We start from the raw sequence: 56,716 nt of genomic DNA, 5'->3' as shown, positions 1-56,716 counted from the left end.
CGGCCTTCGGTATCGTCTCGCATGATGTAACGATGGGTTCGTTCTCGCTGCACTTTCGCGGCGAGCGTCCGGTGCTGCCATCTGAAACGCGCCTGCTCGACACGCTCGGGAAACATCTGGGCACGGCTTTACAGAACCATCGCTTAGCCACCGCAGCACGTCAGCTTGCGGTTGCACAGGAACGTCATCTGGTTGCGCAGGGACTGCACGACAGCATCGCGCAGAGCCTGAATTTCCTGAAGCTGCAACTGCATTTACTCGATGACGCCGCCAGCCGCGACGACATGAACGAAGTGCGCGAAATCGCGCCGTTGTTACGCGGGGGTCTGGAGGAAAGCTATGAGGACGTGCGTGAACTGCTTGTCAATTTCCGCACGAAGTTCGCGAACGGCAATCTTCGCGATGCCGTGGACGAGACGGTGACGCGCTTCGAACGGCAAACCAACACACTGGTCACACTCGACTACGACGAAGCGGGCGGACTGCCCTTGCCGCCCGATCAGCAGCTACAGGTGCTGTTCATTCTTCAGGAGGCGTTGTCGAACGTTCGCAAACATGCAACGGCCACGCAGGTCCGTATTGCACTCAAGAACGCCCGCGATTTTGAACTGACCATACAAGACAACGGCGACGGTTATGATCCCGCCCATATCGCCAGCCGCGGCGAGGCGCACGTCGGTTTTCACATCATGCGTGAACGCGCAGCGCGGCTCGGTGCGCAATTGAGCTTGAGCAGCGAACCTGGCAAGGGCGCACGCGTCCACCTTCTGCTGCCCGTCAGCGAACGGCAGGCAGCATGACCATCCGCATTCTTTTAATCGATGACCACACGCTGTTTCGCTCCGGCGTGCGCGCGTTATTGCAGCGTCAGCCCGACTTCGAAGTAGTCGACGACGCCGCCGATGGTATCGAAGGGTTCAAGCGCGCAAAGCAGCATCGCCCGGACGTGGTCCTGCTCGACCTGAACATGCCGGGGCTATCGGGTATCGAAACGTTGCAGTTGCTGCAGCAGGATTTGCCGCACACCGCGGTCATCATGCTGACCGTATCGGAAGATGTGGATGAACTGACCCACGCGTTGCGTGAAGGTGCGTGCGGTTATCTGTTGAAAAACATGGAAGCCGACGCACTCGCTACCATGATCCGGCGCGCGGCCGAAGGTGAATCCGTAATTGCGGAGAGCATGACCCAACGGTTGATCGCGCAAATGAGAGCACCGGTGCGCGCGAGGGACGCTGCACCGCCGCGGTCACTCGAACCGTCGCCTGAATTAACGCCAAGGGAACGCGACATCGTGCGGATTCTTGCGCGCGGTGCGAGCAACAAGGACATCGCGCGTGAACTCGACCTGGCCGAGAGCACCGTGAAAATCCACGTACGCAATGTGCTGCGCAAGCTCAATCTGTCGAGCCGCGTGCAAATCGCGATCCATGCCCTCGCACGCGACCTGGCCGACTGATAACCGGCCAACTCCGACCAACTCCGACTAACGCGCACGCGTCCCGATCAGCTCGCGATACACGTCGACGTATCGCAACGCGGACGCTTCCCACCCAAAGTCCTGTTCCATCGCGCGGCGCACGACGGCTTTCCATTCAGGCCGCCGCTGCTTCAATGCAAACGCGCGCCGGATCGCGGCAACAATTGACGGCCGGTCGAATTTCTCGAACATGAAGCCGGTAGACAGCTCGTCGGCGAGATTCTCCAGCGATGCATCCACCACGGTATCGGCAAGACCGCCCACGCAGTGAACGAGCGGCAGTGAACCGTATGCCAGCGCGTACAACTGCGTCAGGCCGCACGGCTCGAAGCGTGACGGGACCATGACGATATCGCTGCCCGCGATAATCGAATGGGAGAGTGTTTCGTCGAATCCAAGCTCCACGGCCACCGCGTGCGGATGCGCCAGCGCGGCTTTCTTGAGGCCATTTTCAAGCGCCGGGTCCCCGGTACCCAGCACGACGAGCTGGCCGCCGCGCTGGAGGATATCCGGAATGGCCGAGAGCAGGAGATCGATCCCCTTCTGCTCGGTCAGCCGGCTCACCACGCCGAACAGCAACGCATCCGGCTCGCGCGCCAGACCGACACGCTCCTGCAATGCAGCCTTGCACTTCGCTTTGCCGGTGAACTTCGCGAGCGAGTATTGGGTGTTGATGGCGGTATCCGTCGCCGGATTCCACACCGTCTTGTCGACGCCGTTGAGGATGCCGCTGATATCGTGCGTGCGGGTGCGCAGCAAACCGTCGAGCCCGGCGCCCTGCGCATGGGTTTGAATCTCGCGCGCGTAGGTCGGGCTCACGGTCGTGATGCGGTCCGAGTAGAAGAGCCCGGCTTTGAGAAACGACAGATGACCGTAGAACTCGACGCCATCGACGGAGAAAAAATCCGCCGGCAGTTGCAGCACGTTGAATTCGGCCGCGGGAAACACGCCCTGATACGCAAGGTTATGGACCGTCATGACCGACGGCACGCGGGCCACGCCCGTCTCACGCTCGCGCGCCCTCAAATACGCCGGTGCGAGGCCCGCATGCCAGTCATGCGCGTGCAGGACGTCGGGTTTCCAGGCGGGATCGGCGCCGGTTGCAACCCGCGCCGCCGCCCAGCCGAGCAGCGCGAAACGCCGGTCGCTGTCGGCATATTGCGTGTGCGAGCTGTCCAGATACGGGTTGCCGGGCCGGTCGTAGAACGCATCCGCGCGCACCACGTAGACCACGATTCCATGCGGCTCGAGCAGACCGCGCTCGAGCCGCACGTGATCGATGCCAAACGCCCGGCCAAGGTCGGCCACCGGCTCGATCTGCGTCAGGCCCGCGACCACCGAAGGAAACGCCGGCAGGATCACGCGGGCATTCGTGCCCAGTTGCGTCTGGGCCGGCGGCAATGCGCCCACGACATCGGCGAGGCCGCCGGTTTTCAAAAGCGGATACATCTCCGCTGCAACATGCAGCACGCATACGGTCATCGGTTCCCCATTGGCTTGTTCCGGTCGCCCGAATTATGACTGCTTCGCTTGTCCGAGACGTGTCAATGCATCCTGCGTCACGAGCACCACGCCATTTTCAGTCCGGAAAAACCGCTCGGCATCGTAATCGGGATCTTCGCCTATGACCAGTCCTTCGGGCAGCGTGCAACCCCGATCGATCACGACGCGCTTCAGGCGGCAACTCGGTCCGACGGTCACCTGCGGCAACAGCACGGCTTCGTTGATGTGACAGAACGAATGCACCCTCACCGCCGATGAAAACACCGAGCGCGCGACTTGCGAACCCGATATCACGCAGCCGCCGCACACGAGCAGGTTGTTGATCGCGCCCTGCTGCCCGTGCAGGTCGCGCACGAACTTGCCCGGCGGCAACTGCTCCTGGTTGGTCCAGATGGGCCATTTCTTGTCATAGAGATCGAGCGCGGGAATGGTGGACGCCAGGTCCAGGTTCGCTGACCAGTACGCATCCACGGTGCCGACATCGCGCCAGTAAGGCGGAACGTTCGGATCGGTTTCGGAGGTCACGCACGACATGCTGAACGGGTGCGCGATCGCCATGCCGCTCGATACCACGCGCGGCAGGATGTCCTTGCCGAAATCGTGATCCGTGTCGGACGTCAGGATGTTCTCTTCAAGCAGCTTGTACAGGTACTTGGCGCTAAACACATAGATGCCCATGCTCGCGAGCGCGACGTCGGGCTTGCCCGGCATCGCCGGAGGATCCTCCGGCTTTTCCAGGAAATCCGTGACGCGACGCTGCGCGTCCACATGCATCACGCCGAACGCGGTTGCTTCCATGCGCGGCACTTCAATACAGCCGACCGTACAATCCGCGCCGCTCTCGACGTGGTCGAGAATCATGCGCGTGTAGTCCTGCTTGTAGATATGGTCGCCCGCCAGCACGATGATGTATTCGGGTCCGATCGAGCGGATGATGTCGAGATTCTGGAAGACCGCGTCGGCCGTCCCCCTGTACCAGCTTGAATCAACGCGCTGCTGCGCCGGCCAGATATCGATGAACTCGTTGAACTCGCCGCGCAGGAAACCCCAGCCGCGCTGCAGGTGACGCAAGAGCGAATGCGCCTTGTATTGCGTGACGACCGCGATGCGCCGGATGCCTGAATTCAGGCAATTCGACAGCGCGAAGTCCACGATCCGGTATTTGCCGCCAAAATGCACTGCTGGTTTGACGCGTTTATTCGTGAGCGGTCCGAGTCGAGTACCCCGGCCGCCCGCTAGGACGATAGCCAGCGTGTTCTTCTGCAGATCCGTACGATTTCCTGTCAGCGTCTCCATACCGACCTCCTGTTTTGCGGCCTGTCTCTGGCCTGTTTGTGGCTTGTTTCAGCTGTTTACCGGGGCTTGCTGGCGAATGGCTTGTTGGGTGGGGGTGCTTTCTCCAGAGGATTTAAACGGCGCTTAATCGAGCGGTTGGGATGATTTTGCTGCAAAGGTGAATAGTTCGCACCTGCTTTTCGGAAATTGACGCGGGAGTCCGGCAAAAATCGCTTGGTAATCCGATGGATTGGCTTGGGGCGCAGTGGCTCGGACTCGCGAACGGTGCACAAAATCCTTAGGATTTAGCAATCCTCATGCCAAGTGGATCCCGCTCTGGTTGGCTTTCTATGAGCAGGTTCTTCCGATATGGGCAAAAACCACGGCACAATGATGTCCGGCATGCCGAACATGCATGCGGTTTTCGTGCGCGGCCCTTGGGGCCGCTGCCCTGCACCTCGCTAAAAACCATCATGCAAAACGTCCTCAGTATCCAGTCGCACGTGGTCTTCGGCCACGCAGGCAACAGCGCGGCGGTATTCCCCATGCGCCGCATGGGCATCAACGTCTGGCCGCTCAATACGGTGCAGTTCTCGAATCACACGCAATACGGCCGCTGGACCGGCGGGGTTGTCGACGCTGACGAACTGACGCGCGTGATCGAGGGAATTGGTGCTATCGGCGTGTTGTCGCGCTGCAATGCGATCCTGTCAGGCTATCTCGGTTCACCCGAGCAAGGCGCCGCGGTCGTGGAAATTGTCAGGATGGTGAAAGCCGTCAACCCGAAGGCGCGCTATTTCTGCGACCCCGTCATGGGAACCACCACTGGCTGCATCGTCGAACCGGGCATCCAGGAATTTCTGGTCACCACCATGCCGGAAGTCAGCGACGCCATGACGCCGAATCACGTTGAATTGCAGAAGCTGACGGGACGCACCATCGAGACGGTGGACGAAGCGGTCGCCGCGTGCCGCGAGGTGATCGCCCGCGGTCCGAAAGTCGTGCTCGTCAAACACCTGATCGACAGGAACAGCCGCGCCGATACCTTCAACATGCTCGCCGTGACCGCGACCGAAGCGTGGTTCGCGCAACGGCCGCTCTACCCGTTCGCGCGGCAACCGGTAGGCGTGGGCGACCTGACCAGCGCTGTATTTCTCGCGCGCACGCTCCTGGGCGACTCGGTGCGTGACGCGCTGGAACACACGCTTGCCGCGGTGAACGCCGTGGTCAGGACCACGTTCCAGGCCGGGCGCTACGAGCTTGAGATCGTCGCGTCGCAGGACGAAATCGTCTATCCCACGGAACGGTTTCCGGCGCTTGGGGTGGACTCCGAGTAGGACTGCTTTCCCGGACTGCTGCCTCAGGCTGCTAACCCGTTCGCGAGCGGGACCGGCACTTGCTTGTCCCGTGACGTCTCCGGCCCAGGCCGGCCCTGCGCAGATAGATGCATCGCAAGCACGCGCCAGCCAGCGCACGTGGCGAGCTTCGCATCCCATCCGGGAACGTCATGAATCCAGTACTCGAAGGTCAGGTCGCACTCGTCACCGGCGGCAGCTCCGGCATAGGTTACGGTGTGGCGCAGGCGCTCGCCGATGCCGGCGCGAGCGTCGCGATCAATTACCACTCGCATGGCGAAGCCGCTGACGCGCTCGCGGCATCGATAGAAAAAGCGGGCGGCCAGGCCATCGCGGTCCAGGCCGACGTCTCGGACGAAACCGAAATCGACGCCATGTTCGACACGCTGATCAAGCGTTTCGGCACGGTGGATATCGTGGTCGCGAATTCCGGCTTGCAGAAGGACGCGAAGTTCGTCGACATGACGCTCGCCGACTGGAACGCCGTGATGAACGTGAACCTCACGGGCCAGTTCCTCACCGCGCAACGCGCCGTGCGGGAATTTCTCCGGCGCGGACCGCGCCCGGTATCGAAGGCGCTGGGCAAGATCATCTGCATGAGCTCGGTGCATGAAGTCATTCCGTGGGCCGGGCATGTGAACTACGCGTCGTCGAAGGGCGGCATCCAGATGATGATGAAATCGCTCGCGCAGGAAGTCGCGCCGCACAGGATCCGCGTGAATTCGATCGCGCCGGGCGCAATCCGCACGCCGATCAACAAGGCCGCGTGGGACAACCCCGAAGCGTTGAAGGCGCTGCTCGAACTCGTGCCCTACGGCCGGATTGGCGAGAGTGAGGATATCGGCCGGGCGGCGGTCTGGCTGGCTTCCGACGACAGCGACTATGTGGTTGGCACAACCTTGTTCGTGGACGGCGGCATGACCCTGTATCCGGGCTTTGCGGACAATGGCTAGCCCCGGGGAGACCGCCCCGGCATCGGGATCGATGCGCATGGGTTGATCGGCAACATGCGCACCACCGCGCTGGTGTCGACCGAGGGCGTGATCGACTTCATGTGTTTTCCGCGCATCGATTCACCGACCGTGTTCGGGTCGCTGTTGCACCCTGAACGCGGCGGTGCGTTCAGCATCACGCCGGCCTTCGAGGTCTCGCGCACGAAGCAGATGTACCTGCCGGAAACGAACGTGCTGCTGACGCGCTTCATGTCGGCGCAGGCCGTGTGCGAGGTCATCGACTTCATGCCGGTCGCCGATGCGGATGACGACGCACAGGCGACGTCCAATTGCGTGGTGCGGATAGTGCGGGCGATTTACGGCGATATGCAGGTGCGAATGCGCTGTGCGCCGCGTTTCGACTATGCCCGGGGTGGTCATGAAACCGCGCAGGTCGATAACAATACGCTGTGTTTCACGCCGGCCGGCGCTCCAGCAGAATCACTCACATTGGATGCTACCGTGCCGCTTTCGATCGATCATGACGACGCAGTCGCCAGCTTCGATCTCAAGCAGGACGAGACCGCCTGCTTCATCTTTGGCGCGCAATCCGAACCGATGCGCAAGTCGCGTCCTTGCAAGGAGGCGCTATCCGACACCATCGACTACTGGCGTGAATGGTCGGGGCAATCCACCTACCGGGGCCGTTATCGTGAAGTCGTGATGCGCTCGGCGCTGCTGCTCAAGTTGTTGAGCTCGCGCGCAACCGGCGCGATTGTCGCCGCGCCAACGTTCGGATTGCCGGAAACATCGGACGGCGGACGCCGCTGGGATTATCGATACACCTGGATTCGCGACGCCGCATTCTCCGTTTACGCGCTGCTGCGGCTCGGGTACATAGGCGAGGCTCGCAACTTCAAGAACTGGATAGCCGAGCGCAACAAGCAGTGCGACTCGGACGGATCGTTCAGCGTGATGTATGCCGTAGATGGCGAAGAGCCGCCGGAAGAAGAAGCCGTCCCGGAACTCTACGGCAGCGGCGCCGAGCCCCCGCTGATCGGCAATGCCGCGCGCGATCAGACCCAGCTCGACATCTACGGCGCGTTGCTGGACGCAATCTATCTCTACAACAAATACGGCGAAGCGATTTCCTACGACGGCTGGCGCCACGTCACGCGTACGGTGAACTTCGTCGCCGAGAACTGGCAACAAGGGGACCAGGGCATCTGGGAATTTCGCAACGGCGGGCGGCCGTTATTGCATTCTCGATTGATGTGCTGGGTCGCGATGGACCGCGCGATACGCCTTGCACAAAAACGTTCGCTGCCCGCACCGTTCGCCGAATGGAACGCGGTCCGTGACGCCATTCACAACGACATCTACACGCACTTCTGGAACGACGAGATACAGAGCTTCGTCCAGACGCCCGATTCCAAAGCCCTCGATGCATCGACGCTGATGATGCCGCTCGTGCGTTTCATTGGGCCGAAAGACCCGCGCTGGCTTTCGACGCTCGATGCGATCGGCAGGGAACTAGGCATTGATCCGCTGATCTTTCGCTACACCCGAGGAGATGAACTCGACGGCCTGCCCGGCGAAGAAGGCGGGTTCAGCGCATGCTCGTTCTGGTACGCGGAAGCACTCGTGCGAGCGGGCCGCGTGAACGAAGGCCGGCTCGTGTTCGAGAAGATGCTGGCTTACGCTAACCATGTGGGTCTTTACTCTGAAGAGGTCGCGATCAGCGGCGAAGCGCTGGGCAACTTCCCGCAGGCACTGACCCATCTCGCGCTGATCAGCACGGCGTTCCAGCTTGACCGGAGTCTCGATGGCGCACATCCGCAATGGTCGTGAATACAGGTTCGGGCACAACTAACGTGAAGGGTTCGATGAAGCAGATCAAGGTGGATGTCGCCGTCATTGGCGCCGGGACGGCCGGCATGGCCGCATATCGGGCGGCACGGCAAGCGGGCAAGCAAGTCGTGCTGATAGAGGGCGCCGAGTTCGGCACGACTTGCGCGCGCGTTGGATGCATGCCGTCCAAACTGTTGCTTGCAGCGGCCAATGGCTTGCACGATGCAAAGGCGCAGGCGCCGCGAGGCATTGAAGGCACGCATGCACTTGAAGCCAACGGCGAGCATGTGCTCGCCTATGTCCGCAGCGAGCGCGATCATTTCGTCAAGGGCGTGCTGAAGGAAACGGATGCGTTTCCTCAGGACACGATCATCCGCGGCTTTGCCCGCTTCGAATCACGCAACGTGCTTCTTGTGGACGATTATGCCCGCGTGGAAGCAGCGAGCGTGGTCATCGCGACGGGTTCGGCATCCGTCATTCCGGACGACTTCAAGCTATTCGGCGACCGTTTGATGACGAGCGACGAGGTCTTCGACCTGAATACCTTGCCCAAGCGCTGCGCCGTATTCGGCGCCGGCCCTATCGCCCTCGAACTTGGCCAAGCGTTCGCGCGACTTGGCGTGGACGTATTCATGTTCAGCCAGAAGAACAAGGTGGGCGCAATATCGGACACCCCTGTGCGTAACGCATTGATTGAAGCGCTGCAGCAGGAGTTTTACCTCGATCCCGACGCGACCATCCTCGAAAAATCGATGCAGGATGGCGAAGCCACGATCCGCTTCAAAGCACTCGATGGAACCGAGCGCACTGAGCGCTTCGACCGGGTGCTCGTGGCGACCGGCAGGAAGCCCGTGTTGAGTTCACTGCAGCTTGAAAAGACCGGCATCGAACTCAATGACAAGGGTGTTCCCCTCTTCAACGAACAGTCGATGCAGTGCGGCGACAGCAGCATCTTCATCGCAGGCGATTGCGACGGCACGCGTCCCTTTCTCTCGGATGCCGCCGACGAAGGCAAGCTCGCCGGCGACAATGCCGCGCGGTTCCCCGATGTGCAATCCGTCAAACGCAAGGCGCCGTTTTCGATCGTGTTCTGTGAGCCGCAAGTCGCAAGCGTTGGCGCGTCCTACGACGACCTCGACAAAGAGACGTCGGTGACCGGAAGCGTGTCGTTCGAAACACAAGGGCGCAGCCGGGTGCTGCGTCAAAACCGGGGATTGCTCCATGTCTATGCCGATGCCAGGACCGGCAAGTTGCTGGGCGCTCAGGGGTGCGGACCGGCCGTCGAACATCTCGGCCATCTGATTGCATGGGCGTTGCAACTGGAGTTGTCCGTGGAAGACATGTTGAAGCTGCCGTTCTATCACCCGGTGATCGAGGAAGGTTTGCGCACGGCGCTCAAGGAAGCGAACAAGAAATGTTTTGAAGCACGCGCGCAGACCGCGCCCGAATTGCCCAACGCAGCAGGTTGCTGATCCGCACCCGGAAAAATTCAAACCAACGAAAAAAGCCCGCTCTAGCGAAAATGCTAAAACGGGCTTTTTATTGCTGCGAGAACTTTAGTGACGCGACGGCTTACATCGCACGCTTATAGTGCGCGCTTACATTGCATATTGCAGTGCAAGGTCAAATCCCAGTACGACCACCGAGCAGAACAAGCCAAGCAGCAAATTAGCCGCACGATGTGCGACGTCATGGTGTTTCGTCAACATGGCCGCAGCCATGAATGCAATTTCCACCACGATCTGCATTGCAAACACAGCTAGCATCAGCGCGAACTCATACCCCATCGAACTGAAGTCCGAAAAGTTGAATCCACGCACAGCCACCCACGATCCGACGCGCCATAACTCATACGCCAGCAGCACCAACGGGAACAGATAACTGAACACGTAGGTGGGCAGCGTTGCGTGCCGCAATTCCATGTGAAAGTGACGAGTTGTTTGCATCTGGCTCTCCTTGATCCTGGCAATTTGCCGCGAGCATTTCGCTGGCCTTAATTAACCTGTTAAACCTGTTAAAGACCCCAAAGCGGCTTCGCTGTCTTCGTCATTTACTTACTAATACAGACGAAGACATGAACGTCGTGCTTTGAGAATAGGCCAAAATCAGAAGAAGCGAATCATCGTATTCCCCATGTCCTTGATCAGCATGGCAGAGCAAGCACGATGCTGCGATGCAGCTTAAAAGATCACATAAAATGCACTGCAGCAATCGTGGATCGGCACGTTTTAATCAGGCCTCCTCGCTACCGTACAACTTGATAATCGCGGAGAAGTCCAACCCGCCCAAGCCCTGCATGCTCATGGTCTGGTAGAGCTGCTGCGCGAGCGCCCCAAGCAGGATGGGCTGCTTGACTTGACGCGCTGCATCAACGGCCAGCCCCAGGTCCTTTAACATGAGATCGGCGCCAAACCCCCCGGTATACCCGCGTGACGAAGGTGCATTGGGTAAAACGCCAGGGTAGGGATTACACGTATCGGCGCTCCAGCAACGTCCCGTCGATGTGTTGATGATTCCGGCAAGCTTGTTCGGTTCGATCCCGAGCGACGCACCGAGTTTCATCGCTTCCGCCACGCCGATCATCGAAATGCCGAGCAGGAGGTTGTTGCAGATTTTCGCGATCTGACCCGTCCCCGTTTCGCCACACTGGACCGTGTTCTTGCCCATACCGGCGAGTACGGGTTTAAGCGTTTCGAACAGCGCGTCATTGGCGCCGACCATGAACGTCAGCGTGCCCGCCTGCGCGCCGCCGGTGCCCCCGGACACCGGAGCATCGGCGAACGGATTGCCCTGCTTCAACGCGGCTTCGCCGATCAGGCGTGCGGTCGCCGGATCGATCGTACTGCTGTCGATCAGCGGCACGCCCGGACGCACGCCAGCCAGTACGCCATCCGCCTCCAGATACACCGCCCTGACGTGCGCGGCGGCCGGCAGCATGGTGATCACCACCTCGCTAGCCTGAGCCGCTTCACGAGGCGATGCCGCGGTCCGCGCGCCCGCAACGACCGCCGCCTGCACCGCCGTCTTCGATAAATCGAACACCGTCAGCGCGTGCCCTGCTTTCAGCAAGTTGGCGGCCATGGGTCCGCCCATGTTGCCCAGTCCGATAAAGCCGATTTCCATTGCCTGTCCCCTTTTTATTGCACAGCTAACCCGGCAACCGGCTTAGCGCAGCGAAATAGTCGTGTTGACGCCGTCGTTGACGGTAGCGTCGTCGAACCAGCGCGACGTGACGGTTTTCGTTTGCGTATAGAACTGCACGACTTGCTTGCCGTACGGCCCGAGATCGCCCAGCTTCGAACCGCGCGAGCCAGTGAAGCTGAAATACGGCACCGGCACCGGAATCGGAATGTTGATCCCCACCTGGCCGACATCGATCTCGCTCTGGAACTTGCGCGCCGCCGCGCCGCTTTGCGTGAAGAGTCCGACGCCGTTGCCCATCGGATTGCGGTTGACGAGTGCGATGGCGTCATCGAGCGTAGCGGCTTCCAGCACGCAAATCACGGGACCGAAGATCTCCTGCTTGTAGATGGTCATGTCGGTGGTGACGCCTGAAAACACCGTCGGGCCAATGAAATTGCCCTTCTCGTAGCCCTTCACGCTCACATCGCGGCCATCCAGCGAAAGCGTCGCGCCCTCCTTCACCCCTGCGTCGATCAACCCAAGGATCCGCTCCTTGGCGGCCCGCGAGACGACCGGGCCGACGTCCGTGTTCGCCTCCGTGCCGCCGTTCACGGACAAGCCGCGCGCCCGCTCGACCAGCTCCGGCAACCAGTCCTTCGATGCCCCCACGAATACGACGACGGAGGTCGCCATGCAGCGCTGTCCCGCCGCGCCAAACCCTGCGCCGGCAAGCGCGTTCAGCGTCTGCTCGCGGTTTGCATCGGGCAGCACGACCGCGTGATTCTTTGCGCCCATCATGGCCTGCACGCGCTTGCCGTGCTGGCTGCCGAGGTTGTACACGTGCGTGCCCACATGCGTCGATCCGACGAACGAAATCGCCTTGATGTCGGGATGCGTGCAGATGGCGTCGACCACATCCTTGCCGCCGTGGACCACGTTCAGCACGCCCGCCGGAATGCCCGCCTCGAGCGCCAGTTCGACCAGCTCCATGGTGGACAAGGGGTCCTGTTCCGATGGCTTCAGCACGAACGTGTTGCCGCAGACGATCGCCATCGGGAACATCCACAGCGGGATCATCGCGGGGAAGTTGAACGGCGTGATGCCGGCGCACACGCCGATCGGCTGGCGCAGCGTGTAGGTGTCCACGCCGCCCGCGACGTTCTCGGAGAACTCGCCCTGCTGCAGCGTGCCGATCGAACACGCGTGTTCGATCACTTCAAGGCCGCGGAAGATATCGCCTTCTGCGTCGGGCAGCGTCTTGCCCTGCTCGGCGGTGAGCGTCTGCGCGATCCGCTTCATGTTCTGGCGCACCAGGTCCTGGAATCGCAGCATCACGCGCATGCGGGTCCCAAGCGGCGTGAGGCGCCACGTCTGGAACGCCTTTGCCGCCGACGCCACGGCGGCATCGACTTCTTCCTTCGTCGCAAATGGCACCCGGCCGACCACTTCCTGGGTCGCCGGGTTGACGATGTCGCGCCACTCTTGCGTCGTCGATTCCACGAACTTGCCGTCGATCAGCAATTTCGCCGTGCGCACGCCGGCGTTGGATTGAGTGGCTAATGCCGGACGGTCAGCAGCGGTATTCATGAGAGAGGCTCCTTGAAAACGAGAACGTTCCTGGCCGGAACGGGATGCGGAGACAGAGGCACGCAGACAGGTGAACACGCGCGGATAGCGCGCAGGCCACCCAAGAGGAATGTCGTCTCCGGATTATTTGAATGTTGTCGGCTCGCCCATTACGCAAGGGTACAAAGCGGGGTACAAAGCGCGTGCAAGGCAAGTCCACAAGGTTCAGTATAGTTATGCAAATCTCCACGATGTATCGACACAAACACCCATCCGATATGCAAAAAAGCACGACTCCAGGTATCAGCAACCTGAATTGGGACGATCTCCGGTACTTCCTGGAAGTGGCGCGAACCCAGCGTGCAAGCGGGGCGGCGAAGCGTCTGGGGGTCGATTACACGACCGTCGCCCGCCGCGTGCGGGCGCTGGAAGACGCACTGGGGACCCTGCTCTTCGATAAATCCCGCAGCGGCGGTTTTATCCTGACCGCCGAGGGGCAGCGCCTGCTCGCGTACGTCGACGCGATGGAAAGCACGGTTCAATCGGCGACCGAGCACATTGCCAACTCGGGGCACGCGCTGTCCGGACACGTCCGGGTGGGCTCGACCGAAGGTTTCGGCTGCTTCTTCCTGGCGCCGCAGCTCGCCCGCTTCCAGGATGCGCACCGGCAGATTTCCATCGACTTGTTGCCGGTGCCGCACTTCGTGAGCCTGTCCAAGCGCGAAGCCGACATAGCGGTCACGCTGGAGCGCCCGGAACACGGCCAGACCGTCTACACCAAACTCTGCGATTACCGCTTGCGCCTCTACGCCACGCGCGACTACCTCGATCAACACGAACCGGTGACCAAGGTGGAAGACCTTGGCGCCCATCGCTTCGCGAGCTATATCGACGACCTCGCGTTCAGCTACGAACTGCTCTATCTCGAACGCACGATACCAGGCGCCGTCTCGCGCTGGCGCAGCACCAGTGTGATCGCGCAATATCACGCCGCGCTGCAGGGACGATCGCTCGCGATCCTGCCGTGTTTCATGGCAGCGCAGGACCCGCGCCTCGTGCCCGTTCTCGCGGATGACATCGTCGTCACGCGCGCGTTTTATCTGTCCTGCCGCGAAGATTTGCGCAAATTGAAACGCATCACGGCAGTGTGGGACTTCTTGCGCAGAGTCGCTGAATTGAATCGTCCGCTGCTGATGGGCGAGGCGCACGAGATGCTGTGGAGCGAAACGGTGAAGCCGTGAATTTCGCGTTTGTTCAGCTCCCCTTATATATGAGATACGCATTCGCGTAACAGGTGCATAATCGTCCGCCCATAAGGCTTTCCGCCGTAGCCCTGCTGCGGCGTTTTCACATGGACGTGACCTTTATCCATCTCATTATTTACACTCGCCGACAGACCGGTAATCCACCGCCCGTGCGGCTTCTATTGCCTGCGCTCTTGCCTGCGCGTTTGCTGCGCCCGGTGCACTGATGGCGTTCGTTATCTGGTCCCGCCGCAACGTGTCGCACCAGCGTGTGCGTTTCGTCGAAGCGCGCACGGTTCGCGCCATGGTGATCGTCGCCGTCATTGCGATGATCCTGGCATCGCCATTGGTGCGGCCATGGGCAACACCCACGCAGCCGAAGAGAAGACGCAAACGGAGCGGCGCTCCTATGAAATCGATGAGCTCGGCAAGATCAGCGCAACGCTTACGCATATCGAACCGCGCGTGACCGAACTCGTGTCACAAGTGAACGAACTTCAGGACTTCGAAGCACAATTGAAAGCGGCGCGACGCGCAGCCGATCATCCGGACATCCACCTGGTGCCACCGCTTCCCGATAACGACGATGAATCGCCGCTCGACAGCAGCGCCTCGGGCGGTCCATCGCTGCCGCCGCGCCTCTGTGACGCCCAGCATGCAGCGCTTACCGGCACCGCGCCGCAGCGTTTGAAGCACACGCAAAGCGCGCTGGATTGCCTCGATGCAACCATCGGTGCGCTCGATGACGCCGTGCTCGAGCACTACGCGTCATACATGGCGTTTCCGGGCCGCCAGCCCGCGCCCGGCGCGCGTTCCGGCTCGCCGTTCGGCAACCGTATCGATCCGTTCACGGGACACCTGAACTTTCATCCGGGCGTTGACCTCGTTGCCCCCACCGGCACGGCCATCTACGCAAGCGCGGGTGGCCGCGTGGTCCAGGCCGGACCGCACGGCGGTTATGGCAACGCCATCGATATCCAGCACAGCAGCGGGGTAATCACCCGCTACGGGCATACATCGAAGATATTCGTGAAGGTGGGCGATCTCGTCATGCCCGGCCAGAAGATTGCCGAAATCGGCTCGACCGGCCGCTCGACCGGACCGCATCTGCACTTCGAGGTGATCATCGACGGGACGCAGGTCAATCCCACGCCTTATCTCGCGCTCTTCAAGCTGAAATCCAATGCCGCAAGCTGATCGAAACAGGGCGACGCACAAGCTCACGCGCCGCACCTACTCCCTGACGTCGCGACGCGGCCCGACCTGGCCCATGCTGCTGCTCGGCACGATTGCCGCGGCCTGCGCCGCAGCGGCGCTGGCCGCGGCCGGCTTCGCGCTTGTCACCTCGCGCGACATCAGCAAGAAAGCCGATGCCCTGTGCGCGCCGCCCATGTCTGAACGCGAGATCCGCGAGCAGCTTTCGAAGGCGCGCATCGCGCTCGACCATGAAGTGGCGACACGGCTCGTCATGGAGCAGCAAGCGTCCGAAAGCCTGGCGGAGATTCATCGAATGCGAACTGACCTGGCCTTCCTCAAACGCCAGCGGGACAAGTCGAACTAACTAGACCGATCCCTGAACCACCCTCCGCGCCGGCACACCGATCCATCCAGTACCGGCAACCATTTTGCAATCCAGACCAGAAGGGGCTTTCCCATGTTCAAGAAAAAATCCACCGGCGTCAGCCAAGCCAAGCTAGCTACGCTGATCGCACACGATGTCCAGATCGCGGGCAACCTCGAATTCAGTGACGGCCTGCGCATGGATGGCCACGTCAAGGGCAACGTGACGGGCCGTCCGGGCGAGCAGACGCTGCTGGTCGTGAGCGACCAGGGTTCGATCACGGGCAACGTGAACGCCTATGACATCGTGATCAACGGAACCATCACCGGTGATGTAACAGTGGAGCATTTTGTCGAGCTGCAATCGAATGCGCATGTGAACGGCAACATCTACTACCAGCAACTGCGCATGGACGTGGGGGCTTCCGTGGAAGGCAAGCTCACGAAACGCGACAACACGTTAGCGCCACAGGCGGAAATGCCGCGGCTCAGTGCCGAGATGACCTCGGACTACTCGCATAGCGAGACGTGACTCGAGCGACGGCTGCGTCGCAAACCGACGGAATACAGCTTTCACACGGTAAGCTGCCGACAAATCCGCTAAGATTCACGGCAAGTCCGGCCATGCTCCGTCAGGCGCGCTGCCTGTTCTCGTGAGAGGCGCTCGCGGCAGGCGGCATGCGCCGGCTCCATCATCGTGTGCGGGGGCGGGAATCCATGCTGGTCAATTGCGCGGCTTACCAGAAAGGCCGCAAGCTCACCGACGTCGCCATCGACGATATTTCCGCGTATCGGGAAGTCCCCGACTGCTTCGTGTGGGTTGCGCTGAAGGACCCCGGCCCGGGCGAGCTCGAGCATCTGTCGCACCAGTTCGGGCTGCACGAACTCGCCGTGGAAGATGCTCAGCAAGGCCATGAGCGTCCGAAGATCGACGAATACGCGGATTCCTTGTTTTGCGTGCTCCACACGGTGGAACTCGATTCCGACAACGAACTGGTGGTCGGCGAGATCAACGTGTTCGTCGGAAATAACTACGTGCTGTCCGTGCGTAACCGGACGAGCCAGGGGTTCCAGGATGTGAGGAAGCGCTGCGAGCGCGAACCGCACTTGCTGGAACACGGCCCGGGGTTCGTGATGTACGCGTTGATCGACAACGTCGTGGACCGTTATTTCCCCATTCTGGAGACGCTCGGCGCGGAGCTCGACGAACTCGAGGAGCGCATTTTCGAGCGCAACGGGTCGGCGGCGTCGAGGGTGATCATTGAAGACCTGTATTCCCTGAAACGCCGGCTCGTGCTGCTGCAGCATCACACCGCGCCGCTGCTGGAAGCAGTCAGCAAACTCTACGGCGGCCGCGCGCCGGGCATTTGTACCGGCATGCAGGACTATTTCCGCGATGTGTACGACCACCTGCTGCGTATCGTGAAAACGATCGAGGGCCGCCGCGAAATGATCGTGACCGCCATCCAGGTCAACCTGGGCATGATTTCGCTGGCGGAAAGCGAAGTGACGAAGCGGCTGGGCTCGTTTGCCGCGCTGTTCGCGGTGCCCACCATGATCGCCGGGATCTATGGCATGAACTTCCATCGCATTCCGGAGCTCGACTGGGCTTATGGCTATCCGGCCGTCATTGCCGTGATGCTGGCGCTTGATGTCGGCCTTTACTGGAGGTTCCGCAAGGCTGGTTGGCTATGATGGTTATAATGGCGTATTCGGTGCCGCTGGAAGGCGGTTGCGTGACGGAAAACGGCTCGACGGGAATTGCGCGGAAATCATACGCAGACAAGCGCAATTAGCGTCGACGGACATGTCAGCATTGCAGCATCGAGAGGCGGGGCCTCCGGCGACAGCGGAACTTTTTTCTGATTTGCTGTCTAATGTTACACAGTGCGCTTCTGGCGCAGCGTGTTCGCCACGGCAGCAGCGATCCATCCAACATTTCAGCGCAACACCTTGGCTGAATGTCATCGCCCCGGCAGTGTGGGCTCCGCAACCGGTCGCGGCCCTGCATTCGTCTTCAAAGTTTAAACAGCAGCAACGTCGACGGTTGCTTGTTTCCATGCGTTGTACCGCGCATGGTTGCATGGGTAACACGCGCGTAGCGGACGTGCGTAGCGGCATGGGCAGTTCGACATGCCCGGCAAGCGTGTTACCGCAGTGTTACCGCGACGTTCATCAACACCTACAGCCCAGCGAGCGGCTGCGCAATGCGTGCGCCGCACGTCATTTTTGCTCGTTTTTGCTCGCTAACACCTGTCGACCGCACGTGCCAAAAGGCGCTGAACGGTTGCCGGAGTGGTTTTCAAGGCATCGGCTGCACCATGCCGATGCGCGGGCGGGCGTAATACAGGAATTCAGGAAACATGAAAGAACTGGTCAAGCCGCTTAAGACGTACAAAGGTTATGAAATTCATCCGCTGATTTACCCCCGTGGCGCCCGCGACGGCGGTGCGGCAGTCCGTGCAGCGGATACCGGTTATGAAGCGTCGGTGCGCATCCGCCGCGCGCCGCCGGCAGGCGAGGAAGCAACGGGCGAAAGCCGCGTGTTCCGAATTGAACAGGCCGGATCGTTTGAAAACGGCGGCCAGGCACGCCGGGCGTGCTTGTTGCATGCGGAAAAGCTGATCGACGGCCAGATCGACGGCCAGACTGTTGCAGATCTGTGACTGGACGCGACTGTTAGGCGTTAAAAGGCATCGCGGGGTCGGGCCGGTCTCGCATACAATCGCATCGAATAGATGATTTAAGGAGCTTTATATGGCGAAAGAAGAGTTACTCGAGCTGGACGGCATTGTTGACGAAGTGCTTCCCGACAGCCGCTACCGCGTGACGCTGGACAACGGCGTGGTCGTGGGCGCGTACGCATCGGGCCGCATGCGCAAGAACCACATCCGGATTCTCGCGGGCGACCGCGTGACGCTGGAATTGTCGGTGTATGACCTGACGAAAGGCCGGATCAACTTCCGGCACAAGGACGAACGCGCAACCGGCGGCGGCGGTCAACGTCCGCAAATGCGTCGCCGTTAAGCAGAACGCTGGCGTGACGCGCGCTTAATTGCGTCCAAAGCGAGTCCCGCACAGTCCTGTTCGCCGGAGTCGAGAGCAACGCTTCGTCGGCGCCACCGCTGGATGCTGCCAGTCAGCATCGCATGGCGCCGATGTCGCTCTCTAATGCGTATGTCAGTTACGCGTATCCCGGTTACGCGTATTCCACCCTCGCACCGTTATTTTCCCTTCCGGGCCGTCAGCAATCCATTGAGGCCTGAGGCAAAGCCGTCTTCATCGTTCGTGGCCGATACAAACGTCGCGTGCGATTGAACGTCTGCCGACGCCTGCCCCATCACAATGGAAACACCCGCCACGTCGAACATGGCGACGTCGTTGCCCATATCCCCCAGCACCGCCACGTTTTCCAGCGCAACGCTCGCCAGCCGCGCCAGTTCGCGCACGCCCTCGCCTTTGTTCGCGAGCGGATGCGTGATGTCCAGGTAGTAGGTCTGTGAAAGCATTGCCGTGGCGCGGCCCTTGAGCGTGTCCTGGAACTCCGCCTCCTTGCGTTGAAGCAGCGCCGCGTCTTTCGTCGACGCCACGATCTTCTCGATCGAATCCAGGTCGATATCGTCGAAACGCTTGACCACCACCGCGTCGTATCCCACCGTCCGGCGTTCAAGCGGCACGTATTCGCCGCCGGGATTCGTGATGTACCACTGGTCGTCGATGAACACCCACGCATCCACTGCGTCGCGCGCCAGGCTTTCCAGGGCCGTTTGCGCGGCGTCGCGCGGCAGCCAGTGAGCGCTCAGGGTCTTCCAGCCGGCGGGATCGACGAGTTTGCCGCCGTTGAAAGCGGCAAACGGCGACTGGATCCCAAGCGTCTCCACGATCGAATGCATGCCCTTGCCCGGGCGGCTGCTCGCCACCGTGAAGCGCACGCCCGCAGCGGTGAGATTACGCACGGCTGCCTTGGCAGGCTCGCCAAGCGATTTGTCCGTGTAGAGCAAGGTGCCGTCGCAATCCGAAATCACGAGCTCGACCCTCGCCAGCGCCGCCAGCGCCCGCTCCGGGTCGATATGACCCGGACTCAGCTTCAGACCCGTAGCGCCGATGGATGTCATTCAAACGCCCCAGCCGGCAATTGCCGCGTCTCGCGCACTGAACGCGGATGCCAGAGCCGTGCGCCGCCTTCAATACCCGCCTCGTTCGAGACCACGTGCACGTTTTTCGGCAAGTCGAAATTGAGGTTGGCCGCGTTGCCGCCGCCAATCCACAATTTGTCGTAGTTCACGAGCGAACTCAGGATGCCGATGATCTTCTCCACCCGGCGATTCCAGCGCTTGTTGCCCGCCTTGTCGCGCGCCGCGTTGCCGAGATATTCGTCGTACGTCTTGTTTTTACTGACCGGATGATGCGCCAGCTCGAGATGCGGCATGAGCTCGCCATCGCGGAAAAGCGCAGTGCCCGCGCCCGTGCCCAGCGTCAGCACGAACTCGATGCCTTTCCCTTCGATAGCAGCAAGCCCCTGCATTTCGGCGTCGTTGATAATGCGCACCGGCAGGTGCCCGAGGTGCTCGGCCAGCATGTCCGCGAGCGGCACGTTGCGCCAGAATTCGTTGCCGAGGTTTGGCGCGGTCAGCACGTGGTTGTCCCGCACTACGCCCGGAAAACCGATCGAGATCTGCGTGGCCGGCAGCGGCGTCAACAGCGGCCCGACCAGCTCCACCAGCTTCTGGACGATCACGTCCGGCGGACACGGATGCGGCGTGGCCACCTTGACCCGCTCCGTCAGCATCTTCCCGTGCGCATCGATAATCGCGGCCTTCAGGCCCGTCCCGCCCACATCGATCGCAAGAATCCGTTCTTTCGCGGCCGGGCGTCGAGTGGTCTTGCCTGCGGTTGTCTTGGTCGCTGTCCTGCTCGCTGCCTTGCTTGCGGTCTTCTTCACTGCTGCTGCCTTGCGTGCTGTTGTCCCCATACGGTTCTCCTCAGTTCTTGTCGTCGTGGTCAGTTTTTTGCGCTTGGTCGTCCACCAACGGGCGCCACGCACGGCCGTCGGCTTTCAATAAGTCGTCAGATTCCTTCGGTCCCGCGCTGCCCGCGGTGTAGCCATGTACCGGCAACGGACCGCCTTCGGGATGCAACACGCCCTCAACCGCCGCCCAGCTTGTTTCGATGCTATCGGCGCGCTGGAACAGCGTCTCGTCGCCGAGCATACAGTCGTACAGCAGCGTTTCGTAACCGACGTTCGGCTTCTCATCGAAAAAATCACCGTATTTGAACGATGACTTGACAGCGCCGACCTGCATCACCGGCCCGGGCACCTTCACGTTGAAATCGAAGCAAGTGCCGTGTTGCGGATCAATGCGCAAGGTCAGTACGTTCGGCACGAGGCTGTCCACCGGCGTGTCGCGGAACAGCAAAAACGGCACCGCTTTCAGCTGCACCGATATCTCCGTGCGCCGCGCCGTCATCCGCTTGCCGGTGCGCAGGTAAAACGGCACGCCGGCCCAGCGCCAGTTCTCGACGAACACCCGCGCCGCCGCATAGGTCTCGACCTGGCTGTCCGGCGCGACGTCGGCTTCCTCCCGATACCCCGCCATGGTCGCGGATTTTTCGTACTGCCCGAGCACGACGTCATTGGGCTTCAGCGGCTGGATCGCGTCGAAGATTTCGGCCTTCTTGTCGCGCACCGCTTCGGCATCGAACGAATTCGGCGGTTCCATCGCGACCATGCCGAGCAGCTGGAACAGGTGATTCGGGAGCATGTCGCGGAAGGCGCCCGTCTGCTCGTAAAACCCGCCGCGCGCTTCCACGCCGATGGTTTCCGCCGCCGTGATCTGCACGTGATCGATATATTCGCGCCGGAAAATAGGCTCGAACAACGCGTTCGCGAAGCGAACCGCGAGGATGCTCTGCACCGTGTCCTTGCCAAGAAAATGGTCGATACGATAAATCTGGTTCTCGCCGGCGAACTTGAGAATGCTTTCGTTGAGATCTTTCGCCGATGCGTAGTCGTGCCCAAACGGCTTTTCGATCACCACGCGCCGGAAGCCCTGGTCGCTTTCCTTCAACAATCCTGCCCGGCCAAGCCGCTCGACGATTGGCTTGAAGAAGCGCGAACTCACAGCGAGATAAAAAATGACATTTCCATTGTCGCCGAGCGTCTGCTTGAGCTTGTTGAATACGTCGTCGGTTTCGAACTCGCCAGCTACGTATTGCAGCCGATCCGCGACCCAGTTCCACGCCCGGTCGTCGAGTTTCGAGGTATGAAAAGCGCCCGCTTTGTCGGCCGCGAAACTTTTTAGCGACTCGGTCAATTGGTCGCGCCAGACGCTCGTCTCGAGCTCGCCGTGGTTCACGCCGATGATCTTCATCTTGTCGTCGAGCAGGCCATCGGACGACAGGTTGTACAGCGCCGGCATCAGCAGCCGTTTGGTCAGGTCCCCGGCCGCGCCGAAGATGACGAGCGTGCAAGGCGGGGCGGGATGCTTGCCCGCGGGTGTTGGGGAGGAGGTCGTGGTAGCGAGTGGGGTCGACATAGGGTTCTTTAAAAGAAGAGTTGAGCGCACTGCTTATTAAAGACCATGTTGGGCGCGTCACAGTTCAAAATCCTGCCCAAACGGTCCGCTTCCGTCATTTCGACTGATGCACGGCGTATGCAATATGTAATCGGCGCGCGGCCTGTGCCGTAGAATGTCGGCACCTCGCGGCGGCTCGCCCGGCTTCGTTTCCATCATAAGGGCAGGAGTTCCACATGAATCAGACACTCTCCCCGGCGCAACTCGCCGCCTATTTCGACCGCATCGGCTATCGCGGGTCTCAGCAGGCTACATCAGAGACGCTGCACGCGCTGCATAGGCTGCATCCGCAAGTGATCGCGTTCGAAAACCTCGACCCGCTGCTCGGGCGCACGCCGCGCCTCGATCTCGCGTCCGTGTTCGCGAAGCTCATAAGCGCGCGGCGCGGCGGCTATTGTTACGAGCACAACCTGCTGTTTCGCGCCGTGCTCGACACGCTCGGCTTCGCCACCACGGGGCTCGCCGCGCGCGTGATGTGGAACAGTCCGGCTGTCTTGCCGCCGCGCACCCACATGATCCTGCTGGTCGAAACAGCCAACGAAACCTGGCTCGCGGACGTCGGTTTTGGCAGCATGACGCTCACCGCTCCCCTGCTGTTCGACACGGGCCGGGAACAGGTAACGCCGCACGAGCCGTTCCGTCTCGACCTGATCGAGCGCGGCGATTTCCTCCTGCAAGTAAAGCTTGGCGATGCCTGGAAGCCGATCTACCGTTTCGACCTCGAACCGCAATTTCCCGCCGACTACGCCATGGCGAACCACTATGTATCGACGTATCCCGAGTCGATCTTCGTGAACCACCTGATCGTGGCGCGGGTGATGCCAGGTGAGCGGCACACTCTGCTCGACACGACCCTGACACAGCGTGGCAATACCGCATCCATACGAGAGCTCGCAAGCGCTGAAGAATTGCGCGGCGTGCTGCAAGACACGTTCGGGCTCGCGCTTGCCGACAGCGACTCCGGAACCGGCCGTGAAACCCTGCCCGGCGGATTTGATGCCGTACTCGAGCGCATCGTCCGGCAGTCCACGTCCAACACGTCCGACACACCCGCTACGTCCTGATCGCCACGATGCGTAAAACCGCCAAGCGAGCCCATGAATCTTATCGGACGCCCGTGAAAAATGCAGTGTTGGAAAGCCGGCTGCCACGGTGGCGCTCCACGCTGGTCGTGCTGCTGATGTTCGGCGCGTTCGCGTCACTCACGGCGCGAGCGCTGTGGGTGCAGGTCGTGAACCAGGACTTTTATATCGGCGAAGGGCAAAAGCGCTATCAACGCACGCTGGAACTGAGCGCCACGCGCGGACGCATTGTCGACCGCAACGGCGCCATGCTGGCCGTGAGCCTCGCGACCTATGCGATCTGGGCCACGCCATCGCGCTTTGATCGCGCAACCCTGCCGGCAGTCGCTCGCCTGATCGATATGCCCGAGAACGAACTGGCGCGCCGCCTCGATGCTGCGCGCTCGTTCGTGCTGCTGAAACGGCAAGTCGATGCCGATACGGCCACGCGCATTGCGCAAACCGGGATGTCGGGCATAACGCTGGTCGCCGACACGAAACGCTTCTATCCCGAAGGCGAATCCGCGGCCCACGTGGTCGGCTTCACCGATAACGAAGACAAGGGCCAGGAAGGCATTGAACTCGCGGCAAACGACCGGCTGACCGGCGAACACGGCCAGCGCGAAGTGATCCGCGACCGACTCGGGCGCGTGGTGTCCGAGATCGGCGATGTGGAGTTGCCGGAGAATGGCGAGACGATTCATCTGACTATCGATCGCCGGATCCAGCAGCTTGCGCATACGCAACTGGCCGCGGCCATCACGAAGCATCGTGCGCGGGCGGGCAGCGTGGTGGTGCTGGACGCGAAGAACGGCGAGATCCTCGCGCTCGCGAACTATCCGACTTTCGACCCTAACGACCGCGCGCGCCTGACCGGCGAGCAGTTGCGCAACCGCGCGCTGACCGACACTTTCGAGCCAGGCTCGACCATCAAGCCGCTGGTGGCGGCGCTGGCTATCGACCTTGGGGTCGTGCGGCCGGATACGCGTATCGATACATCGCCGGGGACGTTCAAGCTCGGGCCCAACGTGATCCACGATACGTCGAATCACGGCGTCATCACGGTCTCCGAAGCCGTGCAGATGTCGAGCAATATCGCGTTGACCAAACTCTCGCTGAAGCTTCGCCCGCAAACGGTGTGGGACAAGTATCGCGAATACGGGATTGGCCAGGCGCCGGACCTGACGTTCCCGGGCGCGGCCACCGGTCGCCTGCGGGCATACGAACGCTGGCGCCCGATCGAGCAGGCGACCATGGCATATGGGTATGGGATGTCGTTGTCGTTGCTGCAGATTGCACAGGTTTATACGGCTTACGCGGGCAATGGCGAGTTCCGGCAGTCCAGCCTGATTCGCGGCCAGGCTGCGCGGGACCCCGTGCAAGTCACCAAACCCGGGACTGCAGCGGCCGTGCGCGACATGCTGGAACTCGCGATGGGACCCCGTGGCACGGGACGTGCGGCAGCGGTGGATGGGTATCGCGTGGGCGGGAAGACCGGCACGGCGCGAAAACAGATTGGGCGGACGTATGCCGCGAACAAGTATCGCGCGTCGTTTGTCGGCATGGCGCCAATGAGTGATCCGCAAGTGATTGTGGCCGTGATGATCGATGAACCGTCAGCCGGCTCCTACTACGGCGGGACCGTGGCCGGACCGGTGTTTTCGGGCGTGGTCGGCGGGACCATGCAGCTTCTCGGCGTGCCGCCTGATGCTTGAATGCCCGTGGGCACCGGTGCACGGCGGCAGGCTTTCGTCCTCACCGGCCAGGATCGGCGCAGACCGAAAACGTAAGGCCGCTGTGCTGTAATGGCGGATTGCCGTAGTCAAAGATATTGCTGAATCTGTTGTCAGACGCGTCGTCGAAAAGGCGGTCGCAAACCTTGAAGGACACCATGAAAAAGATTGTCGGCGCTCTCGCGCTTCCCCTGTTCTTGCTGCAAGCCTGTGCCCAGTTCCATAACCCCGATGCCGGTCAGCCGGAAGTCGAAACAGCGCCTAACGCGTCGGTGGCCAGCATTGTCCAGTGCCTGACGGACGAGGCGAAGAAACATGACGCCACGTTCAAGCAAACACCCATTCCCCAAGGGACGATGCTCGAATTCGGCGATTCCAACGTGATCAAGGTTCGCTTCGATAACGGCGAAACGTCGTACCGGTTTTATCCGGGCGAGCGCCACGCGTCGAACCTGTGGCTCGAAGGCGCAAGCAAGAAATGCGCGCCTTGACCATGACCATGACCTTGATCTCGAGGAAGTTCGGCGAAGTATTTCATGACGCCGGCTGCATGACATCTGCGGGCCTGCTTTTTTACCGGGCTGATCGTGCGCTCGACTAAAGCCATCAACGCCGTCGAGCGTTTGAAGACACGCTCCGGCAACCCGCACTATGCCGCCGTGAGCTTGAGCGGCGGCCTGTTCTATCTCGTCGACCGGGCGGCAAGCGGCGAGCAAAAACTTTCCGCACCGCAGACCATGGATGATTTCGTGGCCTTTGTGAACGCGCTCAAGCCAGAGAAACCGCGACGCGTCAGCAAGCTCGACCTGGCCATGGACGAGCAGATAAAACGCAGCGGCAAGCCTCGGACTGCAGAAGACGAGTGAGATGCGCTTTCGAGCGTGTCAGTCGATGTGTTCGACGTAGTCAATACTCCTGCGTTGTTGAAGTGGCTTCAAAAAAGTGGCTCCAAAAAGCGGCTTCAAAAAGACCATGAGTCGACCATGAAGCCGTTTTGAAACCGCGCCTGAACTGTCTCCTGCTGATCTCCCGATCGCCCTCCTGCCCGCGCGACATCCCACTGCCAGATTCAAGCATCCTACCGCCGGGAACTAGCGTCGTTCGGCGCACTGGCTTCGTGCCCAAGCACACGGAAAACGTTTGCGTTGCCCGGTTAATCGCGCGCCCGGTGCTTTCAATGTGCGATTTCAGACGGTGCATGCATCCGGCCTTTGCGACCATGCATCAACGGTTGAATCAAGCCGGGGGCCGCCCAACGCGATCATAAACGCGCAGGCGCAGGGGTATAGCTGGACGCAGCAATGAACGCATCAGTCATCGACAGAACCGACAAAGCGTCAAGAAGCTGGCCGGCAAGAATGGGGGCGCAGGATGAAAGCCAAGAGATCGCCGACGTCAGAAGGCCCGCGAACGTCGACACAAGCAGACGCGGAGCTTCAGCACATTGAACGGGCCATAGGCCAGCTACGGACGATGAGTCAGAAACCGGCCGGCGCACCCAGCGTCGAGTACTGGCACGAACGCTTGAGCGCTGTCTGTACGGGCTACGTGCTGGTGCCGTCGCAAAGGCTTCGGGTCGATGCATTGCGCAAGGTGCTGGACTCGTTCTCGCAACCCAAAGGCGATCCCAGCTCCGGGCGCAAAAGAACAACCAACAGGCTTTGGGCGAAAGCGGCGTAACCACGGCGCTTTCGCCGTCGCGCATCGTGCGCGTATCGACGGCGGCCTCCGGGCCGCCAAATGTCGTCTTTCAGGCGTGCCTGTCGCTTGAGCATTTGCAGGGCTCCAGGCGCGGGGCGCGGGGCTTTGAGCGGATAACTGCGATTCCATGCCCCCTCGCCTGCGGCGTCGCTAAACCACATTCAAACCACATTCAAACCAATTCCCGAGCACGGTCATTCAATCTCCGGCGCGATCGCGGCGTGTTTGATGATGCAACCGATATCCCGCCGATTATGTTGCCAATGAACCTGTGCGCCCCGGAACACCCGCAGATAATCCTGCACGCTAGTTGTCGCGCGACGCCCCCACCGACTTCGCGATAAAAATTCCTACTAAAAGCTTTCAATTTCTCCCTAAGCCTGAGGCGGCCCGACGCCCGATCGCGCGACGCTCTGCGATCCGGCGCTTCATACCCGCATCGAGATGGTCCCCGCGCGCCGGCTCTCGCCGCGTACAAGCGCTCGAGCCTCGATTCTTCACATGGGAACATGCTTAGCGGGAATGCTTGGTTTGGCAGGCGGCGAAGCGTCGTTAAGATCGGGGCTCGTTCCGTCACTGAATTGCCATGAGCCTTTACATAGACGATGCTCAACGCCATCAAATACAGCAACTACGCGCTTCCTGGCGCTGGCGCAGCGAGTGGCCGACCTGGCTGCTGATCGTGGCTGTGTATGGCGGCTGGTTCACGACGGCGCTTAACGCGCGGTCGATTGGAATGCCGCTGGCGCTAAGCATTCTCGCCGTTTTGTCGTGCCTGTATTTGTCGTTACAGCACGAACTCCTGCACGGCCATCCGACCCGCTTCCCTTTGTTCAACGCGCTGCTCGGCGTCGCCCCGCTCGCGGTCTGGTTCCCTTACGCGGTGTATCGCGAGTCGCATCTGCGCCACCACAACGACACGCATCTCACCGATCCCGATCTCGACCCGGAAAGCTATTTCGTCTCCGCTGAACGGTGGCGCGGCGCCGGTGTGATCGTGCGATTTCTGCTGGTTCTCCGCAACACGTTCTTCGGGCGCATTGTGCTCGGCCCCTGGTTTTCCATCGTGAAAGCGATCGCCTCGGCGTTCACCCAGATTGCGCGGGGCAATGGCCGTATCGCAGGCGCTTGGGCTTTGCATCTCGTCCTGCTCGGAGTGCTCGCCACGTGGCTCGAGCGCCGCTGCGGCATCAGTCCCGCGCTTTTCGTATTCGGCGTTGGGTATCCGGCGCTCGCGTTGAGTGCGATCCGTTCGTTCCAGGAACATCGCGCAGCCGATCACATCCCTGAACGCACGGTCATCAACGAAGCATCGGGGGTCTGGCGTCTGCTGTTCCTCAATAACAATTTTCACGCCGTTCATCACGACCTGCCGAGCTTGCCGTGGTACGCGCTGGCAAGCGTTTATCATGGGCATCGCGACGCGTATCGGGTGCGCAATGGCGGTTTCATCGTGCGCGGTTATCAGGAATGGCTGGTGCGGCATGGCGTCCGGCCGGTTGCGCCTGCGTTGCATCCGCTTCATGCACGGGCCGCCGATCAAATTGCGCAGGCTCAGGCCGGGTCCGCCGGATCGGCAACCCTTGGCGGCGACGCGCAGCCCGTCTGATTTCGCTTTCCGGCCGGGCGCAGGCATGGGTTTAAGAGTTGGTATTTCACGGCGCAACGGACGAGAATTTGCATGAACTGGGTGGCCGCATTACCGATGTACAACGTCACGCCGGCGCTTGCCGGCGACTGGCGCGCTTTGCTCGATCATGTTCACCAGCGCTTGCGGCTATGGCTCGAGGCTCGCGGCGACACGCTCGCCATTGTCGATCCCGAGACGTCCCTGCAGGAATTCTGGTTGCGTGACGACCTGCTGCTGTCGCAGACATGCGGGTATCCGCTGGTGAAAGCGCTCACCGCACGCGTGCAGCTAGTCACTACGCCCGTTTTCACCGTCGATGGCTGCGAAGGCGGCGATTATCACAGCGTCCTGGTCACCCGGGCTGCGGCCAAAGTCACCTCGCTCGCGCAGTGCCGCGGTCTGCGCGCGGCGTACAACACCCCCGATTCAAACAGCGGCATGAACCTGCTGCGCAGTGCGCTCGCGCCGCTCGCGGGCGGCCAACCGTTCTTCGCATCGGTGATCGAAACGGGTGGGCACCTGGCTTCGCTGCAAGCCCTGCAGGACGACCGGGCCGATGTCGCCGCCATCGACTGCGTGAGCTTCGCGTTCGTACTCGACCATCGTCCGGATCTGGCCCTTGGCCTGGTCGAGATCGGTACGACACGAAGTGCCCCTGGTCTGCCGCTGATTGCATCGAAACGGGTGCCGGCGGAGGGGGTCGAGGCGCTGATGAGCGCACTCACCGACTCCGTCGCGCACGATCGTGCCCTGGCAAAGCGGCTCAAGCTCGACGGTTTTGCGAGGCGCCCCCTCGACGACTACGCTCGTATTCTCGACATCGAAATGAACGCCGCTGAACTCGGTTATCCCCGCCTCGCCTGAGGGCGTTGAGGGTGGTCACGGCAGACTTTCCCGACTTTCGGCACAATCGGCTTTTACCCGCGTGTAAGGCACGTCGTTGAAGTGTGCCCTGAGCCGCGTCCTGGATTTTCATCCGGGATTGGCGCTTGACGGCAACCGGATCCCCGATGCCCGCGCGCCGCCGCTGCACGAAGTCATGGAAGCCGCAATGATCCCGTTTTCAGTTCTCGATTTATCCCCTATTCCCGCCGGATCCACCGCCGCCGACGCGTTCCGCCACTCGCGGGAGCTGGCCCAGCATGCTGAAAAACTCGGTTACCTGCGATTCTGGCTGGCCGAGCATCACAACATGACAGGGATTGCCAGCGCCGCTACGTCCGTGGTGATCGGGCACGTTGCCGCCGGAACGAGCACGATCCGCGTCGGCTCGGGCGGCGTCATGCTGCCGAACCACGCACCGCTTGTGATCGCCGAGCAGTTCGGCACGCTGGCGTCGCTGTTTCCCGGACGCATTGATCTTGGCCTTGGCCGCGCGCCCGGCACCGACCAGACGACGGCCCGCGCGCTGCGCCGCGATCTCCAGGGCAGCGCAGACAATTTCCCCGATGACGTCGTGGAATTGCAGCGCTATTTCGCCGATCCGGTAGAAGGCCAGCGCGTGCGCGCCGTCCCCGGCGCGGGGCTGAACGTGCCGATCTGGCTGCTCGGCTCGTCCACCTTCAGCGCCCAGCTTGCCGCCGCGCTCGGCCTGCCGTTCGCGTTCGCTTCACATTTCGCGCCCGACTATCTGCTCACCGCATTGCAGGTTTACCGGACGCAATTCCGCCCGTCGAAGCAGCTCGAGCGCCCTTATGCCATGGTCGGCGTCAATGTTTTCGCCGCCGACACCACGGAAGAAGCGGAGTTTCTTTTCACATCGTTGCAACAGCAATTCATCAACCTGCGACGTGGCACGCCGGGCCAGTTGCCGCCGCCCGTCAGGCAGATGCCGTGGAACGAGGCCGAACGCGCCGGCGTGGAGCATTCGCTCGCCTGTTCGGTGATCGGCGACCAGCGTCAGGTGGAGGCGGGATTGGCCTCGCTGATCGAACAAACCCAGCCGGACGAGTTGATGGTGACCGCGCAAATCTACGATCACGCGGCCCGCCTGCGCTCATTTGAAATCACTGCGCGGGCCCGCGCGGCGGTGGCGGCGTAGCAGCGACTGCATCGCTTTGCGGGTATCAGGCGGGTGCCAGGCGTGTATCAGGCAGGTACCAGGCGGATGTCAACAGTTAAGCGGTGCGGCGAACACGCATTCGGACGCTGGACGGGTATCGTTTTGACAAGCAATAATGAGGTCGGCGGCTTTGAGATCCGCTGTCCTGCGCCCGCTTTTAGTGCCTTCCTCTGGACGGCAGCGGCGGGTAAGCCGTTCGAAGGGTCTCAACAGATAAGATGTTGAATATCGGAAGGGAGAAAATGAATGACCAGAAGTCCCGCCACAGGATCCATGACCTTGCTGACGGAGCGCGATGAAGCCACCGGTCAGGAAGTGCGAACGTTGCGCCTCGAACCTGCGCCCGACGGCAAGGCCGTCCTGCTGATTGAAGTTGATGAAAGGAAGGCCGGCATCCATCGTGAAGTGCGTTATGAAATCACGCCGGCCGAACTCATTGCGGCAATTCGTGCACATGGAGCGGAATTACCGGGCGAGCAACATAATCGCTAAAATGATTTAGGCATACAATAGCGGCATTCGGCGCTATGATTTCCTTGTGGCGCCCGCGGTTGTCTGGACGAATTGTTGAAATTTGCGGCTGCATGCATGGTGCATTTGAAACATGAGCAGCCGCCAGCCGTGCACCGATCTGGTCGTGAGCTTTCAGCCGCTGATTCGGCGGCTTACGCATCTCGCACCGGTCTCAAACACAGTAACCAGTTTGTCGAGCCGCTCGCTCGCAGGAGTCCGATTATCGGGCGCTGCGAGTTAAAGCGGCAATTTGCGGTATTACACTAATTGACGCGCGTCACTCGGCGCGCCACGATTTTAGTCAACCCACACATTCCTCGAGCCGCCCCGGTCCGCGCGGGCAGATGGCTCGCCTTCAAGAAAGTAAAAGCTGAATCAGGACAGCCGTGGACGAAAGAAAGCGAGACAGCATCATTGCCTATTTGCGCAGCCGAATGGCTGAGTTTGGCATTTCCGAAACAGCGCTGGCCGAAGCATTGGCCGACGTACCGGTTTCCGTTACCCCTCCTCCAATGACCAACGGTTCGAGCGCGGCATCCAAGCGCGCGCTGCCGTCAATGCCCTCATTGCCGGAGAGCGCCAACGGCACTGTGCCCGTATTCAGAAACGCAAGCGGCGACACGTGGGACGGGACAGGCGACATGCCAGAGTGGTTGAAGCGTGCGCAGCATGCCGGGCAGGATATCGAGTTTTACCGGGTTTAAAGCCGCTTGGCAGGGCCCGGTGGGAATTATCCGGTGAGCTTCCACTGATGCAAATAGCAGCGCCCCGCATGCCGTGCGGCAGCGGGCGACGCGTGCCTGCGCGGCACGTGAGCAGCATTTTCCGAAGATTACGTAGTCGTTCGTCCTCATCCGCCCGGGCAGTTTCGGTCATTTTCTGCAGCGGCAGTTCCGTCTGGCCGGTCGCCTTTTGTTCGTTCGCTATTTGCTTTAATGCAGGACGTGGCGAGCATCATCGCGATCGATTTCGGCGCGCCGGGTAGCGAGGGGTTCACTACCCATCCAGGCGAGTGCGAACGAATCACCCTAGCGCTTGCACCATCCCCTTCTCCACATCGCCTACATAAATACCGAACGCGTCCTCCGTTCTCTCCTTCACGTAGCGTCGCAGCATCGACGCAACGGCGGGGTCACGGATCTTGTCCCAGGGAATCGCGCCAAGCGGCACATACCGTACATTCGCGCCCGCGGGCAGATCATCAACAATGCGCCCCCGATAATAGATATGGGTAACGCCCTTCTCCTCGAACACCGCGAACAGAAAATCCAGGTTCGCATTCAGCCGATACCCGCTAAGCACGCCGCGCAAACTAGCCGCATCCGCGAGCGGTTCCAAGCGCGTCCCAATAGGTAATTGCAATGCCCCCGACGCCGTCTCGATCAGCACAAGCCCCGCAGCATGCTCGAGGATCGCCCCAACTTGAGCGCGCTGGCCGGTCGCGGCCAACGCGTCCTGCGACAAACTGAAATCCACATAAGCGCCACGGCAATACCCTAGCGGCGTCGCGCTCGTGTGCGTGAAATCCACCACGCGCCCAATCAGGATGATGTGGTCCCCCGCATCCACCACCTGATGCGTCTCACAGTCGAAACTCGCCGCCGCGCCATCCATCACCGGACTGCCGGTGCGTCGTGCATGCCAGCCGACTTGCGCGAATTTATCCGCACTCTTCGATGCAAACACGCCCGACACAGGCCGTTGATCTTCAGCAAGTACGCTGACCGCAAAACGCTGCGTCCCGGAAAACACCGGATGGCTGGAGGCCGTCTTCGCGATACAGACCAGGATCAACGCGGGATCAAGCGACACGGACGTGAACGAGTTCGCAGTAAAACCACGCGGCGAACCATCGGGTTGAATGGTCGTCACCACAGTCACGCCCGTCACGAATGCGCCCAATGCACGGCGAAACTCGGCGGTATCGAAGGAAGGCTCGTTCATGCTTTTGCTCCTTAGTTCAATCAAAGCGTCAGTCAAGCGTCAGTCAGGCGCTCAGGCGCCACTCGCTTCGCGAATGAACTGCACCAAGCGCTGGTTCACGATCGCCGGCGCGGTGACGTTCATCATATGCCGCTCATTCGCAATGATTTCGGCGCGTCCTTGCGGCGCGGCGGCCGCCATTGAATGCGACATGGCGGGACTCGAATTCGGATCGCACTCACCGGTCATGAACAACGCGGGCACGGTCAGTTGCGGCAAACGACCAACATGCGCCTGATCGGAACTCGCAAACAACCGGTAGGTCCGTGCGTAACCCTCCGGGTTCACCGTCTCCAGCAACGAACGCACAAGCTCCGCCACCTGCGCGAGATGACCCGGCACGGGATCGTCGAACCAGCGCGCCACCGTGGCGTCGATGCTCGGCTGCTCAAGCCCCCCGCCTTCCAGCGACGCTGCGCGCTGCATCACGGCGGCCCGCTGCGTAGGCGTGCGGTCGTACACCGCGTTCAGCGCAGCCACGCTCGCCACCCGCCGCGGATATTGCAGCGCAAACTCGAGCGCAATCAACGAGCCCATCGAGTGACCGACCACATGCGCCGCATCAATCTGCAAATGATCCAGCAGCGCGGCCAGCTGTCCCGCGTATTCATCGAGCGTGGGGGACGCCGCCGGCAAGCGGCTGGCGCCGTGACCCAGCATGTCGTATGACACGACCCGAAAACACAATTGCAGCGCATCCACCTGGGGCGCCCACACGCTGCGATTCATCCCCACGCCGTGGATCAGGACAAGTGCCGGGCCCTCGCCCGCCACGCTATATGCGGTGCCGTCGAATACGCCGTTCATCGACGCGTGGCTGGTCATCGTTTCATGCTTCATTGGACCCAAGCTCCTTCAGATCCTGATAGCGGTCGCCAATCCGATGATGCGGCCGCCCGCCAATCGATGCGCCCAGCGCAATCACGAGTTCATCGGGGCCGGGGGCATCGATGATCGAGAACTGGATGGTGAGGTAATGCGAGCGCATGCCTTCATCGCCCTTGTGCATGAGCGGAATGGTGACCGGACAGTTAGGACCGCCACGCAAATTCGTAAAGCTCAAATAGCTCTTCGCGCCCACGGCTTCGCGGAACTTGTTGCCAAAGCGCAGCGTGTGGATCAGCGCCGACGCATGTTCGACCTCGCCCGATGTCCCGACAATCGCCGCCTTCCCGTAACCTTCCACCGCCGCGCCCGATCCGGCGATCCGCAGGATCTCGGCCGTCAGAATCTCGCCCAGTTGCGGCGCAAGTCCGTGAATCTCGGGACGCAGGTCTTCGACGAAACCACGCCCCGCCCATGGATTGCGCAGCACCGCTGCCGCCGCAAACAGCTTCAACGGCCGCTCGGCCGCTTTACCGCCTTCGATGAAAGTGTCTTCCACATAGGTCACCAGCTTGCGAATCTCGAGTTTCATGGGGGTTTTCTCCGTAGGCAAAAACGCTGCGGCATCATGCGCTGGCGTCGTGAGAATATTATGGTATTCCATATTACTGGATGCAAGAATTTTCGACGATTGAGGGGTTTACGAGAGCACGCCGGAAAGGCTGAGGGCGAAAAAAAGGCCGTCGATGTCGACGGCCTGCATAGCCTGGAGTTCAATACCGCCGGGCGTTCACACGCTGGCTTCGGCGGCTCTCTCGGCAAGCGTGGCCATGACGATGCCGGCCGTGCGACGCACATGTTCAAGCGATGCCGCAGCGGCGGCATCGCCGTCTTTCTTGGCGATCGCGGACAGCAATTTGTTCATCTCCCGATTCGAGTCCGTGCCTCGTCCCGGCGAAGCAATGGTCACGGATCGCAACTGGTTGATCCGCGCGTTCAGCGACTTGACCACCTGATGCATCATCAGCTTGTGGCCGCCGGTGAACATGACTTCGTAAAAGCGCTCTGTGTAGGTCAGCACGCGCTTGAAGTCCGACGCATCGAAGGCATCTTCGATTTCCTTGCGAATTTCGCGTAGCTGTTTCACCAGCGCCGGGGTTGCGTGCTCGGCACACGCTCGCGCCGCCTCGGACTCCAGCAACGCACGGATTTCGTAGATCTCCTGAACCTGCTCGGGATCGAGGCGAGCCACGATCGGTCCGGAATGCGCAACGGTCTCGACCAGTCCCTCGGTCTCGAGGTGACGCAACACTTCGCGCACCACGGTCCGGCTGACGCCCAGTTGATCGCATAGCGTGCGCTCGATCAGGCGGTCGCCGGGATGATAAATGCCCTGCGAAATTGCATCGCGCAGTTTTTCCAGCGTCAGCTCGCGCAACGTCGGTGCACTTCGGTCGACACGCATTTGATCGGTCATGTTTTTTTGTCTCCGGTCTGATATCCGGAATCCCTGGTTCTTGGAATCCCATAGTATTGCACACACGTGCTTTGTTGCCACCGGCGTCAAGGTGCACGCCTTCGTCAGGCGGCGAACACCCGTGCGCTCTCGTTCTCCCATTCGAGCCATGCCCGCGCACCGACAGCCAGGCTCGGCGCATGCGAACTGATGGATGTCCGCACCGCGATCTCCTGTTCCCAAGGCGTGGAAACCGCATAGTGCATGGTGTCGCCAAGATAGGTGACATCGCGCACGACCACCTGCAAACCGCCGTCCGCAGCGTCAGACGGCTGCGCGCGAATGCGGATCTGCTCGGGACGGAGCATCAGCGCGCCGTTGTCGCCATCGTTCAGCGCGTGACCAAAGCCGCCGACGGAAACCGGTTTGCCGTTCGGAAACACCGCCTGCGACGAGCCATTGCTGCCCGCCAGCGTAACCGGCAGGAAATTCGAGTTGCCGATGAAACTCGCGACAAAGCGCGATGCCGGCTTCGCATAGAGCTCCTCGCCGCTGCCCACCTGCTCGATGCGCCCTTTGTTGAACACCGCGATCCTGTCTGACAGACGCAGCGCCTCTTCCTGGTCGTGGGTCACGTACAGGATCGTCACGCCCGTTTGCTGGTGGATGCGCCGGAGTTCCGTCTGCAGTTCCTCGCGCAGCTTTTTATCGAGTGCTGAGAGCGGTTCGTCCATCAGGAGGACCGGTGGATCGTAAGCAAGCGCACGGGCGATTGCCACGCGCTGCTGCATCCCGCCCGACAATTGATCCGGCATGCGGTCACGGCAATCGCCGAGGTGCACGAGCTTCAACATCTGCTCGACCTTCGATTTCACCTGGGCGTCGGGCAGACGTCGCACGCGCAACGGAAACGCAACGTTCTCGCCGACCGTCAGATGCGGGAAGAGCGTATAGCGCTGAAACACCATGCCGATGTTGCGCTTGTTCGGCGCAACCGACAGCAGCGACTTCCCATCGAGCAGCACGCGCCCTTCGGTTGGGGACTGAAAGCCCGCGACAATATACAACGTCGTGCTCTTGCCCGAACCCGACGGTCCGAGGAAAGTCATGAATTCGCCCTTCTTGATATCGAGCGAAACATGGTCGATAGCGACCACCTGGTCGTAGGTTTTGCGAAGCCGTTGAATCTGCAGAAACGGTGAGCTCACGATTTACCTCTCTTAAGGACAAGCCCCAGCAACATCAGGATGACAGTCAGGCCGACCAGCAGCGACGACGCCGCGGCAATCACCGGCGTCAGGTCCTGGCGCAACGTGCTCCAGATTCGCACGGGCAGCGTTTGCAAGGTCGGACTTGCCATGAAGATCGATACCACCACCTCATCCCACGACGCGAGGAACGAGAAAATGGCCGCGGCGAACAGGCCGAGACGAATGGCGGGCAGCGTCACGCGCCACTTCACTTCGAACGGACTGGCGCCGCAAATCAGCGCGGCGTCTTCGAGCGCGGTATCGAAACTTTCCAGCGAATTGCTAATGGCGATGATCGAGAACGGCAATGCAATGATCAGGTGGCCGATCACGAATCCAACCAGCGTTCCCGTCAATCCGATGCGCAGGAAAAAGCCATACAGCGCGACGGCGAGCACGACTACGGGCAACACCATTGGCGTGAGGAAAAACGCCTTCAGCAGCGCACGGCCGCGAAAATTTCCGCGCGTCAATGCAAGCGAAGCAAAGAGGCCCAGTACGACCGACAACACCATCACGACCACGCCGAGTTCAACGCTGGTCATCAGCGAGTCGAGCCAGCCCGGATCGGAAAACAGCATCGCGTACCAGCGCAAGGTCCACCCGGGTGGCGGAAACATCAGCCACTGCGAATCGCCGAACGACAACCCGACGATGAACAGCACCGGCAGCAACAGGAACAGCGATACACCCACGCCCACCGCCAGCAACGCCCAGCGCAACGGTCCGAGACGATCGAAATCGAGCAGCATGTCAGTGAACTCCCGAAGCATCCGGCGCGCGGCCGGAAAAGCGCAGTTGCACCGCATAGAGCGACAGCGTCACGAGCAGCAGCAAGAAGGCGGCGGCGCCCGCGAGCCCCCAGTTCAGCAATTGCTGCACGAGTTGCGCAATCAGTTCGGCGAGCATCATGTACTCGGGGCCGCCGAGCAGCGCGGGCGTCACGAAGTAGCCGAGCGCCATGACGAAGACCATCAATGCGCCACTCGCGATGCCGGGCATGGCGAGCGGCACCAGCACGCGCCAGAACGCCTGCCAACGGCTCGCGCCGCAGATAGCGGCTGCTCGCAGCGTAGTCGGATCGATGGCGCGCAGGGTGGCGTGCAGCGGCATCACGAGGAACGGCAACATGATGTAGGTCATGCCGATCGTGACGCCGGTCAGGTTGTTGACAAGCGTCAGCGGCTCGTGAATCACGCCCAGCCACATCAGCAGACGGTTGATCGGACCGGTCTGCTGCAGCAGCACCATCCAGGCAAAAGTGCGTGCGAGCAGGTTGGTCCACATCGAAAGCAGCAGGATGGCGAACACCAGTTTGCTGACCCAGCGCGGTGCAATGGCGAGCAGCCATGCGGTCGGGAAACCGATCACGAGCGTCACCGCCGTGACCACCGAGGCTACAAAAAAAGTGTTGCCGAAGACCCGCAAGTAAGTGGTCGAGCCGAACAGCTGCGCATAGTTCTGCAAGCCGGGCGATGGGTCCAGCACGCTCCTTAACAGCAGCGAGAGGACCGGCAGCATGAAGAACACAATCAGCAACAGCAAGGCCGGAAGCACCAGCCGCGCCCTCCTGAAACCGGCGCTCATCCTCGGCAGGGACACCGGGGAATCCGCGACAGTGCTTACTGCGTTCGACATGACAACTCCTTCAAGATGATCGGCAGCCATTACTCGTCTTCAGGCTTACTTCGATTGCCACGCATACCAGCGCTTGGCGATTTCGTCGCGATGATCGGCCCAGTACTTCATGTCGAGGTTGATCTGCGTCGCCTTGTACTGGTCCGGCTGGGTCTTCGCGACATCGGCGGGAAGCAGTGCAGCCGATTTCAAATTGATGGGCGCGTAGCCCGTTTCAGCCGCGAAATTCGCCTGCGCCTGCGCGCTGGTCGCCGTGGCGAGGAACTTCATGGCCTCGTCCTTGTGCTTCGCGCCCTTGGGCACCACGAGCATGTCGGCAGCGGTCAGGTTCTGGTTCCACGACACGCCCACATCCACGCCGGTCTGCTGCAACGCATGCAGGCGGCCGTTCCAGAATACGCCGAGCGGCGCCTCGCCCGATGCCATCAACTGCTGCGACTGCGCGCCGCCGCTCCACCAGACAATGTCGCTCTTGATGGTGTCGAGCTTCTTGAACGCGCGATCGAGGTCGAGCGGATACAGCTTGTCGGGCGCGACGCCGTCGGCGAGCAACGCGACTTCGAGTACGCCCGGTGCGGACCATTTGTAGAACGTGCGTTTGCCGGGGAAGCGTTTTGTGTCGAAGAGATCGGCGTAGTTGGCAGGCGCGCCGCTCTTGAACGTTGCCTTGTTGTATCCCAGCACGAACGAATAATAGAAACTCCCGACGGCACCCGGCGACATGAAACGCGGGTCGAGCTGGGCCTTGTTCACCACCGAATAATCGATCGGTTCGACCAGTCCGTCGCGCAGTGCGGCATATGCAAAATCGCCTTCCACGTCGACCACATCCCACTGCACGTTGCCGCTATCGACCATCGCCTTGAGCTTGCCGTAGTCGGTCGGGCCGTCCATCAGCACCTGGACTCCCGATGTCTGGGTGAAGGGCGTCGCCCAGTCTTTCTGCTGAGCTGATTGCGTCGTGCCGCCCCAACTGGCGAAGACGATCGGCGCGGCCGCTGCAAACACGGGCGCGCTAACCGATGCGGTAACCGAAACTACAGCGGTAACGAACAATGCGCGCACCAGGGCGTGCAAATTTAACGATTGCTGCATGACGACTGCTCCTTGAAAGGAAACGGCTGGCTTTGAGAGGACTTGAGCCTGAACGGCTGGTTTTACTTGAGCGGCGAAAATGCAGCGGGCTTCATGATCTTGCTTTCCATCGTTTCCAGCAGCGCCTGGATCTTCGGTGCGAATGCCTGCCACGCCGGGTCTTCAGCGAGGCGCTGACGACGCGCTTCGCGGTCGTCGAGGCTCGAGTAAGCCCACATGTGAACGATCTGGTTGAGCGGCCCGATCTCGGAGAAGAAGTAGCCCACGAGTTCTCCCAGATGCTCCTTCTGCAACGCGATGCCCTCTTCCTCGACCAGTTTCAGATACGCGGGAACTGCGCCGGTGCGGATCTTGTAAGTGCGGATTTCGTAGTACATGGCGGCTCTATCTGTTTCAACGCATGACGAAGGGATCGGCGATCGGCTCGTCCGATGTGCGGATCCACACGGATTTGGTGCGGGTGTAGTCGAGCACGGCATCGAGACCGCCTTCGCGTCCGAGACCGCTCAACTGGTAGCCGCCGAACGGAACGATTGGCGAGACTGCGCGATAGGTATTCACCCAGACGATGCCGGCGCGAAGCCTGCGTGTCAGCCGATGAGCGCGCGTCAGGTCGCGCGTGAATACGCCTGAGGCCAAGCCGTAGCGCGTGTCGTTTGCGAGCGCAATGGCCTGCTCTTCGGTATCGAAACTCATCACGCTGAGCACCGGGCCGAACAGTTCCTGCGCGACGCTCGGCACGTCTGAAGTCGCGCATTCGACAATGGTCGGCTCGAAGTAAAACCCGTTGCCCATGCCTTCGGGACGATGGCCGCCAGTCAGCAGCTTTGCGCCTGCGGCGAGGCTTGCCGCCAGCACCGATTCAATGTGGTCACGCTGCTTGATTGTCGCAAGCGGGCCCATTTCCGTATCCACGTTTTGCGGATCGCCTATCTTGATGGCCCGCGCTTTCTCGACCAGTTTCGCCAGCAGCCGCTCGCGAATGCCGCTCTGCACGAGGAGCCGCGAACCCGCCACGCAACTCTGCCCCGTGGCCGCAAAAATCCCGGCGATGACTGCGTTGCTGACGCTTTCCACGTCGGCGTCATCGAAGACCAGTACCGGCGATTTACCGCCCAGTTCCAGCGACGTCGCAGCCAGGTTCTCAGCCGAGTTCCGCACGATATGGCGCGCGGTTTCAGGCCCCCCAGTGAACGCAATTTTCGCGACCAGCGGATGCGTGGTGAGCGCATGACCGCAATCAGCGCCGAAACCAGTCAGGATGTTCACTACGCCTGCCGGAAAGCCTGCTTCGTGAATCAGTCGCGCAAATGCGAGCAGCGGCGCAGGGCCCTCTTCCGACGCCTTGATGACGATCGTGCAACCCGCCGCGAGCGCCGGTCCAATCTTCACCGCCGATAAAAACAGTTGCGAGTTCCACGGCACGATTCCGGCCACGACACCCACCGGTTCGCGTCGAAGAAACACTTCCATGTCGGGCTTGTCGACAGGAAGATAGGCCCCTTGAATCTTGTCCGCGACGCCCGCGTAGTAGCGGTAATACTCGGCGACATAACCAATCTGGCTGCGCGTCTCGCGGATGATCTTGCCGGTGTCGGCGGTTTCCAGTTCAGCCAGCTCCTGCGCGTTGGCCGCAACGAGGTCGGCGAGCCGATACAACAGCTTGCCGCGCTGGCTTGCATTCAGGTTGGCCCACTCTGCCGAGAACAGCGCGCGGTCGGCCGCTCTGACTGCACGGTCGACATCCGCCGCGCTAGCCGCGGGCATGCTCGCCCACGCGTCGCCGGTCGCCGGATTGATGCTGTCGAAGCTCTGCAAGGCGTCGCTGAATTCGCCATCGATGTAATGCTGGAACGTCCGCAACATGTGATCTGCTCCGGGTTAGCGAGCGTCGAACGCGGGCATCACGTCGGCAATGAACAGTTCCAGCGAACGGCGCTTGCGCTCGAAGCTCATGTTGCTGTCGAGCCAGAAGCTGTATTGATCGAAGCCGAGTTCTTCATACTGTTTCAACCGGTCGATGACATCGGCGGCCTGGCCGATCACCAGGTTCTTGCGAATCTGCTCCGGGGTGTACTGCGGGAACGAAGCGATGTCGGCTTCCGTCAGCGGTTCAATGAACCCCTGCTTCACCGGCCGCTCGTTCTTGAACCACTTGCTGAAATAACAATAGAAGCGGCTCAGGTCCGCGACAGCCGCGTCGACTTCCGCCGCATCCGCGCCCACGAAGGTGTGCATCAGCATCATGATCTGCGGACGCGGCACGTCGGGGTTCGCCTTGCAGGCCGCGTTGAAACGGTCCATCAGGTTCACCACTTCACCGTCACCCGCCGCCAGCGACGTGACCTGCACATGGCAGCCGTTCCTCACCGCGAACTCATGCGAGTTCGGGTCACGCGCGGCGAGCCACATCGGCGGATTGGGCTGCTGGATCGGGCGCGGCACCGGCGTGGTCGAAGGCCACGACCAGAACTCGCCCTGATGCGCGTAGTCGCCCTTGAACAGGTTCTGCAATGCCGGCACGAGCTCGCGCATCCGTGCGCCGGCGCCGAACGCGTCGAGGCCTGGCAGCAGGCGTTCGTATTCGAAGGAATACGCACCGCGCGCGATGCCGAGGTCGAGACGCCCGTTGCTCGCGACATCGACCATGCCGGCTTCACCTGCAAGGCGGATCGGGTGCCAGAACGGTGCGATCACCGTGCCGGTGCCAAGACGAATGCGTTCGGTGCGCGCTGCAAGGTACGAAAGGTTGATGAACGGGTTCGGCGCGATCGTGAATTCCATCGCGTGATGCTCGCCGACCCACGCGGTTTCGAAGCCGCCCTTTTCCGCGATCTGGACAAGTTCGGTGAGTTCGTCGAAGAGTTGCCGATGCGACGTCTGCGCGTCGTAACGCTCCATGTGGAGAAACAGCGAGAATTTCATGATCGACCTATGTGCAGGAAACATGCTGGAAAACAGTCCGTCTTGCTGCGGGCGCGATGAACTCGAGCGTCTGGCCGAGCGCGTCCCGCTTCGTGTCGACCGCTTGAACGTTGCGGCTGGTATTACGGTATTCCAACGAATGTCGCAAATCAAGCGTTTCAATATTATGGTATTCCATAATATTAGATGCGCGTTTGGATGGATTTGGGGAAACGGAGTCAGGCGTGGATCGCGCGGTTGAGCCCGTCCTGCAACGAACCGGGAGGGTGAAACGGCTGGCGCAGGCGTGTGCGCGAGAGATGCAGCAGATGAATAAGCTGAGGGATTGCGTGCGACTGGCTTATGGCCGTCTTACGGTCGTTCTTGCGGCCGTTCCAGGTAGCCGAAGACCGCGCGGGTCACGCGGCGTTCCAGTTCTTCGATGTCCGTTTCACCGCGCTCGCCGGCGGAATCGGTCAGTCCTCGGGTGATCGCCAGGATGTCGTAGGCGAGGACGTCGACGTCCTCTTGCGAACACTCCGGCCGTTTCTTCAGCACCTCGGCAATTGCCGAATGAATGGAGCTGCCGACACGCACGGCATGCGCCGGAAACGGCAATCGTGCCTCCTCGAAATCGAGCAGGCGAGCGAGTTTCGGACGTGTGAGCTGATGCTCCGTCGCCCCGCGAATCATTGACCTAAGCGCGTTTGCCCAGTCGTCCATGCGAGCCGCCTTCGTCATGGCGTCCAGCAAGACGGCGGACTCCTGCTCGATCAGCGCGATGGTAATGGCGTCCTTACCGGGGTAGTACTGGTACAACGAGCCGATACTCACGCCCGCTCGCTCGGCAATTGAATTGGTCGTGTAACCGTCGAAACCCTGCTCCTCCAGAATGCGAGCAGCCGCTTCGAGGATGACGCCCACAGTTCGGCTCGAACGTGGCTGAGCCGGTTGTTTTCTGGGGTTCAGGCGGGTAGCGGAGCGCGGTGGCGTCATGTCAGGAATGCGAGTAGCCGATGTGAGCTTGTGCTCGTATTATCTATCAAACGTTTGGAAGACTGTTTCGCCGAATGTTTTGACCGATTTCTTTTTGGCTTGCCAAGCCTCCTTTGAACTTCCACTTGATCTCATGATAATTAGCGATCCTCATATTTGTTCCGCATTGATCCGTGGTGTTACTGATCAACTAGCCGCATTGGCCACGCCGCCCGAGCCGGACGAGACGGTCAACCAGCTTATACAACGTGTCACTCAGGCAAGCACGTGGGCCACGACGGTCATGCGAACGGCACTTAGGCGGCACTATCCCGACATTGCATGGTCCAGTTCGGAGGCCCAGCCGGACAAGCCCGATGAAGCTGCTGCGAGTCCGTACTGGGTCTATGACCCAATTGACGGCGCGTATCACTATCTTCAGGGATTGCCGCTATGGTCCAGCTCGCTGGCTTTGATCAGCGAAGGCCGTCCGGTCTTTTCAATCGTCTACGATCCATCGGCGCGTGAGCTTTTCGTCGCGACGGAATCCGGCGGGGCGACGCTCGACGGAGCGCCCTTGCGGGTATCGGGAAAGTCGGAGTTGCGCGCTGCGGTTGTTGCCACCGCATTGCCTCCTTTTGGATACGGAGACGAGGATGAACACCATCGATCGCTTGCGTTGCTTGGAGCAATGTGCAGGCGTGTGTTTGTCGTGCGGCAGATGGCGTCAGCGTCGCTGCAGTTGGCTTATGTGGCCGCGGGACGGCTGGATGCTTATTGGGAAACAGGTAACGATTTATACGACTGGATGGCGGGTGCGCTGCTGGTTCGGGAAGCCGGAGGTCAGGTCACCGACCTGGCCGGTGCGCCCCTAGGCTCAAGTGCGAATGGCATTGCAGCGACGCCAGCCGGGCTTGCGGTTGAGTTGCTTGAGGGTCTGGCGGATTAAGGAACGTCGAACGCTTGCCGACGCACAGGCTATCCGGCGTTGGCCCTACACCGCCACAACTAGTGTTTGAAAAACTCGACGGCAAATTTGATGAGTTCCGCCTGGCCTTCAATCTCCAGTTTTCTCTTGATGGACATCCTGTGTGTCTCCACCGTCCGAATTGAAAGCTCGTGCAACACTGCGATCTGCTTGTTTGACAATCCGTCTGCTATGTCTCGCAGCAGCTCTTGCTCGCGAGGCGTCAATTTTTTCATCTGCAGGTAGCGAACGGACTCGAGTGCGAGACCTTTTATAGGGAGCGAGGCAGTCTGCTTGAGGTGGTCGTTGAAGTAGGCGCCACCACCCAGGATGGTGTAAATAGCCGCGATGATTTCCGTGGCAGGTGCATCTTTCAATACGTACCCGCTCGCGCCTGCCGCCCTCGCCTCGGCCATATATTCCGCATTGTTGTGCATCGATAAAACGAGGACATGCATCTCCGGTCGACGCGCCCGGATTTCCCGCGTGAGCGCCACTCCGCTGCCGCCTTTCATGCTCAGGTCGGTCAAGACCAGATGCGGCCCGAGACGCTCGATCGCGCTTAGCGCGTCAGGCATATTGCTCGCCTCGCCCACTACTCGAAAACCTTCTATTGCATCCAGACGCAGCCTCAGACCGTCGCGCACAAGCTGATGATCGTCTACTAGCAAAATGTCGATAGTGCCTGTCATGTCCTGGCGCGGCCCGATGCGGTTGAAGGAAGGTCGACAGGGATGACCGCTTTCAGCTCGGTTTCTCCCTGTCGCGATTGAATCACGAAAGTGCCGTTGAGCGACTCCACACGCTCGCGCATATTGCGCAGTCCGATTCCTCGACGGGGATCGGACTGTACAGCGTCGTAACCAAAACCGATGCCATCATCGGCTATGGTCAGGATCACCTGGCCCGGCGCGCAGGCCAGCGTTATGCGAGCGCTGGATGCATGCGCATGACGCTGGATATTCGTCAGCGCTTCCTGCGCCACGCGAAACAGCGCCGTATTCACCGCGTCGGGCAACGGATGCGCGTCGCTTGACGCGGCATCAACCGCAATATTCGTGTGAGGCGTCTTGCCCGTTTCGTTGAACTCGAACGCCAGCTGGCGAAGCGCGGCGCCCAAGCCGAGATCGTCCAGCATGGCCGGGCGCAGATCGTGAGAGATCTGCCTGATTTCGGCCAGCGTTCGATTGGTTTGGGCCAGCGCATTGTGTATGGGTGGCCCGCTTGCATCGTTTCGATCCGAGTTCGACGGCTTGAGCGCAAGCGCCGATTCCAGCAATAGCTTGATCGACACGAGCATCTGGCTGATGCCGTCGTGAAGCTCACGTGAGAGCCGGCCTCTTTCCGCCTCCTGCGATTCGACCACCTGGCGGGCCATGATCTTCAGTTGCGCGTCCGAGCTGCGGTGATCGGTCACGTTCAATGCGATGCCGCACGCGCAAATGAAGCCCATGCCCAGTGCACCGATTAGCCCGATGAGGAACAGGGTGTGACGAATATTGGAAGATGCCTGCCGGCCGGTTTGCAAGAGCGCCATGTTGACGTCGTCCAGGTAGATGCCGGTACCGACCATCCATCCCCACCGTTCGAATGTCACGACGTAACCTAACTTGGATTCGAGCTTATGAGTCGATGGACGCTCCCACAAATATTCCACGAAACCGCCGCCGTTCCTCGCCTTTTTCAATAGAGACTGAATAGTCAGCGCGCCATTAGGATCGTGCATGGACCATAGATTGGTCCCGACGAGCTCCGACTGGCGGGGGTGCATCAGCAGATTGCCTTGCAGGTCGTAGACGAAGAAATAGCCGTCGTTACCGAACTCCAGTTTCGACAATACCGCCAGCACCTGGGCGCGTGTGTCAGGATCGTCACGGCCGGAGTTGTACAACGGCGCGACCGCGCTTTCGGCTAGCGCAACATAATTCTTGAGCTCGACTTCCTTGCTGCTTCGGTAAGCGGCCGCAATGGCGCGCTGCTCCGAAGTCGACAAGGCGCTGGCTTGCAAGGACACCGCGACAGCGATCGTCGCCATTGCTCCGATGAACGGCAGAAGAGCGAGCACCAGCCACTTACGCCTCATTCCGTGCAAAGAGAGTCGCATCCAAAAGGTTCCGCGTAGAAGTTAGACCGGCGGACAAACGGGCCGCCCGGTTCGGATTGTGCCATCGGAGCGCCGGGAGTTCTTAAGCGGCTCCGGGTCTGCGTAGTAATACGTAGGGTGATTCCGCGCTTGACGATCGATCGATGCGCTCTGCGCCAAGCGTTGCTTGCCCCGCTTGATTGATGCACACGCTTCTACGTATTACTACGGAAGGCGGCTCAAGAAATTCCACCAATACTCCGGCTCCAGTTCCAGAAGAAACTGAATCCAGGAGATTGATATGAGCTCAGAAAGCATCCCCGGCAGAGCGCGCACAGCGGGCACGCTGTTGCTGTTGATTCCCTACGTGGCCTTATTGTGGCTGCCTTTTTATAACGAAACGCACCCCTCGTTGATGGGTTTCCCGTTTTTCTATTGGTACCAGTTGTTGTGGGTGCCGCTGACGTCGTTGATTCTATACGTGGTTTATAGGTGGGTCCGATAATGCCGACGACATTCAACTGGACCTCCGGTCTCGTATTCCTTGGATTTTTTGCACTGGTCACGGTGCTTGGCTTTTTCGCCGCACGCTGGAAGGCGGGCGACCTGACCCAATTGCACGAATGGGGTCTGGGCGGCCGGCAGTTTGGCGCCGTCATTTCGTGGTTCCTGGTGGGCGGCGATTTCTATACTGCATACACCGTCATCGCGGTGCCCGCGCTGGTTTATGCGGTCGGCGCCTATGGATTTTTCGCGCTGCCTTACACCATCATCGTCTATCCCTTCGTCTTCGCAGTGATGCCAAAGTTGTGGTCGGCCTGTCAGAAGAGCAACCACATCACGGCGGCCGACTTCGTGCAGGGCATCTATGGCGGACGCTGGTTTGCAGCGGCCATCGCGCTGACTGGGATTGTCGCGACCATGCCTTATATCGCGCTGCAACTCGTCGGCATGCAGGTGGTGATCAAGAGCCTGGGGGTGACCGGCGAGCTGCCGCTGGTCGTCGCTTTCGTGATCCTCGCCGTGTACACGTATGCAAGCGGCTTGCGCGCACCGGCCATGATCGCGTTTGTTAAAGACATCATGATCTACATCGTGGTGATCGCGGCGATCTGGCTGATTCCCAGCAAGCTGGGCGGCTATGCGTCAGTATTCGACGCCGCGGATCACTTCTTCACCGCTAAAGGCGGTGCGACGGGCATCACGCTCAAGGCTAGCCAGTTCACGGCCTATGCATCGCTGGCATTCGGGTCGGCAATGGCGGCCTTCATGTATCCGCATACTCTGACGGGCGTGCTGAGTTCGAAAAGCGCCAGGACGATCAAGCAGAATGCTATCGCCCTGCCCGCTTACACGCTGCTGCTGGGCCTGATTGCGCTTCTCGGTTACATGGCGATTGCGGCGGGCGTGAAGGTGACGTCGGCGACCGATGTGGTGCCTGCGTTGTTCCTCAAATTGTTCCCGTCGTGGTTCGTCGGCTTTGCTGCCGCCGCGATTGCGATCAGCGCGCTGGTCCCTGCCGCCATCATGTCGATAGGGTCGGCCAATCTGTTCACGCGCAATTTGTGGAAGCCGCTGATCCAGCCGAATATCACTCCCTCGCAGGAAGCCAGTAATGCGAAAGTGGTCTCGCTGGCCGTGAAGCTGGGCGCGCTGGTGTTCATCATTTTCCTGCCAACGCAGTTCGCAATCGACCTGCAATTGCTTGGCGGCGTCTGGATCTTGCAAACGTTTCCCGCGGTGGTCTTTTCGCTCTATACGCGCTGGCTCAAGCTGCCCGCGCTATTTATTGGCTGGATAGCGGGTATTGGCCTGGGAACCACGCTCGCATTTATGCAAGGCATCAAGCCTATCTACGCCCTTCATCTGGGGGATGCCACGTATCCGGTTTATATCGGCGTGCTCGCGCTGGCAGTCAATATTGTCCTGACCGTCGTACTGTCGGCTGTGCTGCCTGCGAAGAGTGCGTCCATGACTCGGGCTGGGGTCTAGAACGGGGCATTGAAAACGAAGTAGTCGCAAACAACCACCGGCGCGAGCGAAAACCAACGTGTTACCGCTCGCGCCAGCCGTGCCCCTGCTGCGCGCGAAACAACTCGAACCCACTGGCTTTCTCTAGCGCGATGCGCCAGTCGATCGCATCGCCCGAGCTCCATATTCTCTCAGCCAGCGTCGCACTGCGCGAAGGCGATGCTCATACGCCAGCAGCGCTGGACATGAAAAGGCAGCTCGCCGACATGCGCTCGAACCGGCGTCATCTGATAACGGCGACCCTCGCTGCTTGCATGAAATGACAAAGGTTTCTCCGGCCTTTGCATAAAGCGCTCATCTCGCGCTTAAGGTTCTGCGTAAATATCTGCCTGGCGCAGACAAGCCTGAATTTGCTCCAAATTGCGAGCCTTTCAATAGATTGTTGTTCAAATAATACGCATACGAATTGAATGTCGCGTGTGCCACGAAGCTAAGTACCATTTCACACAAATGAAATCGGACCCCTTTAAGGTTCGTCGAGCCGGTCGTTCTTTACCCTTCGAAACCCTTACACACCGATGGATACAGGGCGATTCACCTGCTTGTGACCGGATCGATCCCATGTTGGACGGTTTGGGATACTAATTATTTCGGCCATATGAATTTTCGATATGTCGCTTTAGAAAGAAACGGAATAACCAAACAATCAAACATCGGTGGGACTTTCCGGCCCCATCAAATAGCATATTTCTTCTTTTACCAACTGAAGCACAACAAAATGAAAATCCAAAAGACCACGGCTGCCATCCTTGCTATCGGAGCATTGTCCGGCGTCGCACACGCACAAAGCAGCGTCACCCTGTACGGCCTTGCCGACGCCGGCTTTCTCTTCAACAACAACATCAAGGGCAGCAAGATGTACGGTCTGTCGAGCGCCAATTCATCGCGCTGGGGCTTGCTGGGTTCCGAAGATCTGGGTGGCGGCCTCAAGGCAATCTTCACCCTTGAAAACGGTTATACCATCGGCACCGGCGCACTGAGCCAGGGCGGCCTGGAGTTCGGCCGCAAGGCCTTCGTCGGCCTGTCGAGCAGTACCTACGGTACCGTGACGCTGGGCCGCCAGTACTCGGCGAGCAATGACGCAACGTCCTCGTTCGCATCCGGCGCCGACTGGGCTGCATCGGGCCTCGGCTACGGTACGCGCGCCGGCGACGTGGATAACGTGGATACGTCGAACCGCATCCAGAACGCGATCAAGTACACGAGCCCGAACTACCGTGGCCTGACGGTCGGCGTCCTGTACAGCCTGGGCGGCCAGGCCGGCCAGTTCTCGAGGAACGAAGTCACCGATGCGGCCGTGTCGTACCTGAACGGCCCGCTCAAACTTGGCGTGAGCTACAACTTCACCAAGGACCCGTACTACGCGACGTTCGGCAACCAGGGCAACTCGTCGACGCCGACTTCAGCCGCGGGCGGCACCAACAACATGGCAAGCCGTATTTACGGCGGCTACGCGTCGGCAGGCTCGCAGCAGATCATCACGGCCGGCGGTTCGTACGTGCTGGGATCGGCGACGATCGCCCTGCTGTACTCGAACACGCAGTTCCAGAACCTCGGTCAGGTCAATGCAATCGGCAGCTACGGCACCAAGTACAACGGCGGCACCGCTACGTTCAATTCGGGCGAACTGAACGTGAAGTACGCGTTGACCCCGGCTCTTACGGTGGCCGGCGCCTACATCTACACGCATAACAGCGGCGCCGACGGCGTTGGCAGCGCCAAGTACAACCAGTTCAACCTGGGCACCATCTACTCGCTGTCCAAGCGTACGACGCTCTACGCAACCGGCTTCTTCGAAACGGCTTCGGGTGTGGATTCGACGGGCAAGCAGGCTGTAGCGGACTTCAGCGGATCGTCCTACTCGTCCAACAACCACCAGTTGGCAGCCATTGTTGGCATCACGCACAAGTTCTAAATGTTGATTTAACGCTTGAGGGGTGCGCTCCCAAGCGTTTCTTGCAGCACACGGCCTTCTCTCTTCGGATTCAACCGGACAGAGAAGGCCGTTTTTTTCAACGTGACACCCGTACTCCTGCCGGGCCCGCCGGCTTCAAACCTAGTGCCCCCCTGCTCCAGCGGCCGCTGCCGCACCATCCTTGCTCGGCTTGGTGATCCAGATAAGCGGGATGATCGCGATGAAAATGACCGCCGACAACCAGAAGATATCGTTCAGTCCAAGCATCGCAGCCTGCGTGTTGAGCGATGATTCGAAGAACGCCATTGCTTGCGCCGCGCTTCCTCCAAGCGTGTTCTGCAATGCAGCGATACTCGCGACGAAGTTCGGACTATTGACACTCGTTTGTTCAGCCAGCTGAGCGTGATGCAGGATCGTCCGGTCGTTCCAGCCGGTACTCACGAGCGACGTTCCAACGGCGCCCGCGAAGACCCGCGTGAAGTTCGACAGCCCCGCGGCAGCGGGTATCTTGTCCGCCGGCAAGCCCGACAAGATGATCGCCGTCAGCGGCACGAAAAACAGCGCGGTAGGCACGCCTTGCAGCAAGGTCGGAAGGACCAGGGTCCAGGTATCGACGCCCGTCGTGTAAAACGAACGCATGAAAAACACGCCGGCAAAACCGAGAAAAGCCAGCGTGGCAAGCACCCGTGCGTCGCTCTTCGGCATGATCTTGGCCATCACCGGCGTCAGCAACACGGCAAAGATACCCAGCGGTGCGGTAGCAAGACCGGCATCGACGGAACGGTAGTTCAGGTACTGCTGCATCCACGTCGGCAAGATCACGAGGTTCGAGAAGAAGAGCGCATACGCGACTGAAATCGCGACGGTTCCCCCCAGGAAATTACGTCCCTTGAAGAGCCGGAGATTGATGATCGGATTTTTTTCCGTCAACTCCCAGATCATGAAAAACACGAAGCTGATCAACGCAAAGAGCCCCAACGCGACAATCACCGGCGAGGTGAACCAGTCGAGGTCCTTGCCTTTATCGAGCATGATCTGCAACGAGCCGACCCACGCGATCAACGAGATCAGGCCCACTTTGTCGATGGGGATCCGCTTCACCGGCGTCTCGCGCGTCCGGTAGATCGCCCACGTCACGCCGGCTGCAAACAGGCCCACCGGAATGTTGATGTAGAAGATCCACGACCACGAGTAGCTATCGGTGATCCAGCCACCCAGCGCCGGTCCGACGATCGGGCCTACCGTCGCGGTCATGGCCCACAACGCCAGCGCGTGCGAGCTCTTTTCCTTCGGATATGAACCAAGCAGGATGGCCTGCGAGAGCGGGATCAGCGGGCCGGCGACCGCGCCTTGCAGAATCCGCGCGCCAAGCAGCACGGGAAGGTTGGGCGCGAGGCCGCACATCCATGAAGACACCACGAACAACAGGATCGCCCACACGAACAGCTTCACCTGCCCGACCCGCTGCGTGAGCCAGCCGGTCAGCGGGATCGAAATGGCGTTGGCCGCGGCGAACAGGGTAATGACCCACGTGCCTTCATCGACCGAGACGCCCAGGTTGCCCGAGATGGTCGGGATCGCAACATTCGCAATCGACGAATCCAGCACGTTCATGAACGTGGCAAGTGCAACGGCGAGCGTGGCAAGCGCCAACTTCCCGCCGGTGAGTGGCGCGAGCGCGCCGGACTGAGACGACGTATTCATGGCTGCTCCCAAGGACACACTAAATCTGACTTGTCAGATATTTGGTTAAAAGAAAACCGCTTAGCCGGCGCGATGGAGTTCGGCTTGATCGCGCTTCGCTACAGTCTTGGGAGCGGCTATTGGCATATTGTCGGCGATCACCTTGGCGATCTCTGCATCGGCTTGTGCGCCGTATTGCTCGAATACATCGGTCTTATAAGACGTGTTGGTGGCAGCAGCCAGTTGCGTACCGGATTCATCACGCGTTTCAACCTCGACGTCCATCGACAAGCCAATGCGCAGCGGATGCTGTTCAAGCTCACGCGGGTCAAGCTGGATACGTGCCGGCAAACGCTGCACGACCTTGATCCAGTTGCCTGTCGCGTTCTGTGGAGGCAGCACGGCAAACGCGCTGCCCGTGCCTGCGGAAAAGCCCACCACGCGGCCGTGATACTTGACGCTCGAACCATAGACATCGGCGCTCAACGTGACCGGCTGACCAATCCTCATGCGCCGCAACTGCCCCTCCTTGAAGTTGGCGTCGACCCAGACACCATCGAGCGGCACGATCGCCATCAGCGGCGTGCCCGGAGCGACACGCTGCCCGACCTGCACCGAACGGCGCGCGACGTAGCCCGTCACCGGCGCGGGCAAGGTGTTGCGGGCATAACTCAGGTAGGCATCGCGAAGCTTGCTTGCAGCGGCCTGGACGTCAGGATGTTGTTCGATCGACGTGCGGTCGGTGAGCACATGGTTCGCTTCAGCTTGCTGGCGTATGGCGTCGAGTGAGGCTTGTGCGCTCTTGACGGCATCGCGCGCATGCGACACGTCTTCGGCGGACACCGCCCCGGTGTTCTCCACGGCCTGACGGCGTTGCAGATCCGAGTTGGCGCGGGCGAGATCCGACTCGCGTTGAGCGATGCCCGCCGCATAGAAGTCATTGTTCACGTAGAGGCTGCTCACTTCTCGCACGGTCCGGCCAAGCGTGGCTTCCGCGTTGCCGAGTGCAATTCTTGCATCGGCCGGGTCGAGTGTGACGACCGGGTCGCCGGCCTTGACGATCTGCGTATCGTCAGCGTTCACCGCGACCACCGTACCGCTGACTTGCGGCGTGAGTTGCACGAGATTGCCGCTCACGTAGGCGTCGTCCGTCGACTGGTAGAAGCGCGCATCGGTGTAGTAATACGCACCGTAGCCTGCGGCCGAGACGACGATTGCTGCGCCGAGCAAGGAAAGCAGCAGCTTGCGTTTCGTGCGCGGTGCGGCCTCTTGAGGTAAAGCACCCTTGGCTGCTGCGTTTGAATCCACCGCCGCGCGGTCGGACTGGATGGTATCGCTCATTTTTAATTCTCCTGACGGGTCCGTGGCGTGCCGGCTCAGCGCGCGGCAACAGATTGTGAAGACGAAGGTGTGCTGGTAGCGCTGCTGGTGCCGACGCTTGTGTCCACGCTTGTGTCCACATAACCGCCGCCGAGCGCCGCAGCAAGTGCGATCTGCTGGTCACGACGGTTCATTTTCAGATCGACCACGCTCTGGTCGGCCGACAACGCGTTCGTGTCGGCGTTGAGCACGGTCAGTTGATTGGTGAGGCCGCCCTTGTACTGGATGATCGCGAGTTCATCGGCGCGATGCGCGGCTTCCTGCGCGGTTTGTGCATCGACGAGTTGTGCATCGGTGGAGCGGATCTGCGCGAGTTGCGTCGCGACATCGCTTAGCGCGGTGACGAGCGTCTGGTCGTAGGTCGCAACCGCGTAATCGAAATCGGCGTAACGGCCTTTGAGTTGAGCGCGCAATGCGCCGGCATCGAAGATTGGCAAGTGGATTGCGGGACCCGCTGTTGCGGTCCTGCTCGCGGCCGTCAGCAAGCGGCCGAAGCCGAATGCGTCCAGGCCAATCGATGCGCTCAGGTTGATGTCCGGATAGAACTCCGCCTTCGCTTCCTTCACATCATGTGTGAGGGCGTCCACGCGCCAGCGTGCCGCCACCAGGTCGGGCCGGCGGCTCACGAGATCGGCCGGCAGGTTGTCGGGAAGCAGCACCTCGTCCCCCACGCCAAGCGCCGGGCGCTGGATCGTCAAGCCGCGATCCGGGCCTGCGCCAAGCAACGCGGCGATCTGATAGCGCGTCGTGAGAATCTGGCCGTCTAGCGCGCTCAGGGATGCATGGCTTGTCGCGACGTTCGCCTGCGCCGTCTTGCGCTCGACTTCCGTGTCCAGCCCGGTCGCGATCCGGCCCGCTGCAATCCGTTCAATCTGATCGCGTTGCGCGACTTCCTTGACGGCGATATCGCGCTGATCGTAAAGCCGCGCAAGCTGGTTATAAGCACGAGCAATCGATGTGGTCAGCGTCAGCTTCACCACTTCGGCATCCGCTTCGCTTGCCTGTGTTTGCGACACCGCCGCCTTCAGCGCTTCACGATTCTTGCCCCACAGATCGAGGTCGTAAGAAGCGGACGCGAGCAGCTTGTTTTCGGTCTGCCACGAACCTGCGTAAGGCGGCGGCACGAGCGCGGTGCCTGAATATTGCTGGCGGGTCATCGAATAGTCCGCGCCGACCTTCGGCATGGTGTTGGACTTCGCGGTTTCGCTATAAGCATTGGCCGATGCAACCCGTGCACGTGCCTGATCGAGGGTCGGGCTGTTCTTCAACGCTTCTGCAATCAGCGCTTTCAGCTGCGCGTCACCGAACTGATCGGCCCAACCGGCTGCCGGCCAATGACCGCTTTCAGACGGAATGCTTTGGGTCGTCTCGTACGATTGCGGCTGGGCCATCTGCTGGTCGCTGTGGATGCCCGCGTAGTTCGCGCACGCCGACAGCACCGCGGCAAACATCACCGATACACCCACGCTCAATGCTCTCGAACCGATCGACTTCCGATTTAACTGTGATTTCATTTTCTGACCTGTCAGATAATTGGACAAAAAAAATGGCTGACTCATTCCGCTTACTTATTCGGCTTACTTATTCGCCTCACCTACTCACCAAGAAATTTACGAAGCAGGCGGCGCAATTCTTCGAACTCGGCCTTGTTGAAATTCTTCAGGTGCGCGTTCAACACATTCGGTGCGACTTCCGGAACCTGGGCGGCGACCTCCTCACCCTTTGTCGTCAACGTAAGGTTCACGACACGGCGATCTTCAAGGCTGCGCGAGCGCTGCAGCAATTCCTTCGCTTCGAGCTTGTCGAGCATGCGCGTCATCAGACCGGTATCGATCCCCAGCGCCTTCGACAATTCGAACGGCGTTGCGGCCTCACCGAGCGCCAGCGACATCAGGATGCCCATCTGCTGACTGGAGATATCGAGGTCCTTCAGTGCCGCATCCATCTCGACTGTCAGGATGTTGCGCGCTTTGTTGATCATGAAACCAATGCTTTGAGTCGGACGATAGTTTTGCTTGCCGTAGTGGTTCATCGCTGCCTCCGGTGATGAACAGCATATTATTTGACAAGTCAGATACTGTCAAGATTGATTTAATACCAAGAGCCATGGTGTCAGCAAACTGTAAAAATCAAGGGTCGAATGTTCGACGGTCAATGATCGCACTGGTATGTCAGAATCCGTGAATTGGTCATAGTCGAGGATACCGGCTCTATGGAAATCCACGTAACCATTCGCGGCCGTGAGGACTTGAGCGGACAGATCTATCGCCAGTTGCGCAGCGGTATTGTCGAAGGTCGGCTGGTGGCGGGCGAACGCCTGCCCTCCACGCGCGATCTGGCGACGCAACTTGGCGTCTCGCGCAAGACCACGCTCGATGTCTTCGAACGCCTCACCACGGAAGGGTATCTTCGTTCGCGTCCCGGCGACGGCACGTTCGTGGCTGATGGATTGATCCGTGTTCCGACGCATCCCGCCGACGCAATGAAGCATCAGGCAAGGATGCAGGCGATCTGGTCGTCGATGCCCGTTCAGCTTTCGATGCCCCGGCACGACGTGCCCTTCCTGTACGATTTTTTAGGCGGCGTGACTGACAAGCGCCTGTTCCCCTTCGACACGTGGCGTCGCTGCATTAATCATGCATTGCGATTGCAGGCACGCGGACGAGGACAGTATCGCGATCCAGCAGGCGAACAGGAACTGCGTCTCGCTGTATCGCGTTACCTGGCCTTTAGCCGCGCCGTGGCAAGCAACTGGCAGGACGTCATTGTCACGCAAGGCGCGCAGCAGGCGATCGATCTTATTGCACGCGTGGTGCTTCGTCCCGGCGATGTGGTCGCGGTTGAGGAACCGGGATATCCGCCCGCGCGTGCGGCGTTCGCGGCGGCGGGCGCGAAGATAATCGGCGTGCCCGTTGACGACCACGGTTTGATTGTCGAGCAATTGCCCAGGAGGGCCCGGCTTGTCTATGTGACGCCGTCGCATCAGTTCCCGCTTGGCATGCCGATGAGTCTCGAGCGTCGCGTGGCGCTGCTCGAGTGGGCGCAGCGCCAGGGCGCGGTCATTATTGAGGATGACTATGACGGCGAGTTCCGCTTTGAAGGCAGGCCGGTGGAACCGCTCAAGAGTCTCGACCGAGCCGGTCTGGTGGCTTATGTCGGCACGTTCTCGAAGACGATCTTTCCTGAGTTGCGGGTGGGTTATGTGTTGCCGCCGGCGTCGTTGAATGAGGCCATCCAGAAAGCCAAGCAGATAAGCGATTGGCATAGCTGCTCGCTGACGCAAGCGGCGCTGGCCAAGTTCATGCTCGACGGCGACTTCGCCAAGCATTTGCGGCGGATGCATAAGCACTACGAGGATAGGCGGAGG

At 60.7% G+C, this 56,716-nt stretch carries 55 protein-coding genes (2 of these 55 running past the window's edge); 28 read left to right on the top strand and 27 right to left on the bottom strand.

Annotated features, from left to right (window positions below):
- A protein-coding gene (locus ACSOSP_RS38975) for a type IV pili methyl-accepting chemotaxis transducer N-terminal domain-containing protein (RefSeq protein ID WP_455314335.1) crosses the window boundary here: on the top strand, positions 1-800 show its final stretch. 1,168 nt of this gene lie to the left of the window's left edge; 800 of the gene's 1,968 nt are visible here — the last part of the coding sequence; its start codon lies off the left edge, out of view; its stop codon occupies positions 798-800.
- Complete coding sequence (locus ACSOSP_RS38970) at positions 797-1,459, top strand: response regulator (protein WP_455314334.1); 663 nt, start codon at positions 797-799, stop codon at positions 1,457-1,459. The genes ACSOSP_RS38975 and ACSOSP_RS38970 overlap by 4 nt, the downstream gene beginning before the upstream one ends.
- Before the next feature lie 27 nt (positions 1,460-1,486).
- Here the strand turns inward: ACSOSP_RS38970 and glgA are convergent, their stop codons facing one another.
- Together glgA and glgC are read right to left on the bottom strand one after the other, a co-directional pair.
- Complete coding sequence (glgA, locus tag ACSOSP_RS38965; RefSeq protein WP_455314333.1) at positions 1,487-2,962, bottom strand: glycogen synthase GlgA; 1,476 nt, start codon at positions 2,960-2,962, stop codon at positions 1,487-1,489.
- Between the two features lie 33 nt (positions 2,963-2,995).
- Positions 2,996-4,279, bottom strand: a complete 1,284-nt coding sequence (glgC, locus tag ACSOSP_RS38960) for a glucose-1-phosphate adenylyltransferase (protein ID WP_455314332.1) — start codon at positions 4,277-4,279, stop codon at positions 2,996-2,998.
- A gap of 452 nt (positions 4,280-4,731) precedes the next feature.
- Between glgC and pdxY the strand changes: the two genes are divergently transcribed.
- The 4 genes from pdxY to ACSOSP_RS38940 all read left to right on the top strand — a co-directional run bounded on the left by pdxY (position 4,732) and on the right by ACSOSP_RS38940 (position 9,868).
- The gene (pdxY, locus tag ACSOSP_RS38955) at positions 4,732-5,595 is read left to right on the top strand and encodes a pyridoxal kinase PdxY (protein WP_455314331.1); all 864 of its coding nucleotides are present in this window, start codon (positions 4,732-4,734) and stop codon (positions 5,593-5,595) included.
- 170 nt (positions 5,596-5,765) lie between these two features.
- Complete coding sequence (locus ACSOSP_RS38950) at positions 5,766-6,566, top strand: SDR family oxidoreductase (RefSeq protein WP_455314330.1); 801 nt, start codon at positions 5,766-5,768, stop codon at positions 6,564-6,566.
- Between the two features lie 54 nt (positions 6,567-6,620).
- Positions 6,621-8,396, top strand: a complete 1,776-nt coding sequence (locus ACSOSP_RS38945; RefSeq protein WP_455314329.1) for a glycoside hydrolase family 15 protein — start codon at positions 6,621-6,623, stop codon at positions 8,394-8,396.
- 35 nt (positions 8,397-8,431) lie between these two features.
- The gene (locus tag ACSOSP_RS38940) at positions 8,432-9,868 is read left to right on the top strand and encodes a dihydrolipoyl dehydrogenase (protein ID WP_455314328.1); all 1,437 of its coding nucleotides are present in this window, start codon (positions 8,432-8,434) and stop codon (positions 9,866-9,868) included.
- Between the two features lie 126 nt (positions 9,869-9,994).
- On the opposite strand, the gene ACSOSP_RS38935 is transcribed toward ACSOSP_RS38940, so the two are convergent.
- The 3 genes from ACSOSP_RS38935 to ACSOSP_RS38925 form a co-directional block, all read right to left on the bottom strand.
- Positions 9,995-10,342 carry a hypothetical protein gene (locus ACSOSP_RS38935; protein ID WP_455314327.1) on the bottom strand — a complete coding sequence of 116 codons (348 nt, stop codon included), beginning with the start codon at positions 10,340-10,342 and terminating at the stop codon, positions 9,995-9,997.
- Between the two features lie 286 nt (positions 10,343-10,628).
- Positions 10,629-11,519: a 3-hydroxyisobutyrate dehydrogenase gene (mmsB, locus tag ACSOSP_RS38930; protein ID WP_455314326.1), complete on the bottom strand. Its 891-nt coding sequence runs from the start codon at positions 11,517-11,519 to the stop codon at positions 10,629-10,631.
- A gap of 42 nt (positions 11,520-11,561) precedes the next feature.
- Entirely contained in the window at positions 11,562-13,106 is a 1,545-nt protein-coding gene (locus tag ACSOSP_RS38925) for a CoA-acylating methylmalonate-semialdehyde dehydrogenase (protein WP_455314325.1), read from the bottom strand.
- A 257-nt stretch (positions 13,107-13,363) separates the two neighbouring features.
- On the opposite strand from ACSOSP_RS38925, the gene ACSOSP_RS38920 reads away from it, so the two are divergent.
- Positions 13,364-14,326 (top strand): LysR family transcriptional regulator, encoded by a 963-nt coding sequence (locus tag ACSOSP_RS38920; protein ID WP_455314324.1) that lies wholly within the window; start codon positions 13,364-13,366, stop codon positions 14,324-14,326.
- Positions 14,327-14,461: 135 nt separating this feature from the next.
- Here ACSOSP_RS38920 and ACSOSP_RS38915 read toward each other — a convergent pair whose 3' ends face one another.
- Positions 14,462-14,653, bottom strand: a complete 192-nt coding sequence (locus ACSOSP_RS38915) for a hypothetical protein (RefSeq protein WP_455314323.1) — start codon at positions 14,651-14,653, stop codon at positions 14,462-14,464.
- A 33-nt stretch (positions 14,654-14,686) separates the two neighbouring features.
- Between ACSOSP_RS38915 and ACSOSP_RS38910 the strand changes: the two genes are divergently transcribed.
- From ACSOSP_RS38910 to infA, 6 genes are all read left to right on the top strand, one after another.
- A complete protein-coding gene (locus tag ACSOSP_RS38910) occupies positions 14,687-15,526 on the top strand; it encodes a M23 family metallopeptidase (protein WP_455314322.1) in 840 nt (279 codons plus the stop codon).
- A gap of 73 nt (positions 15,527-15,599) precedes the next feature.
- Complete coding sequence (locus ACSOSP_RS38905) at positions 15,600-15,890, top strand: hypothetical protein (RefSeq protein WP_455314321.1); 291 nt, start codon at positions 15,600-15,602, stop codon at positions 15,888-15,890.
- 93 nt (positions 15,891-15,983) lie between these two features.
- The gene (locus ACSOSP_RS38900; protein ID WP_455314320.1) at positions 15,984-16,421 is read left to right on the top strand and encodes a bactofilin family protein; all 438 of its coding nucleotides are present in this window, start codon (positions 15,984-15,986) and stop codon (positions 16,419-16,421) included.
- Positions 16,422-16,606: 185 nt separating this feature from the next.
- Positions 16,607-17,584, top strand: coding sequence for a magnesium/cobalt transporter CorA (gene corA / locus ACSOSP_RS38895; protein ID WP_455315377.1), 978 nt, complete (start codon positions 16,607-16,609; stop codon positions 17,582-17,584).
- Positions 17,585-18,261: 677 nt separating this feature from the next.
- Complete coding sequence (locus ACSOSP_RS38890; protein ID WP_197500291.1) at positions 18,262-18,555, top strand: hypothetical protein; 294 nt, start codon at positions 18,262-18,264, stop codon at positions 18,553-18,555.
- Positions 18,556-18,646: 91 nt separating this feature from the next.
- On the top strand, positions 18,647-18,916 hold the full coding sequence (gene infA, locus ACSOSP_RS38885; protein WP_047846762.1) for a translation initiation factor IF-1: 270 nt from the start codon (positions 18,647-18,649) through the stop codon (positions 18,914-18,916).
- 197 nt (positions 18,917-19,113) lie between these two features.
- Here infA and ACSOSP_RS38880 read toward each other — a convergent pair whose 3' ends face one another.
- From ACSOSP_RS38880 to zwf, 3 genes are read right to left on the bottom strand one after another with little or no spacing between them, the layout of a single operon-like run.
- On the bottom strand, positions 19,114-20,004 hold the full coding sequence (locus tag ACSOSP_RS38880) for an HAD family hydrolase (protein ID WP_455314319.1): 891 nt from the start codon (positions 20,002-20,004) through the stop codon (positions 19,114-19,116).
- A complete protein-coding gene (locus tag ACSOSP_RS38875) occupies positions 20,001-20,861 on the bottom strand; it encodes an ROK family protein (protein WP_455314318.1) in 861 nt (286 codons plus the stop codon). The genes ACSOSP_RS38880 and ACSOSP_RS38875 overlap by 4 nt, the downstream gene beginning before the upstream one ends.
- 10 nt (positions 20,862-20,871) lie before the next feature.
- Entirely contained in the window at positions 20,872-22,425 is a 1,554-nt protein-coding gene (zwf, locus tag ACSOSP_RS38870; RefSeq protein ID WP_455314317.1) for a glucose-6-phosphate dehydrogenase, read from the bottom strand.
- A gap of 215 nt (positions 22,426-22,640) precedes the next feature.
- Between zwf and ACSOSP_RS38865 the strand changes: the two genes are divergently transcribed.
- From ACSOSP_RS38865 to ACSOSP_RS38820, 10 genes are all read left to right on the top strand, one after another.
- A complete protein-coding gene (locus ACSOSP_RS38865) occupies positions 22,641-23,528 on the top strand; it encodes an arylamine N-acetyltransferase family protein (RefSeq protein ID WP_455314316.1) in 888 nt (295 codons plus the stop codon).
- An 8-nt stretch (positions 23,529-23,536) separates the two neighbouring features.
- A complete protein-coding gene (locus ACSOSP_RS38860) occupies positions 23,537-25,240 on the top strand; it encodes a peptidoglycan D,D-transpeptidase FtsI family protein (protein ID WP_455314315.1) in 1,704 nt (567 codons plus the stop codon).
- A 176-nt stretch (positions 25,241-25,416) separates the two neighbouring features.
- Positions 25,417-25,749, top strand: a complete 333-nt coding sequence (locus ACSOSP_RS38855) for a hypothetical protein (RefSeq protein ID WP_031361760.1) — start codon at positions 25,417-25,419, stop codon at positions 25,747-25,749.
- A gap of 96 nt (positions 25,750-25,845) precedes the next feature.
- Complete coding sequence (locus tag ACSOSP_RS38850; protein WP_455314314.1) at positions 25,846-26,124, top strand: hypothetical protein; 279 nt, start codon at positions 25,846-25,848, stop codon at positions 26,122-26,124.
- A gap of 607 nt (positions 26,125-26,731) precedes the next feature.
- Positions 26,732-26,938 (top strand): hypothetical protein, encoded by a 207-nt coding sequence (locus ACSOSP_RS38845; RefSeq protein ID WP_455314313.1) that lies wholly within the window; start codon positions 26,732-26,734, stop codon positions 26,936-26,938.
- Positions 26,939-27,545: 607 nt separating this feature from the next.
- Entirely contained in the window at positions 27,546-28,568 is a 1,023-nt protein-coding gene (locus tag ACSOSP_RS38840; RefSeq protein WP_455314312.1) for a fatty acid desaturase, read from the top strand.
- Positions 28,569-28,640: 72 nt separating this feature from the next.
- The gene (locus ACSOSP_RS38835; RefSeq protein WP_455314311.1) at positions 28,641-29,453 is read left to right on the top strand and encodes a phosphate/phosphite/phosphonate ABC transporter substrate-binding protein; all 813 of its coding nucleotides are present in this window, start codon (positions 28,641-28,643) and stop codon (positions 29,451-29,453) included.
- A 187-nt stretch (positions 29,454-29,640) separates the two neighbouring features.
- Positions 29,641-30,630, top strand: coding sequence for an LLM class flavin-dependent oxidoreductase (locus ACSOSP_RS38830; protein ID WP_455315376.1), 990 nt, complete (start codon positions 29,641-29,643; stop codon positions 30,628-30,630).
- Between the two features lie 267 nt (positions 30,631-30,897).
- Positions 30,898-31,143, top strand: coding sequence for a hypothetical protein (locus ACSOSP_RS38825; protein WP_031361754.1), 246 nt, complete (start codon positions 30,898-30,900; stop codon positions 31,141-31,143).
- A gap of 407 nt (positions 31,144-31,550) precedes the next feature.
- A complete protein-coding gene (locus tag ACSOSP_RS38820; RefSeq protein WP_075583396.1) occupies positions 31,551-31,868 on the top strand; it encodes an H-NS family nucleoid-associated regulatory protein in 318 nt (105 codons plus the stop codon).
- A gap of 319 nt (positions 31,869-32,187) precedes the next feature.
- Here ACSOSP_RS38820 and ACSOSP_RS38815 read toward each other — a convergent pair whose 3' ends face one another.
- The 12 genes from ACSOSP_RS38815 to ACSOSP_RS38760 all read right to left on the bottom strand — a co-directional run bounded on the left by ACSOSP_RS38815 (position 32,188) and on the right by ACSOSP_RS38760 (position 43,239).
- Positions 32,188-33,108 (bottom strand): flavin reductase, encoded by a 921-nt coding sequence (locus ACSOSP_RS38815; protein WP_455314310.1) that lies wholly within the window; start codon positions 33,106-33,108, stop codon positions 32,188-32,190.
- 51 nt (positions 33,109-33,159) lie between these two features.
- Entirely contained in the window at positions 33,160-33,987 is an 828-nt protein-coding gene (locus ACSOSP_RS38810) for an alpha/beta fold hydrolase (protein WP_455314309.1), read from the bottom strand.
- On the bottom strand, positions 33,977-34,564 hold the full coding sequence (locus ACSOSP_RS38805) for an amino acid synthesis family protein (RefSeq protein WP_299706636.1): 588 nt from the start codon (positions 34,562-34,564) through the stop codon (positions 33,977-33,979). Before ACSOSP_RS38805 ends, ACSOSP_RS38810 begins: the two co-directional genes overlap by 11 nt.
- Before the next feature lie 198 nt (positions 34,565-34,762).
- Entirely contained in the window at positions 34,763-35,449 is a 687-nt protein-coding gene (locus tag ACSOSP_RS38800) for a GntR family transcriptional regulator (RefSeq protein WP_455314308.1), read from the bottom strand.
- A gap of 104 nt (positions 35,450-35,553) precedes the next feature.
- The gene (locus ACSOSP_RS38795; protein WP_455314307.1) at positions 35,554-36,636 is read right to left on the bottom strand and encodes an ABC transporter ATP-binding protein; all 1,083 of its coding nucleotides are present in this window, start codon (positions 36,634-36,636) and stop codon (positions 35,554-35,556) included.
- On the bottom strand, positions 36,633-37,430 hold the full coding sequence (locus ACSOSP_RS38790) for an ABC transporter permease (RefSeq protein WP_455314306.1): 798 nt from the start codon (positions 37,428-37,430) through the stop codon (positions 36,633-36,635). The genes ACSOSP_RS38795 and ACSOSP_RS38790 overlap by 4 nt, the downstream gene beginning before the upstream one ends.
- Position 37,431: 1 nt before the next feature.
- Positions 37,432-38,265 (bottom strand): ABC transporter permease, encoded by an 834-nt coding sequence (locus tag ACSOSP_RS38785; protein WP_455315375.1) that lies wholly within the window; start codon positions 38,263-38,265, stop codon positions 37,432-37,434.
- A 96-nt stretch (positions 38,266-38,361) separates the two neighbouring features.
- The gene (locus ACSOSP_RS38780; RefSeq protein ID WP_455314305.1) at positions 38,362-39,411 is read right to left on the bottom strand and encodes an ABC transporter substrate-binding protein; all 1,050 of its coding nucleotides are present in this window, start codon (positions 39,409-39,411) and stop codon (positions 38,362-38,364) included.
- A gap of 62 nt (positions 39,412-39,473) precedes the next feature.
- Positions 39,474-39,788, bottom strand: coding sequence for an NIPSNAP family protein (locus ACSOSP_RS38775; protein ID WP_455314304.1), 315 nt, complete (start codon positions 39,786-39,788; stop codon positions 39,474-39,476).
- Positions 39,789-39,804: 16 nt separating this feature from the next.
- The gene (locus tag ACSOSP_RS38770) at positions 39,805-41,277 is read right to left on the bottom strand and encodes an aldehyde dehydrogenase (protein WP_455314303.1); all 1,473 of its coding nucleotides are present in this window, start codon (positions 41,275-41,277) and stop codon (positions 39,805-39,807) included.
- 15 nt (positions 41,278-41,292) lie between these two features.
- A complete protein-coding gene (locus ACSOSP_RS38765; RefSeq protein WP_455314302.1) occupies positions 41,293-42,336 on the bottom strand; it encodes an LLM class flavin-dependent oxidoreductase in 1,044 nt (347 codons plus the stop codon).
- A 351-nt stretch (positions 42,337-42,687) separates the two neighbouring features.
- Complete coding sequence (locus ACSOSP_RS38760; RefSeq protein WP_455314301.1) at positions 42,688-43,239, bottom strand: TetR/AcrR family transcriptional regulator; 552 nt, start codon at positions 43,237-43,239, stop codon at positions 42,688-42,690.
- 355 nt (positions 43,240-43,594) lie between these two features.
- Between ACSOSP_RS38760 and ACSOSP_RS38755 the strand changes: the two genes are divergently transcribed.
- The gene (locus ACSOSP_RS38755) at positions 43,595-44,239 is read left to right on the top strand and encodes an inositol monophosphatase family protein (RefSeq protein ID WP_455314300.1); all 645 of its coding nucleotides are present in this window, start codon (positions 43,595-43,597) and stop codon (positions 44,237-44,239) included.
- A 59-nt stretch (positions 44,240-44,298) separates the two neighbouring features.
- On the opposite strand, the gene ACSOSP_RS38750 is transcribed toward ACSOSP_RS38755, so the two are convergent.
- Positions 44,299-44,949, bottom strand: a complete 651-nt coding sequence (locus ACSOSP_RS38750; protein ID WP_455314299.1) for a response regulator — start codon at positions 44,947-44,949, stop codon at positions 44,299-44,301.
- Positions 44,946-46,361, bottom strand: a complete 1,416-nt coding sequence (locus tag ACSOSP_RS38745) for a cache domain-containing protein (protein WP_455314298.1) — start codon at positions 46,359-46,361, stop codon at positions 44,946-44,948. The genes ACSOSP_RS38750 and ACSOSP_RS38745 overlap by 4 nt, the downstream gene beginning before the upstream one ends.
- Positions 46,362-46,641: 280 nt before the next feature.
- Here ACSOSP_RS38745 and ACSOSP_RS38740 point away from each other — a divergent pair, with 280 nt between their 5' ends.
- The 3 genes from ACSOSP_RS38740 (at position 46,642) to ACSOSP_RS38730 (ending at position 50,286) form a co-directional block, all read left to right on the top strand.
- A complete protein-coding gene (locus ACSOSP_RS38740) occupies positions 46,642-46,845 on the top strand; it encodes a DUF3311 domain-containing protein (protein WP_455314297.1) in 204 nt (67 codons plus the stop codon).
- Positions 46,845-48,332 carry a monocarboxylate uptake permease MctP gene (gene mctP / locus ACSOSP_RS38735; protein ID WP_455314296.1) on the top strand — a complete coding sequence of 496 codons (1,488 nt, stop codon included), beginning with the start codon at positions 46,845-46,847 and terminating at the stop codon, positions 48,330-48,332. Before ACSOSP_RS38740 ends, mctP begins: the two co-directional genes overlap by 1 nt.
- 757 nt (positions 48,333-49,089) lie before the next feature.
- Positions 49,090-50,286 carry a porin gene (locus ACSOSP_RS38730; RefSeq protein WP_455314295.1) on the top strand — a complete coding sequence of 399 codons (1,197 nt, stop codon included), beginning with the start codon at positions 49,090-49,092 and terminating at the stop codon, positions 50,284-50,286.
- 141 nt (positions 50,287-50,427) lie between these two features.
- Here ACSOSP_RS38730 and ACSOSP_RS38725 read toward each other — a convergent pair whose 3' ends face one another.
- The 4 genes from ACSOSP_RS38725 to ACSOSP_RS38710 form a co-directional block, all read right to left on the bottom strand.
- Entirely contained in the window at positions 50,428-51,990 is a 1,563-nt protein-coding gene (locus ACSOSP_RS38725) for a DHA2 family efflux MFS transporter permease subunit (RefSeq protein ID WP_455314294.1), read from the bottom strand.
- Between the two features lie 60 nt (positions 51,991-52,050).
- The gene (locus ACSOSP_RS38720; protein WP_455314293.1) at positions 52,051-53,310 is read right to left on the bottom strand and encodes an HlyD family efflux transporter periplasmic adaptor subunit; all 1,260 of its coding nucleotides are present in this window, start codon (positions 53,308-53,310) and stop codon (positions 52,051-52,053) included.
- Between the two features lie 35 nt (positions 53,311-53,345).
- Complete coding sequence (locus tag ACSOSP_RS38715) at positions 53,346-54,863, bottom strand: efflux transporter outer membrane subunit (protein ID WP_455314292.1); 1,518 nt, start codon at positions 54,861-54,863, stop codon at positions 53,346-53,348.
- 80 nt (positions 54,864-54,943) lie between these two features.
- Positions 54,944-55,381, bottom strand: coding sequence for a MarR family winged helix-turn-helix transcriptional regulator (locus ACSOSP_RS38710; RefSeq protein ID WP_455314291.1), 438 nt, complete (start codon positions 55,379-55,381; stop codon positions 54,944-54,946).
- 180 nt (positions 55,382-55,561) lie between these two features.
- Here ACSOSP_RS38710 and pdxR point away from each other — a divergent pair, with 180 nt between their 5' ends.
- Positions 55,562-56,716 carry the 5' portion of a MocR-like pyridoxine biosynthesis transcription factor PdxR gene (pdxR, locus tag ACSOSP_RS38705; protein WP_455314290.1) on the top strand. It continues 279 nt past the right edge of the window, so only the first 1,155 of its 1,434 coding nucleotides appear in the window; its start codon is at positions 55,562-55,564; the stop codon falls past the right edge of the window.

The organism is Caballeronia sp. KNU42 (assembly GCF_053760385.1).
Note: the sequence above shows the minus strand (reverse complement) of the source record. Positions and strands in the feature narration are given on the sequence as shown.

Coding starts and splice junctions, on each gene's coding strand:
- ACSOSP_RS38860 (WP_455314315.1), top strand. CDS start 23,537: ATGCGTAAAACCGCCAAGCGAGCCCATGAATCTTATCGGACGCCCGTG.
- ACSOSP_RS38915 (WP_455314323.1), bottom strand. CDS start 14,653: ATGACGGCGACGATCACCATGGCGCGAACCGTGCGCGCTTCGACGAAA.
- ACSOSP_RS38905 (WP_455314321.1), top strand. CDS start 15,600: ATGCTGCTGCTCGGCACGATTGCCGCGGCCTGCGCCGCAGCGGCGCTG.
- ACSOSP_RS38910 (WP_455314322.1), top strand. CDS start 14,687: ATGGGCAACACCCACGCAGCCGAAGAGAAGACGCAAACGGAGCGGCGC.
- ACSOSP_RS38790 (WP_455314306.1), bottom strand. CDS start 37,430: ATGCTGCTCGATTTCGATCGTCTCGGACCGTTGCGCTGGGCGTTGCTG.
- ACSOSP_RS38945 (WP_455314329.1), top strand. CDS start 6,621: ATGCGCACCACCGCGCTGGTGTCGACCGAGGGCGTGATCGACTTCATG.
- mctP (WP_455314296.1), top strand. CDS start 46,845: ATGCCGACGACATTCAACTGGACCTCCGGTCTCGTATTCCTTGGATTT.
- glgC (WP_455314332.1), bottom strand. CDS start 4,279: ATGGAGACGCTGACAGGAAATCGTACGGATCTGCAGAAGAACACGCTG.
- ACSOSP_RS38755 (WP_455314300.1), top strand. CDS start 43,595: ATGCGAACGGCACTTAGGCGGCACTATCCCGACATTGCATGGTCCAGT.
- ACSOSP_RS38765 (WP_455314302.1), bottom strand. CDS start 42,336: ATGAAATTCTCGCTGTTTCTCCACATGGAGCGTTACGACGCGCAGACG.
- ACSOSP_RS38715 (WP_455314292.1), bottom strand. CDS start 54,863: ATGAAATCACAGTTAAATCGGAAGTCGATCGGTTCGAGAGCATTGAGC.
- ACSOSP_RS38970 (WP_455314334.1), top strand. CDS start 797: ATGACCATCCGCATTCTTTTAATCGATGACCACACGCTGTTTCGCTCC.
- ACSOSP_RS38725 (WP_455314294.1), bottom strand. CDS start 51,990: ATGAATACGTCGTCTCAGTCCGGCGCGCTCGCGCCACTCACCGGCGGG.
- infA (WP_047846762.1), top strand. CDS start 18,647: ATGGCGAAAGAAGAGTTACTCGAGCTGGACGGCATTGTTGACGAAGTG.
- ACSOSP_RS38880 (WP_455314319.1), bottom strand. CDS start 20,004: ATGACATCCATCGGCGCTACGGGTCTGAAGCTGAGTCCGGGTCATATC.
- ACSOSP_RS38865 (WP_455314316.1), top strand. CDS start 22,641: ATGAATCAGACACTCTCCCCGGCGCAACTCGCCGCCTATTTCGACCGC.
- ACSOSP_RS38815 (WP_455314310.1), bottom strand. CDS start 33,108: ATGAACGAGCCTTCCTTCGATACCGCCGAGTTTCGCCGTGCATTGGGC.
- glgA (WP_455314333.1), bottom strand. CDS start 2,962: ATGACCGTATGCGTGCTGCATGTTGCAGCGGAGATGTATCCGCTTTTG.
- ACSOSP_RS38840 (WP_455314312.1), top strand. CDS start 27,546: ATGAGCCTTTACATAGACGATGCTCAACGCCATCAAATACAGCAACTA.
- ACSOSP_RS38875 (WP_455314318.1), bottom strand. CDS start 20,861: ATGGGGACAACAGCACGCAAGGCAGCAGCAGTGAAGAAGACCGCAAGC.
- ACSOSP_RS38810 (WP_455314309.1), bottom strand. CDS start 33,987: ATGAAGCATGAAACGATGACCAGCCACGCGTCGATGAACGGCGTATTC.
- ACSOSP_RS38800 (WP_455314308.1), bottom strand. CDS start 35,449: ATGACCGATCAAATGCGTGTCGACCGAAGTGCACCGACGTTGCGCGAG.
- ACSOSP_RS38785 (WP_455315375.1), bottom strand. CDS start 38,265: ATGAGCGCCGGTTTCAGGAGGGCGCGGCTGGTGCTTCCGGCCTTGCTG.
- ACSOSP_RS38830 (WP_455315376.1), top strand. CDS start 29,641: ATGATCCCGTTTTCAGTTCTCGATTTATCCCCTATTCCCGCCGGATCC.
- ACSOSP_RS38925 (WP_455314325.1), bottom strand. CDS start 13,106: ATGAATACCGCTGCTGACCGTCCGGCATTAGCCACTCAATCCAACGCC.
- ACSOSP_RS38920 (WP_455314324.1), top strand. CDS start 13,364: ATGCAAAAAAGCACGACTCCAGGTATCAGCAACCTGAATTGGGACGAT.
- ACSOSP_RS38730 (WP_455314295.1), top strand. CDS start 49,090: ATGAAAATCCAAAAGACCACGGCTGCCATCCTTGCTATCGGAGCATTG.
- ACSOSP_RS38935 (WP_455314327.1), bottom strand. CDS start 10,342: ATGCAAACAACTCGTCACTTTCACATGGAATTGCGGCACGCAACGCTG.
- ACSOSP_RS38845 (WP_455314313.1), top strand. CDS start 26,732: ATGAGTCAGAAACCGGCCGGCGCACCCAGCGTCGAGTACTGGCACGAA.
- ACSOSP_RS38745 (WP_455314298.1), bottom strand. CDS start 46,361: ATGCGACTCTCTTTGCACGGAATGAGGCGTAAGTGGCTGGTGCTCGCT.
- ACSOSP_RS38900 (WP_455314320.1), top strand. CDS start 15,984: ATGTTCAAGAAAAAATCCACCGGCGTCAGCCAAGCCAAGCTAGCTACG.
- ACSOSP_RS38855 (WP_031361760.1), top strand. CDS start 25,417: ATGAAAAAGATTGTCGGCGCTCTCGCGCTTCCCCTGTTCTTGCTGCAA.
- pdxY (WP_455314331.1), top strand. CDS start 4,732: ATGCAAAACGTCCTCAGTATCCAGTCGCACGTGGTCTTCGGCCACGCA.
- zwf (WP_455314317.1), bottom strand. CDS start 22,425: ATGTCGACCCCACTCGCTACCACGACCTCCTCCCCAACACCCGCGGGC.
- corA (WP_455315377.1), top strand. CDS start 16,607: ATGCTGGTCAATTGCGCGGCTTACCAGAAAGGCCGCAAGCTCACCGAC.
- ACSOSP_RS38710 (WP_455314291.1), bottom strand. CDS start 55,381: ATGAACCACTACGGCAAGCAAAACTATCGTCCGACTCAAAGCATTGGT.
- ACSOSP_RS38770 (WP_455314303.1), bottom strand. CDS start 41,277: ATGTTGCGGACGTTCCAGCATTACATCGATGGCGAATTCAGCGACGCC.
- ACSOSP_RS38750 (WP_455314299.1), bottom strand. CDS start 44,949: ATGACAGGCACTATCGACATTTTGCTAGTAGACGATCATCAGCTTGTG.
- ACSOSP_RS38720 (WP_455314293.1), bottom strand. CDS start 53,310: ATGAGCGATACCATCCAGTCCGACCGCGCGGCGGTGGATTCAAACGCA.
- ACSOSP_RS38740 (WP_455314297.1), top strand. CDS start 46,642: ATGAGCTCAGAAAGCATCCCCGGCAGAGCGCGCACAGCGGGCACGCTG.
- ACSOSP_RS38825 (WP_031361754.1), top strand. CDS start 30,898: ATGACCAGAAGTCCCGCCACAGGATCCATGACCTTGCTGACGGAGCGC.
- ACSOSP_RS38835 (WP_455314311.1), top strand. CDS start 28,641: ATGAACTGGGTGGCCGCATTACCGATGTACAACGTCACGCCGGCGCTT.
- ACSOSP_RS38780 (WP_455314305.1), bottom strand. CDS start 39,411: ATGCAGCAATCGTTAAATTTGCACGCCCTGGTGCGCGCATTGTTCGTT.
- ACSOSP_RS38950 (WP_455314330.1), top strand. CDS start 5,766: ATGAATCCAGTACTCGAAGGTCAGGTCGCACTCGTCACCGGCGGCAGC.
- mmsB (WP_455314326.1), bottom strand. CDS start 11,519: ATGGAAATCGGCTTTATCGGACTGGGCAACATGGGCGGACCCATGGCC.
- ACSOSP_RS38805 (WP_299706636.1), bottom strand. CDS start 34,564: ATGAAACTCGAGATTCGCAAGCTGGTGACCTATGTGGAAGACACTTTC.
- ACSOSP_RS38775 (WP_455314304.1), bottom strand. CDS start 39,788: ATGTACTACGAAATCCGCACTTACAAGATCCGCACCGGCGCAGTTCCC.
- ACSOSP_RS38940 (WP_455314328.1), top strand. CDS start 8,432: ATGAAGCAGATCAAGGTGGATGTCGCCGTCATTGGCGCCGGGACGGCC.